General features: G+C 64.9%; 57 protein-coding genes (2 of these 57 running past the window's edge). 39 read left to right on the forward strand and 18 right to left on the reverse strand.

Translation table 11 applies throughout. The annotated features are described in order from the left end of the window. From ACQUQO_RS08410 to ACQUQO_RS08465, 12 genes are all read left to right on the forward strand, one after another. Positions 1-189, forward strand: the 3' portion of a protein-coding gene (locus ACQUQO_RS08410; protein ID WP_435077617.1) for a uracil-DNA glycosylase. It extends 396 nt beyond the left edge of the window; the window shows 189 of its 585 coding nt (coding positions 397-585); the start codon falls outside the window, past its left edge; its stop codon occupies positions 187-189. Between the two features lie 36 nt (positions 190-225). Continuing rightward, positions 226-882, forward strand: a complete 657-nt coding sequence (hisH, locus tag ACQUQO_RS08415) for an imidazole glycerol phosphate synthase subunit HisH (protein ID WP_435077534.1) — start codon at positions 226-228, stop codon at positions 880-882. A gap of 57 nt (positions 883-939) precedes the next feature. Beyond that, entirely contained in the window at positions 940-1881 is a 942-nt protein-coding gene (locus ACQUQO_RS08420) for a cation diffusion facilitator family transporter (protein WP_435077535.1), read from the forward strand. Between the two features lie 63 nt (positions 1882-1944). Further along, the gene (locus ACQUQO_RS08425; RefSeq protein WP_435077536.1) at positions 1945-4152 is read left to right on the forward strand and encodes an ATP-dependent DNA helicase; all 2208 of its coding nucleotides are present in this window, start codon (positions 1945-1947) and stop codon (positions 4150-4152) included. Between the two features lie 134 nt (positions 4153-4286). Beyond that, a complete protein-coding gene (locus ACQUQO_RS08430; RefSeq protein ID WP_435077537.1) occupies positions 4287-4700 on the forward strand; it encodes a DUF2178 domain-containing protein in 414 nt (137 codons plus the stop codon). After that, positions 4697-4918: a helix-turn-helix transcriptional regulator gene (locus ACQUQO_RS08435; protein ID WP_435077538.1), complete on the forward strand. Its 222-nt coding sequence runs from the start codon at positions 4697-4699 to the stop codon at positions 4916-4918. The genes ACQUQO_RS08430 and ACQUQO_RS08435 overlap by 4 nt, the downstream gene beginning before the upstream one ends. Before the next feature lie 107 nt (positions 4919-5025). Further along, complete coding sequence (locus ACQUQO_RS08440) at positions 5026-5502, forward strand: PPC domain-containing DNA-binding protein (protein WP_435077539.1); 477 nt, start codon at positions 5026-5028, stop codon at positions 5500-5502. Then, positions 5502-10478: a DNA polymerase II large subunit gene (polC, locus tag ACQUQO_RS08445; protein WP_435077540.1), complete on the forward strand. Its 4977-nt coding sequence runs from the start codon at positions 5502-5504 to the stop codon at positions 10476-10478. Before ACQUQO_RS08440 ends, polC begins: the two co-directional genes overlap by 1 nt. 465 nt (positions 10479-10943) lie before the next feature. Beyond that, entirely contained in the window at positions 10944-11402 is a 459-nt protein-coding gene (locus tag ACQUQO_RS08450; RefSeq protein ID WP_435077541.1) for a GAF domain-containing protein, read from the forward strand. Then, positions 11389-11589: a helix-turn-helix domain-containing protein gene (locus tag ACQUQO_RS08455; protein WP_435077542.1), complete on the forward strand. Its 201-nt coding sequence runs from the start codon at positions 11389-11391 to the stop codon at positions 11587-11589. Before ACQUQO_RS08450 ends, ACQUQO_RS08455 begins: the two co-directional genes overlap by 14 nt. A 60-nt stretch (positions 11590-11649) precedes the next feature. Continuing rightward, positions 11650-11940 carry a DUF7130 family rubredoxin-like protein gene (locus ACQUQO_RS08460; RefSeq protein WP_435077543.1) on the forward strand — a complete coding sequence of 97 codons (291 nt, stop codon included), beginning with the start codon at positions 11650-11652 and terminating at the stop codon, positions 11938-11940. Position 11941: 1 nt separating this feature from the next. Then, positions 11942-12823, forward strand: coding sequence for a ketopantoate reductase family protein (locus ACQUQO_RS08465; RefSeq protein ID WP_435077544.1), 882 nt, complete (start codon positions 11942-11944; stop codon positions 12821-12823). On the opposite strand, the gene ACQUQO_RS08470 is transcribed toward ACQUQO_RS08465, so the two are convergent. Then, positions 12811-14277 carry a sulfatase gene (locus tag ACQUQO_RS08470; protein WP_435077545.1) on the reverse strand — a complete coding sequence of 489 codons (1467 nt, stop codon included), beginning with the start codon at positions 14275-14277 and terminating at the stop codon, positions 12811-12813. The two genes, ACQUQO_RS08465 and ACQUQO_RS08470, sit on opposite strands and share 13 nt — an antisense overlap. 108 nt (positions 14278-14385) lie before the next feature. Between ACQUQO_RS08470 and ACQUQO_RS08475 the strand changes: the two genes are divergently transcribed. Then, positions 14386-16098, forward strand: coding sequence for a cation:proton antiporter (locus tag ACQUQO_RS08475; RefSeq protein ID WP_435077546.1), 1713 nt, complete (start codon positions 14386-14388; stop codon positions 16096-16098). 13 nt (positions 16099-16111) lie between these two features. Here ACQUQO_RS08475 and ACQUQO_RS08480 read toward each other — a convergent pair whose 3' ends face one another. Beyond that, positions 16112-16477 (reverse strand): NifU family protein, encoded by a 366-nt coding sequence (locus ACQUQO_RS08480; RefSeq protein ID WP_435077547.1) that lies wholly within the window; start codon positions 16475-16477, stop codon positions 16112-16114. A gap of 25 nt (positions 16478-16502) precedes the next feature. Then, positions 16503-16835, reverse strand: coding sequence for a DUF5783 family protein (locus ACQUQO_RS08485; protein ID WP_435077548.1), 333 nt, complete (start codon positions 16833-16835; stop codon positions 16503-16505). Between the two features lie 93 nt (positions 16836-16928). Between ACQUQO_RS08485 and ACQUQO_RS08490 the strand changes: the two genes are divergently transcribed. Both ACQUQO_RS08490 and ACQUQO_RS08495 read left to right on the forward strand, forming a co-directional pair. Next, positions 16929-18020 (forward strand): aminopeptidase, encoded by a 1092-nt coding sequence (locus ACQUQO_RS08490; RefSeq protein WP_435077549.1) that lies wholly within the window; start codon positions 16929-16931, stop codon positions 18018-18020. A gap of 54 nt (positions 18021-18074) precedes the next feature. Further along, positions 18075-19175, forward strand: a complete 1101-nt coding sequence (locus ACQUQO_RS08495; RefSeq protein WP_435077550.1) for an aminopeptidase — start codon at positions 18075-18077, stop codon at positions 19173-19175. Between the two features lie 5 nt (positions 19176-19180). Here the strand turns inward: ACQUQO_RS08495 and ACQUQO_RS08500 are convergent, their stop codons facing one another. From ACQUQO_RS08500 to fer, 3 genes are all read right to left on the reverse strand, one after another. Beyond that, entirely contained in the window at positions 19181-20308 is a 1128-nt protein-coding gene (locus tag ACQUQO_RS08500) for a phospholipase D-like domain-containing protein (RefSeq protein WP_435077551.1), read from the reverse strand. 3 nt (positions 20309-20311) lie between these two features. Then, positions 20312-21007, reverse strand: coding sequence for an SDR family NAD(P)-dependent oxidoreductase (locus ACQUQO_RS08505; RefSeq protein WP_435077552.1), 696 nt, complete (start codon positions 21005-21007; stop codon positions 20312-20314). Between the two features lie 329 nt (positions 21008-21336). Further along, entirely contained in the window at positions 21337-21726 is a 390-nt protein-coding gene (gene fer / locus ACQUQO_RS08510; RefSeq protein ID WP_049997910.1) for a ferredoxin Fer, read from the reverse strand. Positions 21727-21968: 242 nt separating this feature from the next. Here fer and hisA point away from each other — a divergent pair, with 242 nt between their 5' ends. Genes hisA through ACQUQO_RS08525 form a run of 3 tightly spaced genes read left to right on the forward strand, consistent with a single transcriptional unit; the run spans position 21969 to position 23836 of the window. Beyond that, the gene (hisA, locus tag ACQUQO_RS08515) at positions 21969-22697 is read left to right on the forward strand and encodes a 1-(5-phosphoribosyl)-5-[(5-phosphoribosylamino)methylideneamino]imidazole-4-carboxamide isomerase (protein ID WP_435077553.1); all 729 of its coding nucleotides are present in this window, start codon (positions 21969-21971) and stop codon (positions 22695-22697) included. A 51-nt stretch (positions 22698-22748) separates the two neighbouring features. After that, entirely contained in the window at positions 22749-23333 is a 585-nt protein-coding gene (gene hisB, locus ACQUQO_RS08520; protein WP_435077554.1) for an imidazoleglycerol-phosphate dehydratase HisB, read from the forward strand. Next, positions 23333-23836: an amino acid-binding protein gene (locus tag ACQUQO_RS08525; protein ID WP_435077555.1), complete on the forward strand. Its 504-nt coding sequence runs from the start codon at positions 23333-23335 to the stop codon at positions 23834-23836. The genes hisB and ACQUQO_RS08525 overlap by 1 nt, the downstream gene beginning before the upstream one ends. A gap of 7 nt (positions 23837-23843) precedes the next feature. On the opposite strand, the gene ACQUQO_RS08530 is transcribed toward ACQUQO_RS08525, so the two are convergent. Beyond that, on the reverse strand, positions 23844-24344 hold the full coding sequence (locus tag ACQUQO_RS08530; protein WP_435077556.1) for a hypothetical protein: 501 nt from the start codon (positions 24342-24344) through the stop codon (positions 23844-23846). Positions 24345-24463: 119 nt separating this feature from the next. Here ACQUQO_RS08530 and ACQUQO_RS08535 point away from each other — a divergent pair, with 119 nt between their 5' ends. Next, positions 24464-25075, forward strand: a complete 612-nt coding sequence (locus ACQUQO_RS08535; protein WP_435077557.1) for an IMPACT family protein — start codon at positions 24464-24466, stop codon at positions 25073-25075. Positions 25076-25089: 14 nt separating this feature from the next. Here ACQUQO_RS08535 and ACQUQO_RS08540 read toward each other — a convergent pair whose 3' ends face one another. Beyond that, entirely contained in the window at positions 25090-25806 is a 717-nt protein-coding gene (locus ACQUQO_RS08540) for a queuosine precursor transporter (RefSeq protein ID WP_435077558.1), read from the reverse strand. A gap of 78 nt (positions 25807-25884) precedes the next feature. Continuing rightward, positions 25885-28110 (reverse strand): twin-arginine translocase subunit TatC, encoded by a 2226-nt coding sequence (locus tag ACQUQO_RS08545; protein ID WP_435077559.1) that lies wholly within the window; start codon positions 28108-28110, stop codon positions 25885-25887. Between the two features lie 95 nt (positions 28111-28205). On the opposite strand from ACQUQO_RS08545, the gene tatC reads away from it, so the two are divergent. Next, on the forward strand, positions 28206-28988 hold the full coding sequence (gene tatC / locus ACQUQO_RS08550) for a twin-arginine translocase subunit TatC (RefSeq protein ID WP_435077560.1): 783 nt from the start codon (positions 28206-28208) through the stop codon (positions 28986-28988). A gap of 49 nt (positions 28989-29037) precedes the next feature. On the opposite strand, the gene ACQUQO_RS08555 is transcribed toward tatC, so the two are convergent. Then, positions 29038-30153 carry an ORC1-type DNA replication protein gene (locus ACQUQO_RS08555; protein ID WP_435077561.1) on the reverse strand — a complete coding sequence of 372 codons (1116 nt, stop codon included), beginning with the start codon at positions 30151-30153 and terminating at the stop codon, positions 29038-29040. 194 nt (positions 30154-30347) lie between these two features. On the opposite strand from ACQUQO_RS08555, the gene ACQUQO_RS08560 reads away from it, so the two are divergent. Then, positions 30348-30518 (forward strand): hypothetical protein, encoded by a 171-nt coding sequence (locus ACQUQO_RS08560; protein WP_435077562.1) that lies wholly within the window; start codon positions 30348-30350, stop codon positions 30516-30518. A gap of 5 nt (positions 30519-30523) precedes the next feature. Here ACQUQO_RS08560 and ACQUQO_RS08565 read toward each other — a convergent pair whose 3' ends face one another. Then, the gene (locus ACQUQO_RS08565) at positions 30524-31273 is read right to left on the reverse strand and encodes an iron-sulfur cluster assembly protein (RefSeq protein WP_435077563.1); all 750 of its coding nucleotides are present in this window, start codon (positions 31271-31273) and stop codon (positions 30524-30526) included. Then, positions 31273-32325: an amidohydrolase family protein gene (locus ACQUQO_RS08570; RefSeq protein ID WP_435077564.1), complete on the reverse strand. Its 1053-nt coding sequence runs from the start codon at positions 32323-32325 to the stop codon at positions 31273-31275. Before ACQUQO_RS08570 ends, ACQUQO_RS08565 begins: the two co-directional genes overlap by 1 nt. Before the next feature lie 125 nt (positions 32326-32450). Between ACQUQO_RS08570 and ACQUQO_RS08575 the strand changes: the two genes are divergently transcribed. From ACQUQO_RS08575 to ACQUQO_RS08585, 3 genes are all read left to right on the forward strand, one after another. Further along, the gene (locus ACQUQO_RS08575; protein WP_435077565.1) at positions 32451-33491 is read left to right on the forward strand and encodes an NAD(P)-dependent alcohol dehydrogenase; all 1041 of its coding nucleotides are present in this window, start codon (positions 32451-32453) and stop codon (positions 33489-33491) included. 114 nt (positions 33492-33605) lie between these two features. After that, complete coding sequence (gene ggt, locus ACQUQO_RS08580) at positions 33606-35477, forward strand: gamma-glutamyltransferase (RefSeq protein ID WP_435077566.1); 1872 nt, start codon at positions 33606-33608, stop codon at positions 35475-35477. 128 nt (positions 35478-35605) lie between these two features. Beyond that, complete coding sequence (locus ACQUQO_RS08585) at positions 35606-35950, forward strand: hypothetical protein (protein ID WP_435077567.1); 345 nt, start codon at positions 35606-35608, stop codon at positions 35948-35950. A 29-nt stretch (positions 35951-35979) separates the two neighbouring features. On the opposite strand, the gene ACQUQO_RS08590 is transcribed toward ACQUQO_RS08585, so the two are convergent. Together ACQUQO_RS08590 and ACQUQO_RS08595 are read right to left on the reverse strand one after the other, a co-directional pair. Beyond that, the gene (locus ACQUQO_RS08590; protein WP_435077568.1) at positions 35980-36225 is read right to left on the reverse strand and encodes a hypothetical protein; all 246 of its coding nucleotides are present in this window, start codon (positions 36223-36225) and stop codon (positions 35980-35982) included. An 86-nt stretch (positions 36226-36311) separates the two neighbouring features. Beyond that, positions 36312-38297 (reverse strand): MutS-related protein, encoded by a 1986-nt coding sequence (locus ACQUQO_RS08595; RefSeq protein ID WP_435077569.1) that lies wholly within the window; start codon positions 38295-38297, stop codon positions 36312-36314. A 92-nt stretch (positions 38298-38389) separates the two neighbouring features. Here ACQUQO_RS08595 and larE point away from each other — a divergent pair, with 92 nt between their 5' ends. Then, on the forward strand, positions 38390-39238 hold the full coding sequence (larE, locus tag ACQUQO_RS08600; protein WP_435077570.1) for an ATP-dependent sacrificial sulfur transferase LarE: 849 nt from the start codon (positions 38390-38392) through the stop codon (positions 39236-39238). 65 nt (positions 39239-39303) lie between these two features. Here larE and ACQUQO_RS08605 read toward each other — a convergent pair whose 3' ends face one another. After that, a complete protein-coding gene (locus ACQUQO_RS08605; protein WP_435077571.1) occupies positions 39304-40314 on the reverse strand; it encodes an ABC transporter permease in 1011 nt (336 codons plus the stop codon). Between the two features lie 242 nt (positions 40315-40556). On the opposite strand from ACQUQO_RS08605, the gene ACQUQO_RS08610 reads away from it, so the two are divergent. The 6 genes from ACQUQO_RS08610 (at position 40557) to ACQUQO_RS08635 (ending at position 45887) form a co-directional block, all read left to right on the forward strand. Further along, entirely contained in the window at positions 40557-41735 is a 1179-nt protein-coding gene (locus ACQUQO_RS08610; protein WP_435077572.1) for an ABC transporter permease, read from the forward strand. Beyond that, positions 41732-42811 carry an ABC transporter ATP-binding protein gene (locus ACQUQO_RS08615; protein ID WP_435077573.1) on the forward strand — a complete coding sequence of 360 codons (1080 nt, stop codon included), beginning with the start codon at positions 41732-41734 and terminating at the stop codon, positions 42809-42811. The genes ACQUQO_RS08610 and ACQUQO_RS08615 overlap by 4 nt, the downstream gene beginning before the upstream one ends. Then, a complete protein-coding gene (locus ACQUQO_RS08620; RefSeq protein WP_435077574.1) occupies positions 42808-44127 on the forward strand; it encodes an ABC transporter ATP-binding protein in 1320 nt (439 codons plus the stop codon). The genes ACQUQO_RS08615 and ACQUQO_RS08620 overlap by 4 nt, the downstream gene beginning before the upstream one ends. Before the next feature lie 63 nt (positions 44128-44190). Beyond that, positions 44191-44580: a hypothetical protein gene (locus ACQUQO_RS08625; RefSeq protein WP_435077575.1), complete on the forward strand. Its 390-nt coding sequence runs from the start codon at positions 44191-44193 to the stop codon at positions 44578-44580. A 60-nt stretch (positions 44581-44640) separates the two neighbouring features. Next, positions 44641-44847 (forward strand): DUF4177 domain-containing protein, encoded by a 207-nt coding sequence (locus ACQUQO_RS08630; protein WP_435077576.1) that lies wholly within the window; start codon positions 44641-44643, stop codon positions 44845-44847. Next, on the forward strand, positions 44847-45887 hold the full coding sequence (locus ACQUQO_RS08635) for a hypothetical protein (protein WP_435077577.1): 1041 nt from the start codon (positions 44847-44849) through the stop codon (positions 45885-45887). Before ACQUQO_RS08630 ends, ACQUQO_RS08635 begins: the two co-directional genes overlap by 1 nt. 10 nt (positions 45888-45897) lie before the next feature. Here the strand turns inward: ACQUQO_RS08635 and ACQUQO_RS08640 are convergent, their stop codons facing one another. Continuing rightward, the gene (locus ACQUQO_RS08640) at positions 45898-46509 is read right to left on the reverse strand and encodes a histidine phosphatase family protein (RefSeq protein WP_435077578.1); all 612 of its coding nucleotides are present in this window, start codon (positions 46507-46509) and stop codon (positions 45898-45900) included. A 179-nt stretch (positions 46510-46688) separates the two neighbouring features. Here ACQUQO_RS08640 and glmM point away from each other — a divergent pair, with 179 nt between their 5' ends. After that, a complete protein-coding gene (gene glmM, locus ACQUQO_RS08645; RefSeq protein WP_435077579.1) occupies positions 46689-48005 on the forward strand; it encodes a phosphoglucosamine mutase in 1317 nt (438 codons plus the stop codon). Between the two features lie 7 nt (positions 48006-48012). Here glmM and ACQUQO_RS08650 read toward each other — a convergent pair whose 3' ends face one another. Beyond that, complete coding sequence (locus ACQUQO_RS08650; RefSeq protein ID WP_004051749.1) at positions 48013-48171, reverse strand: DUF7563 family protein; 159 nt, start codon at positions 48169-48171, stop codon at positions 48013-48015. Between the two features lie 504 nt (positions 48172-48675). Beyond that, on the reverse strand, positions 48676-48843 hold the full coding sequence (locus ACQUQO_RS08655) for a DNA-binding protein (protein ID WP_049997932.1): 168 nt from the start codon (positions 48841-48843) through the stop codon (positions 48676-48678). Positions 48844-49021: 178 nt separating this feature from the next. Between ACQUQO_RS08655 and larB the strand changes: the two genes are divergently transcribed. The 7 genes from larB to ACQUQO_RS08690 all read left to right on the forward strand — a co-directional run. Next, positions 49022-49786 (forward strand): nickel pincer cofactor biosynthesis protein LarB, encoded by a 765-nt coding sequence (gene larB / locus ACQUQO_RS08660; RefSeq protein ID WP_435077580.1) that lies wholly within the window; start codon positions 49022-49024, stop codon positions 49784-49786. A 116-nt stretch (positions 49787-49902) separates the two neighbouring features. Continuing rightward, positions 49903-50052 carry a DUF7563 family protein gene (locus tag ACQUQO_RS08665; protein WP_435077581.1) on the forward strand — a complete coding sequence of 50 codons (150 nt, stop codon included), beginning with the start codon at positions 49903-49905 and terminating at the stop codon, positions 50050-50052. A gap of 8 nt (positions 50053-50060) precedes the next feature. Beyond that, positions 50061-50300 carry a GIY-YIG nuclease family protein gene (locus tag ACQUQO_RS08670; RefSeq protein WP_435077582.1) on the forward strand — a complete coding sequence of 80 codons (240 nt, stop codon included), beginning with the start codon at positions 50061-50063 and terminating at the stop codon, positions 50298-50300. Positions 50301-50334: 34 nt separating this feature from the next. Continuing rightward, on the forward strand, positions 50335-51720 hold the full coding sequence (locus ACQUQO_RS08675) for a phosphoglucomutase/phosphomannomutase family protein (RefSeq protein WP_435077618.1): 1386 nt from the start codon (positions 50335-50337) through the stop codon (positions 51718-51720). Between the two features lie 61 nt (positions 51721-51781). Beyond that, on the forward strand, positions 51782-52330 hold the full coding sequence (locus tag ACQUQO_RS08680) for a ribbon-helix-helix protein, CopG family (protein WP_435077583.1): 549 nt from the start codon (positions 51782-51784) through the stop codon (positions 52328-52330). 127 nt (positions 52331-52457) lie between these two features. Further along, entirely contained in the window at positions 52458-53666 is a 1209-nt protein-coding gene (locus tag ACQUQO_RS08685; RefSeq protein WP_435077584.1) for an Nramp family divalent metal transporter, read from the forward strand. After that, positions 53667-55459: the 5' portion of a hydantoinase/oxoprolinase family protein gene (locus tag ACQUQO_RS08690; protein WP_435077585.1), read on the forward strand. The gene runs 232 nt beyond the window's last position; the window shows 1793 of its 2025 coding nt (coding positions 1-1793); its start codon is at positions 53667-53669; the stop codon falls past the right edge of the window. It abuts the gene before it with no gap.

The following is a 55459-nucleotide window of genomic DNA, read 5'->3' on the forward strand; positions in this document are numbered from 1 at the left end:
GAGGAATCGGGCAGCATCGAAGAAATCCGACTCGATGGGCGACCCCAGCGGGTGCTCGTCTGTGTCCATCCGGCGGCGACGCTGTACGACGGCTCACAGAAGGAGACCTTTTCGAACACTATCGCCACGGCCGCCGAAATCGTCGGCGCGGGTGACGGCGATGGGCAGTCGCGCCTCGATGGGTTCTAACCAAACCGCTTTGCCCGTGTGGTGCGTGGCGCTCGTATGAGCACAGGACGCGTCCAGCGGGCCGCGACGGCGTCGGTGGTCGTCGTCGACTATGGATTAGGCAACCTTCGGAGCGTGACGCGCGGTCTCGAACGCGCCGGAGCCGACGTCGAAATCTCCGACGACCCCGCGGAACTCTCGACTGCGGACGGCATCGTCCTCCCCGGCGTCGGCGCGTTCCGCGAGGGCATCGAGAACGCCGGCCCGTACCGCGAGGCGCTCTTAGAGACCGCCGATGCGGGCACACCGGTCTTCGGCATCTGTCTCGGCATGCAGATGCTCCTCACCACCAGCGAGGAGGCCGACCGCGCCGGCGAGGGTGACGTCGAGGGTCTCGACCTGATTCCCGGCCGGAATCGCCGCTTCGACGGCGACCTGAAGGTCCCCCACATGGGCTGGAACGAACTCGCCGTCGAGCGCGACCATCCGCTCGTCGAGGGGGTCGATGGGGAATACGCCTACTTCGTCCATTCGTACTACGCAGCGCCCGAAGACAGGGACGCAACCGTCGCCACCACCGACTACGGGAGTGCGTTCCCGAGCATCGTCGCCGACGATTCGGGGACTGTGTTCGGCACCCAGTTCCACCCCGAGAAGAGCGGCGAAACAGGTTTGGGAATCCTGCGAAATTTCGTCGATATCTGTGCCGACTAGCCAGCCTGTCGCCCTCGCGTAGAAAGTCCTTTGCCGAGAGCGCGAGCAGGGCGGACAATGGCAGAAAGCCGGTCGGTCGTCGTCGCCGCCCTCGTGGCCAACATCGCCATCGCCGCGCTGAAGTTCGTCGGCTATCTCCTCACCGGGAGCGCGGCGATGCTATCCGAAACCTATCACTCGATTTCGGACACGGGCAATCAGATCTTCCTCCTCATCGGTATCCGGTTCGCCGAGCGCGAGCGCGACCGCCGCCATCCCTTCGGCTACGGCAAAGCCCAGTTCTTCTATAGTTTTCTGGTCTCCGTTCTCCTGTTCGGCATCGCGGGCTGGGAGAGCGCGAAACAGGGCTATGCGGCCCTCACCAGCGGCGAGGTCAGCAGGGAGGGTGCGGTGTCGCTACTCGGTTACTCGTTTCCCGGCGTCTGGGTGAACTACGGGGTGCTCGCCGGCGCAATCGTCTTCGAGGCCTACGCCCTGCGACAGGCGTATCTGGAGATGAGCCAGCAGATCGACGACCACGGCTGGAGCGGTTTTCGGGAAGCGTTCCGAAAGACCAGTGATGTCACCACGCTGACGGCGCTCACCGAGGATACCGTCGCCACGAGCGGCGCGGGCATCGCACTCCTCGGCGTCTATCTCTCGCGCGTGACCGGCAACCCGGTGTACGACGCGGCCGCCGCCCTGTTCATCGGTCTCATGCTCATGGGATTTGCCGTCGCGCTCGCATGGGAGAACAAACGGTTGCTGCTCGGCGAGAGCCTGCCGGCCGCCGAGGAGCGACGGCTCCGCGCGGTGGTTGCCGACTGGGACGGGGTGGACGAAATCGTCGACTTTCGGACCGTGTATTTCGGTCCCGAAGAGGTCATCGTGACCGCGGACGTCGGGTTCGGCCCGGACCTCGAAACCATCGGCATCGACGACCGCATCACCGACATCGAGGACGCGCTCATGTCGACCAACCCGCAGGTACGGAAGGTATACATCGAACCCGAAGCCTGACTCGTTCACTTCCGCCGCGGTACACGAACCCTTTTGGGAGAACGCACACCAATCTCAGTTACTGTGGCCGCCGACTCGTCACCGCTCAGGTTCTTCCCCTACGAGTCGCCTTACGAGAACCAGCGCGCAGCAATCGAACGCATCCACGGGGCGCTCGGGGACGAACGGGACGTGCTCTTCGAGGGAGCCTGTGGAACAGGGAAAACGCTCTCGGCACTCGTGCCCGCCCTCGAATTCGCCCGCGAGGAGGACAAGACGGTGGTCATCACGACGAACGTCCACCAGCAGATGCGCCAGTTCGTCGAGGACGCCCGCGCCATCAACGACCGCGAACCGCTCCGCGCGACGGTGTTCAAGGGCAAATCCTCGATGTGTCATATCGACGTCGACTACGAGGAGTGTCAGGTGCTGCGGGACAGCACGAAGGACCTCGTGAATGCCGAGGAGGACCTCGCCGACCTCGAAGCGCGCGAGGAGAGCCTGCTCGATGCGAGCCAAGACGGCGATAGCGACGCCACCGAGGCCCGAAGCGCCGTGATGGACGAACTGGAGAACGTCGAAAGCGAGGTCGAGGAGTTACGCGAGGAGTCGGTCTGTGAACACTACTACAACAATCTGACTGCCGACACCGACGCCTTCTACGCATGGCTCGCAGCGGACGTGCGCACGCCGGAGGAAATCTACGAGTACGCCGAACAGGAGAACCTCTGTGGCTACGAACTCCTCAAGGACGGGATGGAATCGATGGATTTGGTGGTCTGTAACTACCATCACCTGCTCGACCCCGTGATTCGAGAACAGTTCTTCCGGTGGCTCGGCCGCGACCCCGAGGACGTTATCACTGTGTTCGACGAGGCCCACAACGTCGAGAGCGCCGCGCGCGAACACGCCACCCGGACCCTGACCGAGACCACGCTCGACTCGGCGCTCGCCGAATGTGACGACAGCGACGATTCGCGGGCCGCACGGGCGAGAAACGTCATCGAGGCGTTCCGACGGGCACTCGTCACAACGTACGACGAAAAGTTGGGTTTCGGCGAGCGCGAACGCATCGGAGAGGACTGGGAGGACCTGGAGGTCGCCAACAGCGAGGGCCGCGACGACCTCACACTGGCGTTTCTCGATGGGTATACCGGACAGGGCATCGAGGCGGATGTCGAGACAGCGCTCGCGTTCGGGGCGGCCCTCGACCGCGAATACGACAGGCAGTATCGTAACGGCGAGACGCAAGTCCGCAAGGAATGCCAGACGCTTCAAACGGTGCAGTTCATCGAATCGTGGCTTGCGGATGGTGGTAAGCGCGCCGAGGGCGCGCGATCCTCGTCGGTCGAGCGAAGCGAGTCCGACGGCGCGTCCGGCGGTCGCCATCCCGTCGTGTCGGTGCGAGAGGGTCCCGATGGGGTCTACGGCCGCGCGGAGTCCTTCGCCTCGATTCCCCGCGACGTGACCGAACCGCTCTTTTCGAACCTGCATGCGAGCGTGCTGATGAGCGCGACGCTGCGACCGTTCGACGTGCTGGGGGACGTGCTCGGGTTGGACGAGCCGGAGACGATGGCCTACGGACTGACCTTTCCCGAGGAGCGCCGCCGGACCTTCGCCGTGGACACGCCGGCGCTGTTCGCCAGCGAGCGCGACAGTCCGGGCGTCCAGAAGTCCATCACCGAAACGCTGGGCGACGCGATTCGGTTCACGCCGGGCAATTCATTACTGTTCTTCCCGAGCTATGCCGAGGCCGAACGCTATCACGACCGCCTCGATACCGAGGCGACGACGTATCTCGACGAACCGGGCGAGACCGTCGAGTCCTTACGCGAGCAGTTCGCGGCGGGCGAACATGGCGCGTTGTTCACCTCGCTGTGGGGCACGCTCACCGAGGGCGTGAGTTTCGACGGCGACGACGCCCACACGGTGGTCGTGGTCGGCGTCCCCTACCCGCATCTCGACGACCGACTTCGGGCTGTGGAAGACGCCTACGACGCCGCCTATGAATCGGGCTGGCAGTACGCCGTCGAGATACCCACCATCCGGAAGACCAGACAGGCGCTCGGGCGCGTGCTGCGCTCGCCGGAGGAAGTCGGCGTGCGCGCACTGTGCGATGCGCGCTACACCGAGCGCGGCCAACGAGAAATGGGGAAATACGGCGTCCGTGAGACGTTCCCCGACGAGGAGCGCGCCGAACTGCTCGATGTCGCTCCGGACAAACTCAAATACGCGATGCTCAATTTCTACAGCGACCACGACGCCTACGATGGCGACCCGCCGACGCCCTGAGTCGGTCCGAAGAGCGTTCGTGGTCGTGCGTGCAGTTCCATCGATAGCATCCGAGCCACGAAGCCAGATTAGCGACAGGTTTATATAAATACGTAAAGTACGCTTTACGGAACGTCCGCTTTACAGCCAGAACCATGACGACGGCACGACCCATCCAGAGAGGAAAGCGGTACAGACGATTGATAAACGGTCTCTTCGCGGTCGGGATTGTGAGTCTTCTCGCCGGAATGTTGATTGAGCAAACCCTCGCCGGACTCGTCGTGTACACCGTTGCCGTGCTCGGTGCGATTGGGACGACCACCGTTCTCCAGTACCGCAGTTCGGTCTCTCTACAGGACGAGCGAGAACGGGAACTCGGACGCCGCGCGAGTTCCATCACGTTCCAACTGTTCGGCTATCTCGGTCTGTTCACGTTCATCGCGCTCTTCTTGCTCGATGCGACCGGGCGATATCCCATGAACGAGACGGCGGTGACACTCCTGTACGCATATGCCGTGATCTGTCTGACGTGGGGTGCAATCTACACCGCACTCCGATACCGCTCATGAAAAACGACCTCAGAGAACGACGCGAGACACACGCGCTGAGTCAGGCCGACCTCGCGGCTGCCGTCGACGTCACCCGCCAAACCATCAACGCAGTCGAGCGCGAGCGATACGACCCGTCAATCGAGTTGGTGTTCAAACTGGCCGCCCATTTCGACTGTCGCATCGAGGACCTGTTCGACCCCGAGCTGAACGGAACGGGGACCGACCACGGCAACTGATTCCCGCTCGGCTTCGTCGGTCCAACTGCTCGTCACGATGACGTCTCGGGCCGGTTCGTACTACGACGAACTGAACACTTTTGCCGCCGCCGCGTGAGCGGATAGGTATGGACTACCTGGAACTCGACGGGGGCCGCGAGTTCGTTGCCGGCATGGACCACGGCGCGGACTGGCGCGAAGAAATCGAGGCGCTCGCCGCCGACGTGGGGGTGGATGCGGGCTTTTTCGTCGCGCTCGGAGCCGTACAGGACGTCGAGCTGTTCTACTACGACCAAGGGAGAAAGGAGTACGATTCGATGGTGTTCGACGAACCGCTCGAAGTCGCCGCCTGTGTGGGTAACGTCTCGTGGCTCTCGGTCTCCGAGCCACGCTCGGATGGCTCGTCGGACGAGTACAGCGAGTCCGACGGTGGCGAGCGGTTCGCCCACACCCACGCGGTTTGCTCGCGTGCGGACGGCTCGACCGTGGCGGGCCACCTGAACAGTGGGACTGTGTTCGCCGGTGAGGTCTATCTCCGCGAACTCGATACCCATCTCGAACGCGAGCACGACGAAACGACCGACCTCGACCTCTGGCCGCTGTGATGGAGCCGGACGACGAACGCTATTTCGAGAGAATCGAGGGACAGCTCGACGAGGCGTTCGCGGTCGCCGAGGAGGCGCGCGAGCGAGGCGGCGACCCGACCCCCGACATCGAGATTCCGGTCGCCAAGGACATGGCCGACCGCGTGGAGAACATTCTGGGTATCGAGGGCGTCGCCGAGCGCGTGCGGGAGCTGGAGGGCGAGATGAGCCGCGAGGAGGCCGCCCTCGAACTCGCGGCGGACTTCGCGGAGGGACGCGTCGGCGACTACGAAACCCAAGCCGGCACCATCGAGGGCGCAGTCAGGACGGCGGTCGCACTGCTCACGGAGGGCGTGGTCGCCGCGCCCATCGAGGGCATCGACCGGGTCGAACTCGCGGACAATCCCGATGGAACGCAGTTCGTCCGCGTGTTCTACGCGGGACCGATTCGGTCGGCGGGCGGGACGGCCCAAGCCCTCTCGGTGCTCGTCGCCGACTACACGCGCGCGCTGCTCGGCGTCGCCGAATACCAGCCCCGCGACGAGGAGGTCGAGCGCTACGCCGAGGAAGTCGACCTCTACGATTCGGAAACCGGTCTCCAGTATTCGCCGAAGGACGCCGAGACGAAGTTCATCGCCCGGCACTCACCCGTGATGCTCGACGGCGAGGCCACGGGCCAAGAGGAGGTCTCTGGCTTTCGTGACCTCGAACGCGTGGGGACGAACAATCCCCGCGGCGGGATGTGTCTGGTGCTCGCCGAGGGCATCGCCCAGAAAGCGCCCAAAATCGAGCGCTACACCAGCGAGTTGGACGAGGTCGACTGGCCGTGGCTCGACGACCTGATTGCGGGCACCATCGACGGTGCTGCCGACGAGGGGACCGACGACGAACCCGCCGATGAGGACGAGGCGGAGGAGCCGGCCGAAGAGACCAACGCCAAGCCGGCGGGACCGCTCCGGCCCGACCCCTCGGCGAAGTTCCTCCGGGACCTCATCGCCGGTCGACCCGTCTTCGGCCATCCGAGCGAGGCCGGCGGATTCCGGCTCCGCTACGGCCGCGCCCGGAATCACGGGTTCGCGACTGCCGGTGTTCATCCGGCGACGATGCACCTCGTCGACGACTTCCTCGCGACCGGTACTCAGTTGAAGACCGAACGTCCCGGCAAGGCCGCCGGGGTCGTGCCCGTCGACTCCATCGAGGGTCCGACCGTGAGGTTGGCCAACGGCGACGTCCGGCGCATCGACGACCCCGAGGAGGCGCTCGAACTCCGCAATGGAGTCGAGGCGATCCTCGATTTGGGCGAGTATCTCGTCAACTACGGTGAGTTCGTCGAGAACAACCATCCGCTCGCGCCGGCATCCTACACCGACGAGTGGTGGATTCAGGAGTTCGAAACCACCGCTGCGGACGTGCGCGCGCTCGCGGACTCGACGCACGTCGACCTCGAACACCCAACTTCCGAGGAAGCAATCGAGTGGGCAACGGAATACGACGCGCCGCTGCATCCCGACTACACCTACTGCTGGCACGACATCACAGTCGAGCAGTTCGAGGCGCTCCGCGAGGCGGTCGCGTCCGGCGAGTCCGTGGATGGAAGGCTGGCGCTCGAACCGCGTCCAGAGGTCCGCGAGGCGCTCGAAGCGCTCCTGATACCCCACTCGCAGGCCGGCGACGCGCTGAGGGTTCCCGACCCCGAGCCGTTCGTCCGGTCGCTTGGCTTCGACGAGTCGCTCGACCGCACGGTGACGGACGTCTCCGAAGAGGCGCGCGCGTGGCCGAACGCGATGGAAGCGGTCCGAGAGGTCGCACCCTTCGCCCTCCGCGAGCGCGCGCCGACGCGCATCGGCGGGCGGATGGGGCGGCCCGAAAAGTCCGAGACGCGCGAGCTCTCGCCAGCGGTCCACACCCTCTTTCCCATCGGCGAGGCCGGCGGCAACCAGCGTGACGTGAGCGAGGCAGCCGAGTACGTCCACGACGAGGGCGGCGAGCGCGGCGTCGTCCCAGTGGAGGTCGGCCGACGGGAATGTGTCGAGTGTGGCGAGCGCAGTTATGAGACGCGCTGTCCGGACTGTGGTGGCGTCACCGAACCGCGCTACGAATGTCCGGACTGCGAAATCGCGGTCGAACCCGACGAGTCCGGTCGCGCCGAGTGTCCCCACTGTGGAAACGTGGCGCGTCCGACCGAGTGGCAGGCGGTCGATGTCCGCGAGGAGTACCGGAGCGCACTGGGCGCGGTCGGCGAGCGCGAGAGCGCCTTCGATATCATGAAGGGCGTGAAGGGGTTGACCTCGGAGCTGAAAACGCCGGAGCCGATGGAGAAAGGCGTTCTCCGGGCGAAACACGGCGTCTCGACGTTCAAGGATGGCACAGTCAGATACGACATGACCGACCTCCCTGTGACGAGCGTCAGACCCGCCGAACTCGACGTCTCGGTCGAGCGCTTTCGCGAGCTCGGCTACCACGAGGACATCGAGGGCGACCCGCTGCGCCACGACGACCAGCTGGTCGAACTCAAGGTCCAGGACGTCGTGCTCTCGAACGGCGCGGCCGAGCATATGCTCAGGACGGCCGACTTCGTCGACGACCTGCTCGAAAGTTACTATGGAACGGACTCGTTCTACGAACTCGACGACCGCGACGATTTGGTGGGTGAACTGGTCTTCGGGATGGCCCCGCACACCTCGGCGGCGGTCGTCGGCCGCGTGGTGGGGTTCACGAGCGCCGCCGTCGGCTACGCGCATCCGTACTTCCACGCCTCGAAACGGCGCAACTGCTTCCACCCGGAAACGAAAGTCTGGTTCGAGGACGGGGATGGCTGGCGATACGGCCGGGTTTCGGCGCTCGTCGAGGAGCGGTTGGACGACCCCCGCGAGGACGATTTCGGCACGCTCGTCGAAGAACTCGACGGCGAGGTCTGCGTTCCCTCCATCGACGCAGACGGAAATCGGGTACGAAAGCCGGTTGAGGCAGTCTCGAAACATCCCGCACCGGACCATTTGATCGAAATCGAGACCCGGAGCGGGCGCGAACTGACCGTGACGCCGGGGCACTCGATGGTGCGGTGGAGCGGCGGCATCGAGGATATCGACGCGCGCGACCTCGCCGTCGGCGACTCGATTCCGTCGCCGAAGCGAATCGAGTGCGACGGCGACGCGACAACCATCGACCTCCTCGAAGCGTTTCTTGCCACCGATACGATACCGAACGACGAACTGATGGTTCGAGGTATTGGCTCCGAGCGCCTCAAATCACTCCTCGACGAGTCGACACGTGGACCGGACTACCTCAAGCCCACCGCGGAAACACTCGATTGCAGCGATTCGACCGTCTACAACTGGGTCGGCCGCGACAGCGTTCCGGCAGCCGTGCTGGTCGACCTCCTCGGCGAATCGGTACTGCTCGACTGCCTGCCGACCGACGTCTCGCTCTCGGTGAAACGCGACGGCGCTTCGGTCGCGCGAACGCTCGAAATCAACGAAGAATTTGCGACACTGCTCGGCTACTACGCAGCCGAGGGGTTCACGCGCCGTGAGGCGAGAAATTTCTATCAGACGACGATCTGTACGCCCGACGACACCGCACGCCGGGACGTCATCGACGCTTTCGAGGAAGCGCTCGGAATCGTAGCCTATGAGGAAAACGAGTGGAAGGTGACGGCGTCGAGCCGTCTCGTCGCGGCGCTTTTCGCCGACGTTCTCGATGCCGGCACCCGCGCCGAGACGAAACGGGTTCCCGGCTGCATGATGAACGCACCGGCCCCACAGCTCCGGGCGTTTCTGGCCGCGTACTTCAGCGGCGACGGGAGCGTGTCGAGCAACCGTATCGAGATTCGTGCGACGACCGTCAGCGACGAGTTGAAGCGCGACCTCGTCGCCGCGCTGAAGCGCTTCGGTATCGCGGCCAAAACCTACGAGGAGTGCCGTGTCCCCTCGATGGGAGCCGTCGCGGAGTTTCACGACGGGCCGGTGCCGGAGTATCGCTCGTGGACCTGTAAGATAACCTCCGAGAACACCGTCCGATTCGCCGAGGAAATCGGATTCCATCTCGACCGAAAATCCAGAACGCTATCGACCGTGCTCGATTCGGTCGACGTTCGTCCACAGCGGCTGTTCGGCGACGGCGGCAGCGCGGACATCTGGCTCGACGAGGTCGTTCGGGCCGACATCGTCGAATCCGCCGTCGAACACACCTACTCGCTCACCGTTACGGGCACGAACAGACTGGTCGCAAACGACCTCTTTTCGGGCCAATGCGACGGGGATGAAGACTGTGTGATGCTGTTGATGGACGGGCTGTTGAACTTCTCGAAGGCCTACCTGCCGGACAAGCGCGGCGGGCGGATGGACGCCCCCCTCGTGATGTCCTCGCGCATCGACCCGGCCGAGATCGACGACGAGGCCCACAACATGGACGTCGTGGAATCCTATCCGCGCGAGTTCTACGAGGCAACCCTCGAAATGGCCGACCCCGGAAGCGTGGACATCGAACTCGCCGAGGAAAGCGTCGGTACCGAAACCGAGTATTCGGGCTTCGGCCACACCCACGACACGTCCAATCTCGCGCTCGGGCCGTCGCTGTCGGCGTACAAGACGTTGGGGTCGATGACCGAGAAGATGGACGCCCAGCTCGAACTCGCCAGAAAGCTTCGAGCCGTGGACGAGACCGACGTCGCCGAGCGCATCATCGAGTACCACTTTTTGCCTGATCTCATCGGGAACCTCAGAGCCTTCTCCCGCCAGGAGACCCGGTGTCTCGACTGCGGCACCAAATACCGTCGGATGCCGCTCACCGGGGAGTGTCGGGAGTGTGGCGGCGACGTGAACTTGACTGTGCACGAGGGGTCGGTGAAGAAGTACATCGGCACCGCGACGCGCGTCGCCGAGGAGTACGGCACCCGCGATTACACCAAACAGCGCCTCGAAGTCCTCGAACGCACCCTCGAAAGCGTCTTCGAGAATGACAAAAACAAACAATCAGGAATCGCCGACTTCATGTAATCGAGCCGGTCGCGGTCGGAGCGACCCATCCGTTTCACTGGGTTCGTGTTTCTGCCGTTCGTTCCGCATCGTCACAATACTGCGGACCTGTTGTCCCCTCGTAAATGGCGGTTCCCTTCGTAACAGCTGTTTTCCTGCAACGGGCAGTGGGTTCGGTTGCGTCGGTAGTGTTGGCCGAGGCGACCATCGAAGTCGACGAGGATGCCTGTTCTGTGGCTACCGCTGTGACTGCTGTGGAACCATCGGCCGAAGCGTTTCCCGAGTCGGTGGGAGCGTTCCGGGCGTCGTTACCACCACTTCCGAGACACTCGCTTCCGAGGAGAGCAGCACCCACACCGAGGAATCGACGGCGGTTCATAGCTGGCGACGTTCCACGGTGGACAAATGCTTTGTGGGTAGGAGTGGGGATTTCCACGACTTCCGCAGATTTAAGCGACTCACCGCGGTACTAGCTCCCCAACAACGATGAGTGAGGAACCGACACCGCCACCCGTAGAGCCGAAGCCCGGTGAGGAAACAACAGAAGCCCTCCGAGATGTCATCGCGGCGTTCGACTGCACGTCGGGGACCCTTCATCGGCGGGACGGAGACGAATTGCGGCTCGTCGCAGCCGTCGATATCCCCGAGTCCGTTCGCCCCCGAATCGAGACGATTCCCATCGGGAAGGGGATGGCGGGGTTAGCGGCCGAGCGGCGGGAGCCGGTCGACGTGTGTAACCTCCAGACGGACGATTCCGGCGTCGCAGAAGAGGGTGCGCGCGCGACGGGAATGGAAGGCTCGCTTGCTGCCCCCATCATTCGGGAGGACGGCACGCTCGACGGAACGATTGGCATCGCCAAACCGGAGCGGTACGAGTTTTCGTCCGAGGAGCGTGAGCGACTGATGGACGTCGGGGGACGGGTGCTCGCCCATGACACCGACTAACCCGCCACTCGGTGCGGAACTCCGCGACCGCCGCGAGGCTCGCGGCCTCAACAAGACGGAGCTTGCGGCCCATCTCGGAACCACGGCGGTCGCGGTTTCGGCGTGGGAACGCGGCGACCAGCAGCCGGGCGACGAGCATGCGGCCGCGCTCGTGGAGCTGTTCGGCGAGGGCGAGCGCTCCGCGTAGCCGAGCAAGCGGCGTGGGTCGGGCGGTGAATTTTATAACGATAGGAGCCGAACCATCCATATGAGCCAGGAGAACCCCATCGGGGTCGGCACGACAGTCTACACCGAAGAGGGCGAGGAGGTCGGTACGGTTCGCGGCTTCGACACGGACGGCTTCTTCGTCACGACCCGCGAGGGAGTGGAATCGCTCTCGGTCGAACACGAGCGGGCGGGCCACGCGCTCGGCGAGGCCGAGTTGATGTGGCGCTGTGGCGACTGTGGCGAGATGGGCGACCTCAAGGGCGGCATTCCCGACATCTGTCCCTCCTGCGACGCGCCGAAAGAGGAACTGTACTACTGGACCGAAGACTGACGTGGAGGTCGTGATTTTCGGCGCGGGGAGTTTGGGAAGCCTCGTCGGCGGCCTGTGCGCACGCGAACACCGCGTAACGTTAGTCGGACACGACCCACACATCGCGGCGGTCCGTGAGTCGGGCCTCGCCGTCGAAGGGGCCGTCGAGTGCACGACCCAGCCCGATGCCCGGACCACCGTACCCGACCGCGCGGACCTCGCGCTGGTCACCGTGAAGTCCTTCGATACACCCGCTGCCGGGCGCGCGCTCGCCGACTGTGGTCCGGATGTGACCTGCTCGCTCCAGAACGGTCTCGGCAACGAGGCAACACTTGACACATACCTCGATACAGTACTCGCCGGCACCTGCACCTACGGCGCGCGGCTCGCCGCCCCCGGACGGGTCGAATGTACCGGCATCGGCGAGATTTCCCTCGGTGCGACCGACGGCGGCCACTCGGCGGCCGCAGAGCGGGCAGTCGAGGCGCTCCGGACGGCGGGCATCGAGACCGAACTCTCGGAGAGGATGCCGAAACGGCTCTGGCGGAAGCTCGCCGTCAACGCCGGCATCAACCCCACGACCGCCCTCGCCGGCGTTTCCAATGGCGCACTCGCCGACGGTCCGCTTCACGAGGTCGCCAGCGAGGCCGCCCGCGAAGTCGCCCGCGTCGCTCGCGGGCGTGGTATCGACCTCACCGGGCGTGAGGTCGTCGCGGCGCTCGAATCAGTGGTCGCGGCGACCGCCGACAACACCTCCTCGATGGCTCAAGACCTTCAGGAGGGGCGGCGAACCGAAATCGACGCCATCAACGGCGCTGTCGTCGAGCGTGCCGAGAGCCAGGTGCCGGTGAATCGCACGCTCGCCGCGCTCGTCCGCGGGCGGTCGTCGAGTCAGTCGATGTAGCCCAAGTCTTCGAGGCGCTGTTTCGCGTCGTCGCCCATCTCCGAGAGCACTTCCTCGCCCTCGACGGCTCCCCAGTCGTCGCGCTCGCGTTCGAACTCCCGAAGGGCGCTTTCGAGGTCTTCGATGACCGGGTCCTCGCCGCCGCGAACGTTCTCGATTTCGTCGGGGTCGCTGTCGAGGCGATAGGCCTCGTCGGCGATACGTTCGTTGTGGATGTACTTGCCAGCGGGCCGGCGGACCGCGCGCATCCGCGAATAGAACCGCGAATCCTCGTCGAGGTCGATGCCGGCGGCGCTGGCCTTGTTCTCCAACTGGTTGAGTTCGACCACAGGTCGATGATACTCGACGAAGGCGTTCTCGCCGCCGTCGAAGGCGCGGTAGTCATCCGAGAGCAGCGAGCGCTCGGGATCGAGCGGGAGACCCTTTCCCTCCGCCCCGGCGTGGTCGAGCACCGTGTGGTAGAGGTCCTGGAGTTCGACCTGCTTTTCGTACCTACCGGCGTCCAGTTCGGGATGTTTGACCATGAGCGGGACGTTCACGATGGGGTCGTAGACGGCGAACTCGTGGCCGTACAGTCCGTGTTCGCCGTGGAGTTCGCCGTGGTCGGCACAGACGACGACCAAAGTGTCCTCCCACTCGTCGTTGACGCGCATCCACTCGAAGAGTCTGTGGAGTTGGGCGTCGACGTGGTGGATTTCGGCGTCGTAGAGGCCGCGAATCGATGTCCACTCGGCCTCACCGATGTCGCGTGCCCCGCTGTTGTATTCCTTCGAATTCTGACATACCTGTGTCGAATCGACGCCCGGCGCGAACAACTCCTTGTGTTCGTCGGGCGGATGGTAGGGGAGGTGGGCATCCATCAGGTTGATGAACGAGAAGTACGGTTCCTCCGTGCTGTCGATGAACTCGATGGTCCGGTCGATTACTGCCGGGGTCTTCGAGTCGGCCCCCTCGCCGCTGGCGAGGTACTCGTGAATCTCGTTGCCGAGGTTGACGAGCCAGTCGGCGGCCTGCCGCAGGCGCTCGTTGTCGTTCATCGTCTTCCACGCCCGCGCGAGCGGTCCCGAGAGCACGTCGCCGGGCATCACCTCGAAGAAGTTGTCCTGACTGTCGAAGCCGTCGGTGAGATGGGTATAGGGGGTTATCCAGGCGTTCGAGGAGTAGCAGGAGCTTCGATGGCCTTCGAGCGACTGGGCGAGCGTGGGATGGCCTTCGAGATACGGGTTCTCCTGTGTGGCGTCGTGTTCGCCCGGGTAGCGACCGGTGAACATCGAGGCATGTGAGGGGAGCGTCCACGGGGCCGGGGCGACCGCCTGCTCGTAGACCGCGGCCTCCTCGGCGAACGCTTCGAGTCCGGGCGTCGTCTCGCGCTCGTAGCCGTAACAGGAGAGATGGTCCTTGCGGACCGTATCCATGACCACGAACAGGACGTTCCGCGCGGGCGTGTCGCTCATACGCACCCGTGGCTACCACGGACCTAAATACACGCGGTTCGCCCGTGCCGGTAGTCGTCGCCCATCGCAGGCGAGGCGCTTAACCGACCGTATCAAATATTCCGTTTCATGCTGGCCCAGACGGTCGCGGCGCTCGAAATCGACTTGCTGGTCGTGTTCATGCTCGCCGCGGGCGTCGGCGTCTTCGTCGCCAAGGTCGGCCGCTTTCCCTACACCATCGCGCTTCTGCTCGCCGGGTTCGGCATCTCGGCCATCCAGGCGCTGTTCGGGATTCGACTGTTCGATATCCGGCTCTCACACGACCTCATCCTTCTCGTACTTTTGCCACCGCTTCTGTTCGAGGGCGCGGCGACGACCGACCTCGAATCCTTCCGCAACAATCTGGTCCCGATTCTCACGCTCGCAGTGCCCGGGCTCATCCTGTCGGTGCTCGCCCTCGGATTCGTCGGCCAGTTCGCCTTCGGTTTTCCACTGTTGGTCTCGCTGCTGTTCGCGGCGATGATCCTCCCCACGGACCCGGTGAGCGTGCTCGCGCTGTTCGACGAACTCGGCGCACCGGAGCGGCTCTCGACGCTGGTCGAGGGGGAGAGCCTCCTGAACGACGGGGTCGGCGTCGTCGTCTTCTCCGCGCTGTTGGCGCTCGTCGAGCAGGCCAGACGGACCGGCACACCCGTTTCAGAGCTGCTCACGCTCTCTCGAATCGGTTCCACGGGGTTGGACATCCTCGTGTCAAGCCTCGGCGGGCTGACTGTCGGCCTGCTCGCGGGCTACGCCGTCTATCGTGTGATGGTCAACTTGGACGAGCACATGACCGAGATCGTCCTCACGCTGATTTTGACCTACGGAAGTTTCCTACTAGCAGAGCACTATCTCCACGTCTCGGGCGTCATCGCCACCGTGGTCGCGGGGCTGTTCATCGGGAATCGCGGCGTCGAGTACGCGATGAGTCCCCAGACGAAGCTGTCGATCTTCAATACCCTCGAAACGGCGGCGTTCATCGTCAATACCTTCATCTTCGTCGCCATCGGTGCGACGACGCCCATCCGCCGACTCGGGGAGTTCGCCGTGCCCATCGCGGTCGCCATCGTCCTCGTGATTCTCGCCCGCGCGGTGGTCGTCTATCCGCTCACGGGGCTTGCGAACCGGCTCTCGAACGCCGACGTGCCCTTCGACTACCAGCACGTCATGGTCTGGGGCGGGCTGCACGGCTCGATTCCCATCGCGCTCGTGCTCGGTCTCCCGCGCGGCTTCGAACTCGGGGTCCAACTCCGAGCGATGGTCTTCGGCGTCGCCGCGTTCAGTCTCGTCGTCCAGGGACTCTCGATGTCGCGTCTGCTCAACGGATTGGGAATCGTCACGCGCTCGGACGACCAGAAGCTCTACGAACTGCTCAGCGGCCGCGAACGCGCCACCGACGCCGCCCTCGACGCCGCCGACCGTCTCCACAGCCGCGGGGACATCCCCGCCGACGTCTACGAGGACTTCACCACGGAGTACGAGGACGAACGCGACGACCTCCGCGAAGCCATCTCACAGCTCATGCGGGAGAACCCCGACCTCCGCCGCGAGGAGTTGCTCATCGGCGAGCGCCGCCTGCTCCAGCGCGAGAAGAGCGCCATTCAGGACGCGGTCCAAAACGGCGTCATCAGCGGCGACATCGGCGACCGTCTCCTGGAGGAAGTCGACCTGAAACTCGACCGCGTCGACGACGGAATGAGCACCGTCGACGAGAGCGAGGAGGCCTACGAGGAGTTCTGGCGGACGCAAGCTGCGGAGTTCGGTCTCGACATCGAACCGGAGGGCGAGGGCGCGGACGACTGACAAAGAGCGCTACTTAGAACGGGGCCTGCGGGCCTTCGTCGTCATCGGTCGTCTCGCCGGGGAAGGAGGGACTCATGCCGCCGCCACCGAAGCCGGCGTCGCCCGCCCCGCCGCCGTCCATGCCGGTGTTGGCGTGGACCTGATTGATTTCGGGAATCTCCTTGACCATCCGGCTCTTGATGGCCTGGATGGTCATCGGCGAGATGCCACAGCCCGAACAGGCCCCACCGAGGGACACAGTCACTTCGCCCGACTCGCGGTCGAGGTCCTGAATCGCGGCGCTGCCGCCGTGCATCTGAATCTGCGGGAAGTTCCGGCGCAGGAAGTTCGAGATTTCCTCGCGCAGGTCGTCGTCACCGCTTTGGGTCTCGGTACTCATGTCTCCGGGTAGGGCAGCACGCTTCTTAGACCTTTGGACTCCCCTCGTCGAGGTCGAAGACGTTTCGGAGTTCCCCCTCGAGCGTCTCGACGTATTCGGCGAGCACGCCCTCGAACTTCTCCTCGCCGACCACGGTCCCGGACAGGCGCTCGTGGGGGTTCTCGGGCAGTTCGATACGGAAGCCGTCCTCGTCGTAGAACGGCTCGCTCTCGTTGAGTACCTGCTGGTCGATGGCGTGGATGAGTTCGGAGTCGTAGCGCTCGCTCATCGACTCGAAGGCGTTGCGGTAGGCAGTCTGGAGTTCGGGGAAGTAGTTCGCGTACTTGTCCTCGAACTGCTCGGGGCTGAACTCGGTCATGAACTGGGAACGTGCGGCAGGGACTAAAGCGGGGCGGTGTGCGGGACCAATTGGGGTCGAAAGCGGTTTGCGAGGCGTCTGCGGATGGAAGTCATGGACCCACGTATCCGCGAGCACGCCGAAGTCATCGTTGACCATTCGACGAACGTCGAGTCGGACGACAGCGTCATGATTCACGCTCCGGCCGTCGCGGAAGACCTCGCCGTCGCGCTCCACGAACTGTTGGGCAAACGCGGTGCGAATCCCTCAACGGTCATGAATAGCAGTCGCGCCATGCGGGCGTTCAAGCGTGCAAGCGACCCCGCAGACTTCGAACTCCCGAGCCACCTGATGGCACTCGTCGAGGAAGCCGACGTTGTCATCGATATCAATGGGCCAACGAACACTCATGAATCCAGTGACGTTGACCCGGAAACGGACGTCGCCTACCGAAAAGCGTTCCAGCCGTTCTCTGACGAAATCATAGAAAAGCGCGCGTGTGGTACGCAGTTTCCCACACCCGGCGACGCACAGAACGCCGAGATGAGTACCGAAGCCTACGAGGATTTCGTCTACGATGCTATCCTGAAGGACTGGGACGAACAGCGCGAGCATCAGGACCAGCTGGTCGAGATTCTCGACCCCGCAAGCGAAGTTCGTCTCGTCTCTGGCAACACGACCGACATCACGATGTCCGTCGAAGGAATGGCCGCTGTGAACGATTATGGCGAACTCAACTTGCCGGGTGGCGAGGTGTTCACTGCACCCGTGCCCGACAGCGTGGAGGGCGAGGTACTGTTCGACAAACCCCGCATTCAACAGGGCCGCGAGGTCGAAGGCATCTATCTCCGCTTCGAGGACGGCGAAGTGGTCGAGCACCGCGCCGAGAAGAACGAGAACGTTCTCTCTGCTGTGCTCGACACCGACGACGGCACGAGTCGAGTCGGTGAACTGGGTATCGGGATGAACCGCGCCATCGACCGCTTCACCTACAACATGCTATTTGATGAGAAGATGGGCGATACCGTTCACATGGCGCTCGGCATGGCCTACGAAGGGACCGTCGGCGAGAACAGGGAAAGGAACGACAGCGCACTCCACATGGACATGATCGTCGATATGGCGGAGGACTCGTTCATCGAGGTCGATGATGAGGTCGTCCAGCGAAATGGTACCTTCGTGTTCGAAGACGGATTCGAGAGGTAGCAGGCAAGAATTGCGTTCCGAAACTGGTTTGGAGAGTCCATGATTCGATGAGACATGGACCCACGAGTCCGCGAGCACGCCCAGTTGATTGCCGACGCCGTCGACCTCGCGGCGGGCGACGACTTCCTCATCAAATCCGAGCCGCCGGCAGACGACCTCGTGACCGCCCTCTACGAGGTCGCCGGCGAGCGCGGTGCCCACCCCCTCGCAATCCGAACGAATCGCAGTGGCCGGGCGGTGCGTGCGTACCTCAACGCCGCCGACGAGGCAGGGGTGGAGTTCGAGACGCCCGCCCACCAGCGCGCGCTCGTCGAGGCCGCCGACTGCCACGCCATCATCCGCGCTCACGAGAACGTCACCGAACTCGGCGACGTGGACCCGGACGTGAATTCGGCCTACGAGAAGGCCCACGGCCCCATCCTCGAAGAGCGCCTCGGCGACCGCTGGACGCTCACCCAACATCCCACGCCGGCGAACGCCCAGCTCGCCGAGATGAGTACCGAAGGATACGAGAACTTCGTCTACGACGCCATCCTCAAGGACTGGGACGAACAGGCCGAATTTCAGTCACAGATGGTCGAGGTTCTCGACCCCGCCGAGAAGGTCCGCATCGTCAGCGGCGACACCACCGACGTCACGATGTCGATTGCGGGCAACAACACCATCAACGACACCGACAGCCACAACCTGCCCGGCGGCGAGGTCTTCACCGCACCCGTCCCCGACTCCGTTTCGGGCGCAGTCCACTTCGACAAACCCGTCTATCGCCGCGGGCGGGAGATCACCGACGTGCGGCTCACCTTCGAGGAGGGCGAGGTCGTCTCCCACGAGGCCGACAAGAACGAAGACCTCCTGACGACGATTCTCGACACCGACGACGGCGCGCGCCGGCTCGGCGAGTTGGGCATCGGGATGAATAGGGACATCGACCGCTTCACCTACAACATGTTGTTCGACGAGAAGATGGGCGATACGGTCCACATGGCCGTCGGCCGTGCCTACGAGGACAACGTCGGCGAGGACAACGAACAGAACCAGAGCGCCCAACACGTCGATATGATAGTCGACATGGGCGAGGACTCGAAAATCGAGGTCGATGGCGAGGTCGTCCAGCGCAACGGCACCTTCCGGTTCGAAGACGGCTTCGAAGGCTGAGGTCGCTACTTACCGAACGCCTCGGCAAGGACTCGCTCTCTATAATCGTGATTGATAGCCGCCCGGTACACAACGGGTTCGTGTTTGCTCCGCCACCGTGCTTTCTCGGCGCTGTTTTCCACTTCGCTGAGTATCGCCTTGAGCCAGCCCCGTTTGAACGATGGGTTGGTTATCCGCTCTAGCCCATCACCGAACGCGAGAAGATGTGGTGATGGTTCATCGTTCGTATCCGAGAATCGTTCGTGTTTGGTCGTCTGCGAAATGAGTTCGTCCAAATCCTCAGTATCGTCGCTGAGAATGAAACTCGTTTGAGAGCGGGTCGGTCGCATCATCGTCAGGACGTAGCGGTTATTGATTGTGATGTGGATGCCACCGCTCTTGGGAATCGAAGCGACTAATATCGGATCGTCTTCGGTAAGTCCCGTGACGGACAGTAGTTCCTCAAACAAATCGAAATGTTGGTTTATCCAACCCCTGTTCGGTGCTTTTCCGACTCGTTTTATGAGTCTTCGATGTGCGTCTTCGTTCTCCGTGTCAGCAGCCACCGTTCGTTGAGTCGTATCTTCGCTCTTCGTGAGCGAGGCGTTGACTCTCCGTGAGTCCGATGATATCGACGTTGGACCGCTACTCTTCGCGCTGCTCGATACTGGCGAAGAAGTTCTGATGCGCTCGTCGATGGCGTCGAGTTTCGCCCGCGAACTTTCGTTCCACAATCCCTCGAACCACTCGCGTAGCTCCGCGATTCGCTCGGCTTCGTCGAACCGAACGCCGAGTTCGTCCCGTCGTCCCAGCCCAGTTCGTGTGAGATTCGCGGAACCGACGAGCGCACCGGTCTCGCCAATGACCGCCTTCGCGTGGAGATTGCGAACGTCGCGTATTCGCCCGTGATTGTGCGCGACGAACTCGCTGATGGTTTCGCGCTCGCTCGCCGGACAGCTATCGAGCCACGCCTCCATGTCGGTCAACAGCCGCCACGACGCTGTATCGTTGACGAGACCTTCGAGATAGTCGAGCGTGATGTACGGTGACGCAAGCAGTACGTCCTCGCCGGCGACGATTTCTCGAATCACAGTATCGAACGGCGATACGCCACCGTCGGCGCTTTCGTCGGTGTGGTGGATGAGTTCCGACATCCATCAGAACTCCTCGGTGTACGGGCGGAGGTCGAGTTCGAGTGTCCACGCGCTCTCGTCCTGTTCGACGAGGTGCCAATAGCTCCCGGCGATGGCGTCGGGGTCGAGGTAGTCGTCGGGGTTTTGGACCTCCCGATTCGGTGGACGGATGCCGCCGTCGATGACGACGTGGGCGACGTGAATGCCCTTCGGGCCGAGGTCACGGGCCATCGACTCGGCCATTCCTCGAACCGCGAACTTCCCAGCCGAAAAGGCGAGCGCGCCCTCGTTGCCCCGCACTGAAGAAGTTGCGCCGGTGAAAATTACCGTGCCGCCGCCGTTGTCGAGCATATCCGCAACGGCTTCTTGCGAGCAGTAAAATCCGCCGTGGGTTCCGACCGCCACTGCCTGCTCGAATTCATCGCCGGAGAGGTCCATCAACTGCTTCCATGCACCGCCGCTTGCGTGATTGACGAGTACGTCGACGGGACCGAACGCCTCGCGCACCTCCTCGAAGCCGGCTGCAACCTGTTCAGCATCGGTGATGTCGGTCTCGACCGCGAGCGCCTCGCCATCCCCGTTCAGTTCGTCGGCGAGGTCGTCGATGAACTCCGACGAGCGCGCGAACAGGCCGACCGCACAGCCCTCTGCGACGAACTTCCGTGCTATCGATGCACCCAGTCCGGGACCGACGCCCGCGATGACGGCCGTTCGTGTCATATCCCACTCTCGCCACGCAGCGACAAAACCGTTCGGTGGTCACCGGTGCTGCGGCGGTTGCGGGACGGTATGGCGGTGCGGCCGCTGTGCGGCTGCGATGGTGGTCGCGGTTCCTGGTGGATGAAGGGCGAGCGACCGAACGGAGTGAGGGAGCGAGGGCTTCTGTGGTGCTGTGCGGTGGCGGATGGTGTCCGCGCGAGTGCAGCGAGCGCGGTTCGCCGCGAACGAGCGTAGCGAGTGAGCGGGAGTTTTTAGTCCAGGTTTTTGGACGGGGTTCGAGTGAGCGCCGAAGGCGCGAACGAGGACTCCGTGTAAAAAAGTGGGGTTTCCTAGATGACGCGGTTCTGGAGGTAATCGAGGTGTTTGGCGTTGTAGACGATCTTCACGGTGTCGGCGGCGGGCGACCCGATACAGGTCAGGCGCACGTTGCGGTCCTCGACTTCCTCGTCGGAGAGGATCTGCTGCATGTCCATGTCGATTTCGCCCTCCTTGACGATGGCGGCGCAGTTCGCACACGCACCGGCGCGACAGGAGAACGGCCAGTCGTAGCCCTGTGCCTCGGCGGCTTCGAGGATGTACTCCGATTCGTTGACGTCGAGCGAGCCGTAGTCCTCCTCGCCGAGACCGGCGTCTTCGGCCTTCTCGAAGAGGTCGTCGTCGTCGATCTCCCATCCCTGGTCGTCGAACACTTCGTAGTTGACGTATTCTACTGTGGGCATCACTCGCCGTTCTCGCCCCGGCTTGTTAGATGTTGCTGTTTCGGAGCCACAGAACCCGCTCGAAAGACGGTGAGAAACCCGAAAACGGGATAGGGTAGGGCCGAAGGGCGCGAGTGACCACTGCGAACCACGACGGTACGTGTTTTCCCTCGATATCTATCATCGATTCGAAAACCTTCCGAAGACCACCATCAGCACTGGTGGTCCGATGGGTTTAGGCCGTGACCCCTCGATTGCCGACCATGTTCGAGGGGTTCGAGGTGATTCCCGCCGTCGACGTCCAAGACGGCGCGGTCGTCCAGTTGGTCGGCGGCGAGCGCGGGAGTGGACGGGAGTACGGCGACCCGGTCGAAGCGGCCGAGCGCTGGGTCGACGCGGGCGCGCGAACGCTGCATCTCGTCGATTTGGATGGGGCCTTCGATGGCGAACGCGAGAACGCGGACGCAATCGAGCGCATCGTCGAGGCGGTCGATGTCCCCGTCCAGCTCGGCGGCGGGATTCGCACCGCAGCGGACGCTCGCACGTTGCTCGACGGCGGCGTCGAGCGCGTGATTTTGGGGACTGCGGCGGTCGAAAATCCCGGTCTCGTCACGGAAATCAACGACACCCACCCCGGACGGGTGCTCGTGAGCCTCGATGCCAAGGGGGACGAGGTGGTCGTTTCCGGTTGGACGGAGGGCACCGGGATTGACCCCGCCGAGGCAGCCATCGAGTACGAAGAGCGCGGTGCCGGTGGCATCCTCTTCACCGACGTCGACGTCGAAGGCCGATTGGAAGGCGTCGACGCCGAGCGCGTCCAGCGGGTCGCCGAGGCGGTCTCGATTCCGGTCGTCGCCAGCGGCGGTGTCGGAACCATTTCGGATATCCGCACGCTCCATGAAGCGGGCGCGAGCGCGGTCGTCGTCGGGAGCGCACTCTACGAGGGACGATTCACGCTGGAGGAGGCCATCGCAAGCGTCGCCGACCAGTGAGAGTGTTCCTCGGAGCACAATCGCCTTACGTCTGCCCGGGAGAGCATCGATATGCCCCGAACCGCGACCGTAACGCGTGAGACGGCCGAGACCGACATCGAGGTCGCTCTCGCCATCGACGGCGACGGCGAGAGCGACGCCGACACGGGCATCGGCTTTCTCGACCACATGCTCGATTCGTTCGCCAAACACGGCCTGTTCGACCTCGATATCGCCTGTGACGGCGACCTCCACATCGACGACCACCACACCGTCGAGGACATCGCCATCGCGCTCGGGGAAGCCTTCGACGAGGCGCTCGGCGACCGCGCGGGGATTCGGCGCTTCGCCGACAGGCGTGTGCCGCTCGACGAGACCGTCGCGAGCGCCGTGGCCGACGTCTCGGGACGGCCGCTCTTTCGCTTCGACGGCGAGTTCTCGCAGGCAGCAGTGGGCGGGTTCACGAGCGCGATGGCTCCGCATTTCTTCCGCTCGCTCGCCACGAACGCCGGGCTGACGCTGCACACCGAAATCGAGGGCGAGAACGCCCATCACGAAATCGAGGCGCTATTCAAGGCCGTCGCGCGGACGCTCGACGACGCCACTCGCCCGGACGAGCGCCGCGAGGGGACGCCGAGCACGAAAGGCCAGTTGTGATGTTCGACGAGATCATGGCGAAGTTCGCGGGCAGTCCGGGCCAGCAGGCGGTCGTCAGGCTGCTGCTCGAACGCGGCTTCTCGGTCAGTTCGGAAGGGCGGGTGGTCTCGGGCGGCATCGAAATCCCGAACACGCAGGTCGCGACCGAGGTCGGCGTCGATAGGAGAGTGGTGGACTCGACGACCGACGCACTGCTCGACGACGACGAACTCCGGCCCATCTTCCACAACATCTCCGCGGTGCCGAGCCTCAAGGACCTCGCGCCGGTACTCGACCTCTCGGTTTTGACCGTGGAAGTCGGCGACGCCGAAGGGGTGGGTATCGTCGCGAGCGTTACAACTGTGATCGCCGACCACGACATCTCGATCCGCCAGACCATCAGCGAGGACCCCGAGTTCACCGACGAGCCGCGGCTGTCGATCATCACCGACGAGCCGCTGCCGGGCGCGGTGCTGACCGAGATTCGAGAACTGGCATTCGTCCGGAAGCTCGAACTCGAATGACGGTTGCTCACCCGTCGAGCGAGAACCGTGGATGGACGAGTCGGCCGACGTACGCGACCGCGCCGAGGACGAACGCGAGCACGCACAGCCCGTAGACCTCGAACGACGAGAGCAGGCCGAAAAACGGGTTGAACGCCGACGGAAAGAACGGACGGATGTCGGTGTAGAGCATCGAATCGAGACAGATGTGGAGATACACCCCACCGAGGGCCGCAGCCACGACCGTCCGCCACGCGCGGTCCTGGTCGAGTCGAAACGGGGCGAGAACCCGGTTACAGAGCGGTTTCGCGGCGTAGACACCGACCGAGAGCACGAGCGCCAGCACAGTACCAATAGCGAACGTGTGGAGCGGGCCGTGGAGCCGTCCGTCGAAATACCCGAAGTAGATCAGCGCGGCGCGGACATCGACGACGACGTTCGCCGCCAGAAACGTCGGGAAGTCGAGCCAGCGAAACAGCACGACGCCGAACAGCAGCGCGGGACCGAGATGAAACGGGGTAAACGGCATTCGGTCGTGGCAACTCGGCCAGCGGAGATACGTGTTGTGGCGAAACGGAAGGGTTACCGACGCACCGGTCGACCGACGGTTCCGATGGGACCTTCCGTGGTCGCCACGACGAACCGGCAGTGACAGAGACGTACCGAACCGTCGCTGGCCGGGGCGAGGCGGTCTTCGCGGAGCGTGGCTCCCGGTTCATCGGCCACATCGTCCCCGTCGAGTCGGTCGCCGCCGCCGAGGAGTTCGTCGCCGGCGTCGAGGACGAGTACCCGGACGCGACGCACAACGTGCCCGCCTACCGGGTGCGTGCTGACCCGCTCCGCGAGTACGCGAACGACGACGGCGAACCCGGCGGCTCGGCCGGCAAGCCCGTGCTCACGGTCTTGGACCGCGAGGAACTGGAGAACGTCGCGGCGGTCGTCACGCGCTACTACGGCGGGACGAACCTCGGCGTCGGGGGTCTCGCCCGTGCGTACGGCCGGGCGGTGAAAGACGCGCTCGACGACGCCGGCACCGTCGAGCGACGGCCACACGAACGGCTCCGTCTCGCCGTGGATTACGACGACTCCGGCACCGTGCGGGGCATTCTCGAAAGCGCCGACGCGACCGTCGATGCGAGCTACGGGGAGCGGGCGGTTTTCGAGGTGTGCGCCCCGAGCGCCGATATCGGGAACTTGCGCGAGCGACTACTGAGTGCGACCAGCGGGCGGGTGGAGTTGGAGTCGGTCGACGGCGAGTGAGGGGCAGGGAAAAGTCAGTCGGCACCGGGGGCCGACCCGACCGCGGTCCGCGAGCGGGCGTAGCCGACGATGGCGTAGACCACGGGTGTATCGAACAGTGCAATCAGGAGTTTGAGCAGGTACTGGCCGACACCGAGGGCGACCAACACCGAGAGCGGGAGCGGGCTGCCGACCCCGAGCAGTTCTGGCGCGAGATAGAAGGCGACGCCGACGAAGATGACGGTATCGAGCGCCTGACTCGTCGCCGTCGAGCCGATGTTGCGCAGCCAGAGTGCGCGCCCGTCGGTGAGTTCTCGTAGGCGATGGAAGACGAAGACGTCCCAGTTCTGGCTCACGAGGTAGGCGAGTAGGCTTCCAAGCACCACGTTGGTGCTCGCGCCGAGCACCGCGGCGAAGGCTCCGGGGTCGACCGCGCTGCTGGCGGCAGCGGGGGCGGCTATCGTCGCCCAGACGAGTCCGAGGAGAACGAGGTTCATCGCGAAGCCGATGGTGACGAGGACGTGGGCCGCCCGCCGGCCGTACAGCTCCGCGTAGCAGTCGGAGGCGAGGAAGGTGAGCGCGTACGCGAGCGACGCACCCGGCAGTATCAGCTCCGCACCGACGACCGGCAGGGAGAACGGTATCGCAAAGCCGAGCACCTTGGTCGCGGTGAGCTGGGAGGTCACGAGCGCGGTCGTAAAGAGGGCGATGAGCGCCACCTGCACGCCGGATGCTCCGCTATCAGTGCTCATCATGGCCCCCGTGTGGCGTCTCCAACGAGTAGTGAGTCATACCGGAGGCGAACGCCACGGGTAGATAGGCCGTTCGGCTCAGTCGGCGCTCTCGCGCTGGCCGCGCGTCGTTCGCCGCCCGCCGAGGGTGTACAGCCAGAGCAGGCCGAGACCGAGACCGTAGCACAGCATGATGGGAATGCCGATGATGAACATCATGAACACGCCGCGCGGCGAGGCGTAGGCGGTGAACCCGAACACGGCCACGGTCACCTCACGCCAGCGGGTGCGCATCGCGCCGTAGGGCACCAGTCCGCCGCGATGGAACAGCACCATCGTCACCGGAATCATCGCGAGCAGGCCGATGCCGGCGGTCGTGAAGAAGACGAGCCAGCCCGCCGAGGAGATGCGGTAGGCGACCACCATGTTCGCGCCGATCACGTCGGCGGCGAGCCACGATATCACCGTTGGAGCCACCGTCGTGTAGCCGAAGGCGACGCCGCCGGCCAAGCTTACGAAGAGCGCGCCGGCCCAGACGAAGAGGACGCGCCTATCGCCGCCGGCCAGTCCGCGCTCGCGCAGCGCCGGCCACGCCCAGTAGAGAACGAAGGGAAGGACCGCAAGCGCCGCCAGCAGCGTGCTGATTTTGATCTCGAAGACCAGTGCCTCGACGGGGTGGAGTTCGACGACGCCGACCTTCGCGGGACGGACGGTGGCGGGCAGCCGGGAGAGGAAGTCGGCCCGAATCCCGCCGATACCGCCCTGTGAGAGCCAGATGAACGTGCCCGCGAGCACGGCCATAAAGAGGCCCACGAGGATGAAGGCCCGCGAGCGCAGGCTGTCGAGGACGAACGCGATGTCGTAGTAGTAGCCCCCGATGTCCTCCTCGGTGGTCTCCTCGGCGGTGAAGGCATCGACCATGCCGGCGGTCGTCCGGGTGAAGGCGTTGTCTTCGACCGGGTCCTCGGCGTTCTGGGCCTCGGTGGCCGACTCGAACTCGTCGGGGAATTCGTCCGGCTCGTCGGTCTCGTCGTCCGGGGTCTGTGCCTCGTCGAAGCGGTCGAGGATGGCCTGTGCCTTGTTCGGCTCGCCGTCGCTCATCGCCATGCTCGCCTGCGCGGTCGCCTCCTGTTCGCTCATCGCGGCGAACGCCTCGACCGGCGCGGCCCGGATACCCGCTTCATCGAGGTCGGCGACGTCGATGGTTTCGGGACTGCCGGGACGGCCGGGCTGGGCCGCCGCACGTTCGACGGCGCGGTAGACGTAGTAGACGAGCGCGAGCGCGACCAGCACGAAAAAGACGCCCGCCGCGACGACCGCGATGGCCGCGTCTCGCGGCAGGCCGAGCATCGGGCCGATGTACTTGAACACCGGCTCCGCGGGCGTGAAGAAGGGGATTCGCGGGACGACGACCTGATTGAAATACTCTCCAAAACCGGCGACAATGGCCCCGGCGACGACGCCGGCAACGAGTATCGGAATTCCGAGAATCCGTGCCCACTGGTTGCGGACGACGCGGCGAACGCTGACCGCGCCCCCACCGCGCTGGAGCGTGACGACGAAGCGCGTGAGAGCGAGGCTGAGTACGTACAGAAAGACGATGGGCACCGCCCAGAGGATCTGTGTGAAGGGGTCCGGCGGCGAGAACAGCGCGCCGAAGGTGAAGGCGGCGACGATGGCGTACTTCCATTTCTCGCGGAAGGTCTCGTAGGGGACGATGCCCGAAAGCGAGAGACCGGTCATCGCGAGCGGGAGCTGGGCGGCGACGCCGAACGAAACGGAGAGCAGGAGGATGAACTGTGCCCAGAGCACGATGGAGTAGGTGGGTTCGAACCCGACCGCCACGGAGTTCGACGCGAGGAACTCGAACATCAGCGGGAAGAAGACGAAGTAGCCATACGAGGTGCCGACGACGAACAGCGCCGCCGCGAGGACCACGACGAGGGCGACCTTCCAGCGCGCGCCGACCTGGGGCCAGTACCCACGGGCCTTGAGCGCGTCCCGGGAGTAGTAGAGTAAGACCGGGAGCGAGACGAACGCGGCGACGAACAGCGAGATCTTCACTTGGAGGAGGGGAACGTCGAAGGGCGTGGTGGCGACCACGGTGGTCTGCTCGGCGACACGGGGCGGCAATCGTGCGAAGAGGTCGGCCTTCAGTCGTTCCCAGACGTAGAGCCAGAGCGCGTAGAACGTGCCGAGGAAGGCGATGAGGAAGACGATAGCCACCTTCTGGAGATGCGTCTGGGCAGCCGACAGCAGCGCTCCCAGCGTCTCCCGTCCGCGCGCGACCGAGCGACGGACGTCGTCGTCGACGGCTCCGGACATCCTTCGGTAAGGGTTGCTGACTCGCTGTTATCAATCTTGTCGGTCGCGCCGGCGAGAAGAAGGCTTACAACGCTCACCGAAGAACCATCGGCCGGATGGCCGAATCGACGGGGACGAGTGCTGAGAGCGAACGAAGCGCCGAGAGCGCGCCGCTTGAGGACACCGAGATGCCGCTTGCCGACCACATCGAGGAGATGATAAAGCGGCTGGGGGTCGTGCTGGTCGTCATGGCGCTGGTCAGCGGCGTCGTCTTCCCCATCGCCGATGACCTCATCAACTTCATCTGGTATTCGCTGCTGCCGGGACCGACGGGACCGCAAGCAGCCAGACCGCGCGTCTACGACCCGCTCGCCCTGATTCTCGCCCGCCTCAAGGTGTCCTCGCTCGCCGGGTTCGTGATTGCACTTCCCCTGTTCGTCTATCAGACCTACCGCTTCATGCGCCCCGGTCTCTACCCCAGAGAGCGCCGGTACTACCTCGCGGCCGTGCCGACGAGCCTCATCCTCGCCATCGCCGGCGTCGCCTTCGCCTTCTATCTCATCCTTCCTGTTATCTTCACCTACTTCCTCCAGTATTCCCAGGGCGTGACGACCATCGCGTTCGGGCTGACCGAGACGTTCGGACTGATGACGCTACTGATGGGCTTTTTCGCCCTCGTCTTCCAGATTCCACTGTTCGTGATGCTCGCCATCATGATGGGCGTGACGACGCGGGCGTGGCTCGCGAGCAAGCGCCTCTACTTCTGGGGGGCCTTCCTCGGAGTTTCGTTCCTGTTCAGCCCCGACCCGACCGGGATGGCCCCCATTCTGGTGGCGGCGACGATGATTACCCTCTTCGAGGGCACATTACTATTGCTTCGCTGGACCGGCAACGAGTAGGTCGTCGCGGGTCGCTCCGATTGCGGTTTCGTCGTCCGACGAATCGCAATCAGAGTCGGTCGCGGATGGCATCGACATCGTAGGAAAGCGAGAGTTCGCGCGAGCGCCCGCGACCGTCGACGGTGGTGTAGGTGGCTTCGATCAGTCCCACGCGGTCGAGTTTGTTGACCAGTTCCGAATACCGGGTGTAGCCGAGGTCGGTCTCGTCGTGGAAGGCCTCGTAGACCGCGCCGGCGCGCTCGCCGTCGTGGTCGGCGATGGTCTCCAGGAGAGTGCGTTCGGAGTCAGACAACCCACGGACGCGCCGCGAGAGGTGGACGTGTTTGGCCGTCTCGTAGGCGGTTTCGACGTCCTCGGTCTCCACCACGTCGCTCGCGCGCCGCTCGGCGTTCAGCCCCGCGCGTCGGAGGAGGTCGATACCCACCCGCAGGTCGCCGGTCTCGGCGGTGAGGTCGGCCACGCGGTCCAGTACCGTGGGACCGACCACGCCGTCACGAAAGCCGCGCTCGACGCGCTCGTCGAGGATGTCGACGATAGCCGCCTCGTCGTAGGCCGGGAAGAACACTTCCTCAGGGCGGAACACGCTTTGAACCCTCCCATCGAGTTCGGCGATCACATCGAGGTCGAGGTCCGAGGAGACCAGCAGGACGCCGATTTTCGCACCCGCGTGGGTCTCGTGCGCCCTGAGCAGCGAGTAGAGCGTCTCCGAGGCTTCGCCCTCGTAGAAGAGGTAGTTCACGTCGTCGAGACAGACTGTGAGGACTTCATTCTCGTCGGTGAGGTGGTCGGTGATCTGTGTGAACAGGCTCTTGAACGAGACGCCGCTGGCCGGCGGTTCGTATTCGAAAATCCGTTCGAAAACTCTGGAAAAGACCGCGTATCGCGTCGAGTCCACTTGACAGTTCACTCTCACCGTGCGCACGCCGCGCCGGCCGTCGAGTTCGCCGAACAGTTTCTGAATCGCGGTCGTCTTGCCGGTTCCGGGCGGGCCGCGCACCATCGCGTTGAGCGGGCGCGACCCCCGAACGGCGGGCCGCAGCGCGTGCTGTAACCCTTGTAACTGTCGGTCGCGGTGGTGGAAGGTCTCGGGCAGGTAGTCGATTTCGAAGACGTGCTCGTCACGAAAGAGCGACTCGTCCCACGAGAGCATGCCGTCCTCGGCCATCACTTTCACCACGCTCCACGAGGGCTTCAAGGCTTCGACGGTTCCGCACAGCACAGGCAAGAACCAACGCAGCCGGTGGCTCGGGCGAATCCGGTCGCCGTCTTCGCTGCGTCCATCTACCGCGGGAGTAGTGCAAAGAGTCATACGTCCTACAAGACCGAATGGTTTTACTACTCCGGTACATGCCCGAACCCATGCCGGAGGAGGACAATCGAAAGCTCGCCAAGGACAGACCTCCACGAACGGTCAACTGTCAGTGGTGTAGTGAGGCGTTCGACTGGCGAAAGAACACGTGTCCGAACTGCGGCTGGGACAAAGGCGAGTGGGCCAGCGAGGGCCGGTACGGACTCGGGAAATCGGAGTAAAGCGGCTATTCCGCTCTTTCGGCCGTCCCGTTGCGCGCCTCGTTGAGCGCCGCACAGACGCTGCCCTGCCCGTTCGCGTTCGTCTTCGCCAGTCGCGCGCGGCGCTGGACGGTTTCGAACTCCGCGGGCGAGATCGGGTCGCCCGCGGGCGTCGCAAACAGCCGGTCGGCCGGGTCGGTCACGAGACCCACGGCTTTGGCTTTCCGGAGGTACTCGGCCATCGGTTCGATTGGTACTGTGACCACGAGGCTCCCCTCAGCGAGCGAGACGAGCGCCTGCTCCTCACCGAGGGAAACGTCCGCGCGCCGGAGCGAAACCGTCTGTTCGGGGTCGACGCCGGCCGCCGTCAGCGCCTCGACAGCCCGATACTGCCGGCCCATCCGTGCCTTCTCGTCGAGCGTTCGCCGCACCTCCTCGATGCCGTCCTCGGCGTCGGGAAAGGCCTCGGCGAACGCCAGTCCCTCGTTCACGCCGCGGTTGATTTCCCGCTCGTGCATGTGGTCTGCGAGCCGCACATCGCAGTTCTCGATGCCCGGTAGGTCCTCGACTTCCTCGCGCGCGCCGGTCGCCATCATCCACGCGAACGCGGGCGAACACCACGCCGTCGGCAACACGAGTTCGACAGTAACATCCGAGCCGTCGATTGTGAGGTCCCGAACGTAATCGAGTTCCACGATAGACTCGTCGAGTTCGGGGTCGTCCACCCGGTCGAGTCGCTCCGTAACGGTCGCGTGGTCGATATCGGCGACGGCCATCAGTCCGCAGCGGCCTCCCCGTACTGGTCGCCCATGTCGAACTCGTCGCTGATGGCGTCGTCGCGGAGTGCTTCCTTTTTCCCCTCGATGTCGATGTCGTAGAGTTCGGCGGCGTTCTCGCCCATGATCTTCTTTTTCACGTCGTGAGTGAGTGAAACGCCGAACTCGTCGCGCTGTTCGGGCGTGAGTTCGGCCTCCATCACCGCCTCCACGACCCACTCGGGTTCCCAGAGCGCGTAATCGCTGCCGAAGAGGATGTTGTCCTCGCCGACCCAAAACAGGAGTTCGCCCATGATTTCCCCGAACTTCCGGGGGCGGGCGTGTGCCATCGGCGCGACCACCGCCAATCCGCCATAGACGTTGCTCTCCTGTGCCCCGAGATGTGCGAAGTCGTCGAAGCGGGGAAAGCCGACGTGTTCGACGATGAAGTCGAGTTCCGGGAACGACGTCGCGGCGTCGTCGACGTCGGCCACGTCGAAGGCGTCGCGATTGAGTGGCCGAATCGTGGGTCCCTTATGGGCGTGGATATTCGTGATGCCCAACTCGGCACATTTTTCGAGGTATTCGAAGGCTTCCTCGCTGTCGAGCCGCCAGCCCTTCGAGTCACCGTTCCACTCGGCGGTGTAGAGTTTGACGCCCTGAATATCGTGTTCTGCCTTTTGGCGTTCGAGTTCTTCGAGGCCCGCCTCGCCCTCGCGCGGGTCGAATCGCCCGTTCAGAACGAATCGCTCGGGGTACTCCTCAGTGAGTCCGGCGTTGTCCTCGATGGTGTTGAAGCCGTTCTCGTAGAACTCGCCCAGATACGTCGGCTGGAAGATACCCATGTCGGCGTGGCCATCCCGAAAGAGGTCACGGACCATCCGGTCTGCGCTGTACTTTCGATATTCGTCGATGCTCCACTGGCGTTCCTCGGGCGTGAACGCCGCGTGGTAATCGTAGAAACACTGGATGAACTGTTCGCCGCCCTCGTGGATGATGTTCTCCTCGCTCGCATCCCAGTGATGGACGTGGGAATCGATGACGAACACGTCCTCGCCGTCGTGCCTGTACATGCCATATGTGCGGTGATGTCACATGGCAATATACCTTTGGTCGGTCCCGCATGGGCCACCCGGCGAGAGTGTGAGCGTCGGCACGAACACTTTTGCCGGCCACCGAAGTAGTGATGTGTGCTACCATGCAAGCAGCCAGACTCCACGAGTACACCGAGGAGATGAACGACGCGCTCTCGATAGACGACGTCGACGAGCCACAGCCCGAGCAAGCCGACCACGTCGTCGTCGACATCGAGGGTGCGGGCTGGTGTCAGACTGACAACCACGTCATCGAGGGGATGTGGGCCCAGTACATGCCACAGGACCTCCCGATGACGCTGGGTCACGAAAACGCCGGCACAGTAGTCGAAGTCGGCGACGGCGTGTCGGTGGTCGAGGAAGGTGAGTCGGTCATCTGCCATCCCGTGATGACCTGTGGCACCTGCCGACCCTGCCGGCTCGGCAACGACATGCACTGCGAGAACATCGCCTTTCCCGGTCTCTCGACCGATGGCGGGTTCGCCGAACGGTTGTTGACGAACGAGCGCGCCGTCATCCCGCTCCCCGACGGCGTGGACACCACCGACATCGCGCCCCACGCCGACGCGGGCATCACCGCCTATCACGCGGTGAAACTCGCCGCCCGGGAACTGGACCCGGGCGACCACGCGGTGGTCATCGGCATTGGCGGTCTCGGCCACATCGGCCTGCAATGTCTGGATGCGATGGCCGCGACGACGATCACCGCCGTCGATATGAAAGACAGCGCGCTCGCGCTGGCCGAGGAGCTGGGCGCACACCACACGATAAACCCCACCGAGGAGAACGTCGCCGAGGAGATCGACGCACTCACCGACGGGACGGGCGTTCAGCAAGTCCTCGATTTCGTCGGTGCGGACGAGACGACAGGACTGGGGCCGGACGTCCTCGCCGGCGGTGGTGACCACTACGTCGTCGGCTACGGCGGCCACGTCCACGAGCCGTCACAGGCACTCGTCAACGGTGATTTCAGCTATCGAGGTACACTGGTCGGCAACTACACCGAACTCCAGGAACTCGTCGCGCTGGTCGAGCGTGGCGATGTCGACCTCCGCACCACCCAGTACGGACTCGACGAAATCAACGACGTCGCCGCGAAACTCGAACATGGCGAGGTCGAAGGCCGGGCCGTCATCACGCCGTAGGCCGGTCCGTGTCCGTTTGCCGACCGTGCTACGCCCAAGCGGGTAGTTTTCGATACTGTTCTCCGTGTAAGATATCAAATAGCGTTAATAGGACGTGTCGTGAGTTTCGAACGCATGGTGCACGACGACAATCGACGAGTAGGGAGCAGAGAGCAGTCAGTGGGTGAGAATGAATCGACGGACAGCGAGCGGGGCGAGACCCGCCGACGGACGTTTCTGAAAGGCTCGGCCGTCGCGCTCGGCGCGAGTGCGTTTCCCGTCACCGCCAATCGGGCCAGCGCTCATGGCGACGAGTCGGACGAACGCGACCGCATCGACCGGGTCGATACGGCGACCAGCGACGAGGGGATGGTCGCCTCGTCGGACCCGCGGGCGAGCACCATCGGGGCCGACGTGCTCGAAGCGGGCGGAAACGCGGTCGACGCGGCGGTCGCGGTCCAGTTCGCGCTCAACGCCGTCCAGCCCCACACCTCGGGTATCGGCGGCGGCGGATTCATGTTGGTCTACGACGCGGGCGAGGACGAACTCTATTCGGTCGACAACCGCGAGCGCGCCCCCTTCGGCGCGACGCCGGACATGTTCCTCGAAGACGGCGAGCCGATACCGTTCGACGAGCGCATCACGCTCGGGCAGGCGGTCGGCGTCCCCGGCACGCTCAAGGCCTGCGACATCGCGCTGAAACGGTTCGGAACGCGGGACATCGACGACCTCATCGGGCCGGCCATCGACCTCGCCGGTGGCGCGCGGGTCGATTACTACCTCGGGAGTACGATAGAGGAAGAACACGAGAAGTTCAACGACGCCGCGCGCGCAGTATTCGCGCCCGGTGGGACACCGCTCGACATCGGCGACCGGGTCGAGCAGCCGGACCTCGCCGCGACCTTCGAGACCATCGCCGAGGAGGGTGTCGGCGCGCTCTACAAGGGCGATGTCGGCGAGGCGGTCGCCGATGTCGTCCAGGAGAACGGCGGCAGCATGACGCCCGCCGACTTGGGCGCGTACAACGTGACCATCGACACGCCCGAATACGTCGAGTACGGCGATGTGACCGTGCGAACCCAGCCGCTGCCGAGTTCCGGCGGGCTGACGATTGCGCACATCCTTTCACTACTAGAGCCGTTCGACCTCGGCCAATACGACCGCCAGTCGGTCGAGGTCTCCCAATTACTGGTCGAGGCGTTCAAACTGGCCTACGCCGACCGCGGCGAGTACATGGGCGACAAGCAGTTCGTCGACGCGCCGTGGCAGGGACTGCTCGACGAGGAATACCTCGACGAGCGCCGGGCGACGATAGAATCCGGAGAAGTGACGACCGAGACCCAACAGCCCGGCGACCCGTGGAGCTATCAGCCCGGCAGCCCCTACGCCATCGACCCGCTCACCGTCGACGACGTTTCGACGATTCGCGATGCGCCGCGACCGTACATCCCCAGTCCGCGCGGCAGTACGACCCACTTCACGGTCGCCGATGACGATGGTAACATGGTCTCGTGGACGAGCACCATCGAACAGTTGTTCGGCAGCGGTATCATGGTCCCGGGGCAGGGATTCATGCTCAACAACGAGCTGACCGACTTCGACGCCGAACCCGGCGGGCCGAACGAGGTCCAGCCCCTCAAACGGCCGCTCAGCTCGACGAGTCCGACCATCGTCTTCCGCGACGGCAAGCCCCTGTTCACCGTAGGGTCACCCGGCGGCACGACCATCATCACCACGGTCGCGGAGATGGTCATCAACCTCGTCGACTTCGGGATGGGTCTCGCCGAGGCGGTCGCCGAGCCGCGGCTGTACGCCAACTCCGAACCCGCCATCTACCCGGAGGCGAGCGTTCCCGAGGACGTTCAGGACGGACTGCGCGAACTGGGCTACGAGCTATCGCCGTTCACCCGTCTCGGCAACGTCATGACGATTCGGGTCGACCAGGAGACCGGCGAGTACACCGGTGCGGCGGACTTCCGCAACGGTGGCCTGACGAGAGGGCTCTGAGATACCACATCCCCTGACCGTCGTCGTTCGTGCTGACATGGTAGGCCAGCAGTCGCAAAGCGCCGTTGGCGAGCACCGAGACGACAAGCGCCGGAAAGACATATGCCGCCGTAGACAGAAATCGACACATGGAGCGCCGTAGGCTGGCCGTACTCGGCGCAAAGTACGGCGTTCTGTACGCCGGTGGTACCGTCCTCGTCGTGTTCGCCGGGAGTCGTATCGTCGGATACGCGTTCGGTCTCGCCGCGCTGGTCATGCTGCTCGGCGCGCTCGTCCTCGGACCGTTGCTGTTCGGCGCGTCGGATGCCGGTCTCGACACCGTCGAGGAGGGTGGTGTGGCCGGCTTCCAAAACGTCACCGACCCGTCACAGTACCAACCCGATTCGCTCTCACTGCCCGGCCGGCTCGAACTCGGTTGCTATCTGCTCGGCATCGCGGGATACAGCGCGGTCGGGCTGGCGATGGTGATGTAGCCTGTCGGAACGATTCATCGACGGACCCACTACTTCAGGAGGAGCCGACGAAGCGCCCAATCGTCAGGCAGAACGTCCAACAGGAGTAGCGCACCGTATACGAGACAGCCGACTCCGACCGCCCAGCTGACGATATAGGGTACTGGGTCGCCTCTCACGGGGGTGTCCGGCATCTGTTCGAAGGACAAAATCGGCGCTCCGTTCTGGAAGTTCCCGATTACCACGAGGAGACCAGCGATAACCAGAAAGGCTCCGAGTTTCCGTCTGCTGTCCATGACGCTACTTTTTTGCCCATCATTTTATACGTTACTCTACTGTCGTTTGGTTATAATTCGGCTTCCGAACCACAATCGAGCCTCGGTCATGTCTCGAACTTTTCGAGCAGTCGGTCGTAGAACGCCCCGTTTTCGTCACTCCCGTCCTCGGCCGCGAGCTTCTCGACGATGAGTTCGGGTGTCGAGCGCGCGAGAACGCCCTTTTTCGGCGAGCGCTCGACGACCAGCTCGCCGTCTTCGAGTCCGACCGCCTCGATGCCGTCGACCGAAACCTCGAAGTCGGCGGCTTCGCGGATTTCGCCGGCGAGATGCGAGACGAATACTCCAGTAGTTTCACCGGCGAGTTCTTCGAGAATGCCGGCGATGATGGTCGCCGACGCGCCGGGTTCGGTGATACTTTCGAGTTCGTCGACGAGCACGAGCCGGCGCTTCTCGCCGGTGACGAGACCGGCGAACTCCCTGAGCGTGGCCTCGAACGCGCCCGCATCGAGCGTCCCCTGACTCTTGGCCTGGTAGTGCAGCGCCTCGTAGCGCTCGATTTCTACCTGTGCGGCGGGAACAGGTAAACCCATGTGGGCGAGCACCGTCACGAGCGCGAGCAAATCGAGCGTCGAAGTCTTCCCGCCGGAGTTGACCCCCGAGAGCAGCGTCGGTCCCGCGACCGCGTAGTCGACCGGTTCGACAGCGTCGAAGCCACAGTCGAGCAGCGGCGAGCGTCCGCCCTCGATGACGATGCCAGTGCCACCGAACGCGGGCAGCACACAGTCGAAATCACGGGCGAAGCGCGAAACGGCGAGTGCGACGTCGCGGTCGAGCGCCGCTCGGACGAGGTCGTCACAGTCCTCGCGCATGGCGGCGAGGTCGGCCGCGAGGTCACGCTTCAGCCGACTGGCCCGGCGGTCGCGCGCCACGGTCAATTCCTCGCGCAGGCGATTGATGATGCCCTCGTCGTGCTCGACCGGAAACGTCGGCTCCTCGGGGAAGGCGCGGGTAGCGAGGTCGGCCTCGCCATCGGTGAGTGCGAGCGCATCGACGAAGTGTTCGCGCGCGGCGTCGATGGCGGCGGCGTGTTCGTCTTCGAGTTCGCGCGAGAGCAGCGAATCGACGCCCGCCCCCTGCTCGACGAGCGAGAGCAGGTCCGCACCCTCGATGGTGACGTCCCGTTCCTCGATGGCCTCCCGCAGGCGGTCGTTGGCGACGCTCTCCGCTGTGGAGACCGCCGCATCGAGGTCCGCAGCCGCCCGCTGTAGCCTGTGGAGTTCTTCGTCGCCGACCACCCCGCCATCGTCGTCGAGGTTCGAGAGGTGGGTCTCAAGCGCCGCGAGGTCGATGGGGGAGTCGAGGTCCGACGTGCGGTGGACGGCGGCCGCGGCGCGGATGCGCTCGCGGTTGTGCGCGAAAAGGGCGAGCGTGCGCTCGGGGACCACTTCCTCGGGTCTGTCGAGCGCATCCGGCATGACGCGCACGTCACCGTCGATGTCGACGCCAGCAAACGTTTCGTCGAGCGCGATGACGGTCGCGTAGCCACGTGCGAGGTCCGCCAATCCATGTGTGTCCTCGACGATTTCGACCGATAGTTCCGGAAAGGCCTGCTTGGCTTCGGCGTGGCGCTCGGCGTCGGTGGTCGCGAGACAGCGCTCGCGAATCCGTTCGGTGGGTGGGGGTTCGAGCGGTCCGACGCCGGCGAGTGCCTCCAGTACATCGGGGTCCGGTTCGCGCTCCATCGCCACCTCGACCCACTCGCGGACCTCTTCGATGCGCGAGGCACTTCCGGTCGGAAAGAGCGTTTCTAACCTGTGGGCGGCGTCGTCGGTGACCGCGCGCTCTTGGAGCAGGTCGAGCGCCGCACGGTATATCTCCCGCGAGCGCTCGGTGGCGAGAAACTCCCCCGAATCGTCGTGGTCGTCGCGGATGGCCGCGCGGGCGATGGCCGCCGCTCGCCCCGGTGAGATGTCCGGTGCGCGCGCGAGCGTCGCCACGTCGCCCTCCCGCAGCGCGCGCTCGGCGTCGTCAAGCGATTGGAGGCGCGCGGCGGTCTTTTCCCCGACCCCGGAGATGGATTCGAGGTCCATCGAGTCGATACTCCCGCGCCGGGGAGAAAAACCATCCGGGCAGCGACGCCCACAGCACCGTGCTTTTGACGCACGAACTCCCACGAAAGCCAATGAGCGTCCAAGAGAAACTGACCGCCGCGCGCGAAGACCTCGCGGCGCGCGACGGCGTGCTCGTCGCCTTTTCGGGTGGTGTGGATTCGAGCGTCGTCGCAGCACTCGCTCACGACGCGCTCGGCGACGATGCGGTGGCCTGCACCGCAAAGAGCGAGACGCTGCCGGCGGCGGAACTCGACGACACGAAACGGGTCGCCAGGGAAATCGGGATTCGCCACGAGATCGTCGAGTTCTCCGAGCTCGCTAGTCAGGAATTCGTGCAAAACGACGGTGACCGGTGCTACCACTGCCGGACGATGCGGCTGTCGGCGATGTTCGACGCCGCCCGCGAGTTGGGCATCGAAACCGTCTGTGACGGAACCAATGCATCGGACCCCGGCGAGGGCCACCGGCCCGGTCTCCGGGCGGTCGAGGAACTGAACGCCTACTCGCCGCTGCTCGAACACGAGGTCACGAAAGAAGAGGTGCGCGAGATCGCCCGCGACTATGGATTGTCGGTCTCGGAAAAGCCCTCGATGGCGTGTCTCTCCTCGCGGATTCCCACAGGACTCGAAGTCACCGAGGAGCGCCTCACACGCGTCGAGAAGGCCGAAACCCTGCTGCGGACGTGGGGATTCGAGCAGTTTCGGGTCCGTGACCACGACGGACTGGCCCGCATCGAGGTCGCGCCCGACGAACTGGAGCGCGCGCTCGACGCCGACTTCGCCCGCGCAGCACGCGAACACCTCTCGGATATCGGGTTCGAGCACGTGACGCTCGATTTAGCGGGGTATCGCACCGGTAGCGTCAGTCCCGATGATTCGGACCTCGACCTCGATACGGAGTACCCGACCACCGAGGACTGAACCCGATAGCGTCCGAGAGTCGTGGCCGATTGGTGAAACCGAATCCTGTGCCTGCGACGATGTGGCTATTCGATTCGTGGATCGAGCACGACGGCGGCAACGTCTGCGAGGAAGTTGCCGAGCACGCCGACGAGCACGACGACCATCGTGGTACCGAGTATCACCGGCATGTCTCGCGATTGGATGGCGACGAGGCTCAGACCCCCGAGACCCTGAATCCCAAAGACGTACTCGATGACGAAGACGTTCAGCACGACGATGCCGAGCACGTCCGCGAAAAACAGCGATAGCAGTGGGACGGCCGCGTTCCGCAGCAGATGCCGGGCGACCCGTCGGGTTCCCGCTCCCTTCGCTCGAACGAGTTTGATGAATTCCGCGTCGATGTATTCGAGCGACTGAGCACGCGCATACCGGAGTTGGCCGGCGAGCAGGCTCGTTCCCAGAACCGCGGCCGGAAACACCACCGTATGGAGAGGCCCGTTCGTTCGTCCCGGCGCGCCCGACAGCAATCCGCCCACACCGATTCCGGAGAGCACCACCACCTCCGCGAGCCAGAAGTTCGGCAAACTGAACCCGAGATGGGCGACAGCCGTGCCGAACCGGTCGATGAGCGCGTGCTGGTGTGTCGCCGTGTAGACGCCAAGAGCGACACCACCGACCACCGAGAACACGATTGCCGGAAGGAGGTACGACAGGGTGCGCGACACCGCACTCGCCACCAGCGAGGTGACCGGGGTTCCCTCGGGATAGGACTGCCCGTACATCGTCCCCGTCGCCGTCGTCCCGAACGCCGTCCCGAGGTCGAGGGTCGCAACGTCGCCCAACCAGCGGACGTACCGCTCACCGATTGGTTCGTCGAGGTTGCGCTGCTGTCTGTATTCCATCAATCGCTCCCACGCATCGGTTTGTTTCACAGGGGTGCCTTCCTCCGCGGATTCCAGAGCGGCAGCCCGGGCGAGCTGTCCGGTGAAGGGGTCGGCGGTGGCCGCGACGAACGCAAAGACCAGCGAGACGACGAGGAACGCGGCGAACACGGCAAACGCGGCTCGACGAACGATCTGCCAGCGACGGCTCACGCTACCGCACCACCCATCGTCGGATGAGAGTCAGTTCGCTGCCGGCGTTGCGAGCCGGGCGGATGCCGCCGTCGGCTCGATTGCAGACCGCGCGTGGAGGGTGCTGGACGGGACATCCTTCGATGCTGCTGCCGACCATGCCCCGGCGGCCCATAAGTTTTCAGGCGCTATCGTTCTATCGGATACCGACGACGGCCTGAAAGCTTATGGCACGGCGGGGGCGAATGCAGTGAATAAGCAGCATGGCGGTCGATTCCGATACGGGCATCGACGCCCAGTTCGATGCCATCGATTGGGAGGAGTTGGGCGAGGAGCGGCCGGTGGTCGGACGACGAACCGGCGGCTTTCTCCTCGCGCTCGGGTTGCTCGCGGCGCTGTTCCTCTACGACCGATTCACCGGCTACGACCTGTCGGTCGGCGCGTGGTACGCCCCCTCACGGCTCGACTGGCTGTTCGTTCTCTCGCTCGTCGTCTTCGCCTTCGCCGTCGTCGTTCCGGTCGTCCGCAACCGCGAGCGGACGATGCAGTATTGGCGACGGTTCCGCCGGAACAGGCTCGCCGCCGTGTGTGCGGCCTATCTGGCCGTCTTCTTCGTTCTCGGGACGGCCAGCCTGCTCGTGCTCGACCGTCCGCCGACGAACATCCAGTACGCCAAACAGCCGGCGCTGTTTGCCACCGTCGAGGCGGGGACGGTCGCCATCAACTGCGTCGGCGAGGTGACCGGTCCCGCCATCCAGCAGTCCTGTCACGGGAGTCTCCGGTTCCCGTTTGGAACCAATGCGGTCGGGCAGGGCGTCCTGCGGCTGGTCGTCGCCGGGATGGGCGTGAGCCTGCTCGTCGCGCTCGTCACGTCGATGCTCATGGTACCGATTGCGACGGCCGTCGGCACCGTCGCCGGCTACGTCGGCGGCTGGGTCGACGACGTGTTGATGCGCTACGTCGACATCCAGCAGACGGTGCCGGCGTTTCTCGTCTACATCGTCCTCGGGTTCGTCTTCGGCCAGAGCCTGTTCCTCATCGTTCTCGTGTTCGGCCTGCTGAGTTGGGGTGGCGTCGCGCGCTTGGTCCGCAGCGAGGTCGCCCAACGCCGCGGGGAACTCTACATCACCGCCGCCGAGAGCGCGGGCGCAAGCCGGTTACAGGTCATCCGTAGACATATCCTCCCGAACGTCTCCAGTACTGTTCTCACGGCCACGACACGCCAGATTCCGCTGCTGATTCTCACGGAGGCGGCCATCTCGTTCATCGTCCTGCTGGGCGACGAGAACGTCCCGTCGTGGGGACAGATGCTCACCGACCTGAACACGGAGCTGTGGTGGGTATGGGTGTTCCCGCTGGTGTTTCTGGTCATTACGGTGTTCTCGTTCAGCGTCGTCGGCGATGCACTCCGGGACACGCTCGACCCGCGGGGAGAGGCATGAGCGAACCGCTGCTCTCGGTGAACGACCTCCGAACCCACTTCGAGACGAGTGAGGGCACGGTGCTGGCGGTCGATGGGGTGAGTTTCGCGGTCGAGCGGGGCGAGACCGTCTGTCTGGTCGGCGAGAGCGGGTCCGGTAAAACTGTGGTCTGCGAGTCGATCACCAAACTGCTGCCGATGCCGCCCGGCAAGGTCGTCGGCGGGCGCATCGACTTCGACGGGCGCGACCTCACCGAGTGCTCGCCCGGACAGCTCTCGGACGTGCGCGGCAAACGAATTGCACACGTCTTCCAGAACCCACAGGGCGCACTCGACCCCGTGTATTCAATCGGTGCCCAACTCGTCGAGGCCATCCGACTCCACCGTGACGTGTCGAAGCGTGCTGCACGCGAACGCGGTATCGAACTGCTCGACAGAGTGGGCATCCCCGAGGCAGCGACGCGCTTCGACGAGTACCCCCACGAGTTCTCCGGCGGAATGAAACAGCGCGTCGTCATCGCGATGGCGCTCGCCGCCGAACCCGACCTCCTCATCGCCGACGAACCCACGACGGCGCTCGACGTCACCACGCAGGCAGGGATTCTCGACCTCCTGAACGACATCAAGACCGAGCGCGACATGGCGATGCTGTTCGTCACCCACGACCTCGGCGTCGTCGCCGAGATGGCCGACCGCGTGGTCGTCATGTACGCGGGGAAGGTGATGGAGCGGGGCGACGTCCACGACGTGTTCGAGACGCCGGCCCATCCCTACACCCAAGCCCTGTTGCGCTGTCTGCCGGGACGCGGCGAACGCCGGGAGACCATCGGCGGGGAGTTCCCGAACCCAACCGACCCGCCAACCGGCTGTCGGTTCCACCCGCGCTGCCCTCACGCCGTCGAGGACTGTATCGGCGGCAAGCACCCACCACTCGAATCTGCCAACGACAACGCAGAACAGTTGGCCGCCTGCGTGTTCTACGACGACGACCACGACACGGCAGTCGTGCAGGGAGACGCAGCCGACCGCGCGGCGCAAGCGACCGGACAGTCGAAACAACGGACCGACGGCGGGCACGCGACTGAGGGAGAACAGTGACCGACGACACCGTCCTTTCGGTTCGGGACCTCACGAAACACTATCCGGTCACCGAGGGGCTGTTGGACCGCGAAGTCGGCCGGATACGCGCGGTCGATGGAATCAGTTTCGAGGTACGCCGCGGCGAGACGCTCGGTCTCATCGGTGAATCCGGCTGTGGCAAATCCACCGCCGCGCGGAGCCTGCTGCGACTCGAAACGCCCACCGGCGGCGAGGTCCGGTTCGACGGCGAGACGGTCGGCGACCACACGGACGACGAACGCAAGCGCTTCCGCCGGCAGGCGGGGATGATATTTCAGGACCCGACGTCGAGTTTCGACCCGCGGCTGTCGATTGGCGAATCGGTGGCCGAACCGCTGGCGCTCCACGGGATGGGCGACCGGGAGCGCCGACGGAACGTCGTCGAGACGATACTCGCGGAGGTCGATCTCTCAGCCGACGACTACGACCGCTATCCGCACGAACTCTCCGGCGGGCAGAAACAGCGGGTCGCGCTCGCACGGGCGCTGGTGACGAACCCGGAGCTGTTGGTGGCCGACGAACCGGTGTCGGCGCTCGACGTCTCCGTCGAAGCCGAGATTCTCGCGCTCGTCGAGCGTCTCCAGACGACGTTCGGGCTTTCGATTCTACTGATCAGCCACGACATGAGCGTAGTGCGTGACGTCTGCGACCGGGTTGCGGTGATGTATCTCGGTGAAATCGTCGAGCTAGGACCGACCGAAGCGGTGTTTTCCGAACCCCAACACCCGTACACCCGCGCGCTGCTCGCATCGATGCCGACACCCGACCCCGGCCAGCGCGGCGGGCGTGCCGACCTCTCTGGCGAGGTTCCTGACCCGAGCGACCCACCGCCGGGCTGTCGGTTCCATACCCGCTGTCCCGCAGTCATCCAGCCGCCGGGGTACGACCTCGATCAGGCCGTGTGGCGCGGGATAATGGACCTCCGGGTCGCAGTTCGGGACCGGACGCTCGACATCGAGAGGCTCCGCGAGCGGCGTGTCGTCGCGGAGGAAGCCGAGAGTGCGGAAAATCTCTCGAAGGGGGAACTTCGGTCGGCGCTCCGCGACGCATACGACGTTCCGGAGGAACTGAGTGACTCGAACGCCGAGCAAGCCCTGTCGACAGCGCTTGCAGAAATCGTCGATGGCGAGCTGTCCAGTGCTGATGAGCGTCTTCGCGGGGCGTTTCCGACAGTATGTATCCAAGAACACCCCTGCCTTCGGGAGACAGAAACCGGTCATCCTGCGGCGTGTCATCTCCATGACGTGGCCGACGAAGCGTCCGCAGCCGAGCCATCACTCTCACCGGAAGGGTGATCGGATAGTTACGACGGCTATGGCGACCAGAATCGTTTTCATCGCTACCGGTGAACGACAGGTATGGCCGGACCCTCGCGTCGCGTTCTCGCCGTCCTCGTGGTCGTTGTTCTCGTTTCTAGCGGCTGTCTCACCCTCAGTCCGTCGATTTCGGCCGATACGGGCGAGTCAGCGGTCTTCGAGAGCCTCTCGGTCGAGGAGCCGTGGGCGAGCGGCCACGTCCGCGTGAACGCCACGCTGGCCTCGACGCCGGCGGCGGGCAACGTCACGACCATCACGATCATCGGCGAGGACGGACAGGAGTACGACACGGTGAGCGTCGCCTCGGGCCAGACCGTCGTGCCGCTCTGGGTTCCCGCTGGCCGGAACGCGACGCTCGTCGCTTCCAACAGCGTGAACTCGACGACGCTCGGCACGCTCAACGTCTCGACGGGTGGGAACCGGCTTCCCTAAAATGGCGGCGAGCGCGGAACAGACGGAGGGACTTTTAGCATCGACGGGTGTGGACGACGTATGCACGACTCGGATTCCCACCTCTGGGAGTACGAAATCCTCAGACCGCCACGCGACGAGACGAAAAAGGAGGCGGCAAACCCGAAAACCGAAATCAACGAGCTGGCGGCCGATGGCTGGCGGCTCGTCGAGACCATCGACTATTCCAGCGGCGGCACCAAGTACATCGTGTTCGAACGGCCTCGTTCGGACGACGGGGACATCTGATGGTCGACGTCGACGAGTCGAACGTCGACAAGGACATCGACGTGAGCACGGCGAACACGATGCGCGAGCGCTCCGACGAGAGCCGCCTCAAGCTCTGGATGCTGCTGAAGGCGAACCGGCTCGTCGTCACGGGCGTGCTCGCGCTCGTCTTCTTCGTCGTCTTCGTTATCGGGGTGTCGGTGCTGCCGCCGCCGCTGGTGCCCCAACTCAACAGCAGTGACACGATAGACACCATATTCACGGGGATGATCGGGGCCATCATCACCGGCGTGACCATCGTCGTCACCATCTCCCAGCTCGTGCTCTCTCAAGAGAACGGCCCGCTCGGCGACCAGCGCCGGCGCATGGAGGACTCGATGGATTTCAGGGACTACACTGAAGAACTCGTCGGCGCGCCGAGTCCCGCCGACCCCTCGGCCTTCCTCCGGAACATCATCGACGTCTGTCAGGACCGTGCCGAGGCGGTCCGCGATGGTTTCGACGACATCGAGGGCGACCAGCTCCGGTGGGAGGTCGACCAGTTCACCCAGAGCGTCATCGGCAACTCGGAAGAGGTGCGCGAACAGCTCGACGGGGCGACGTTCGGCGATTTCGACGTGACGTTTGCGGCGCTGAATTTCAACTACGGCTGGAAGATATTTCAGGTCGAGCGGCTGCTCAACGACCACGAGGAAGACCTCGGCAAGCCCGAAAACGACCTGCTGAACGAACTGAAGACCGCGCTGTCGATGTTCGGGCCGGCGCGCGAGCACGTCAAGACGCTGTATTTCGAGTGGGCGCTCACATCGTTATCGCAGTTGATAATCTACGTCTCGATTCCGGCGCTCGCCGTCGCGGGCATCATGACGGTCATCGGCGAGGCGGGGACGTTCCCCGGAAGCACGCTCGGCATCGAGAACATCGCCCTGCTGCTCGGCGCGTCGCTGACGGTGACGGTGCTGCCCTTTTTCCTGCTGGTCTCGTACATCTCGCGGGTCGTGACCCTCGCCAAGCGGACGCTCGCCATCGAGCCGCTGATACTCCGGGACTCACAGCGGTAGCGGTCGTATTTTACGTCGACTCCCGATAGCCCGTATCGTTTTTCCGAACGGCCTCGAACGCCCCCGCCGTGTGCTGGAGTTCGTTCACCGCACAGTTGTCCTGTGAGTCCTCGTCGATGACCGTCGCGTAGTCGATGCCGGTGGCGTGGCTGAGTACTGCGTACAGCGGCCCGCCGTGGGTGACGACCAGCACCGTCTCGTCGCTGTCGATGTCTTCGAGACCGGTGAGCACGCGCTCGCGCAGGTCGAGCAGGCTCTCACCGCGTTCGGGTGTCACGCCGAGTGCCGTCTCGCCCGACTGTCCCACCGAAAATTCGGGGTATTCCTCGAACATCGTCTCGTAGGTCAGTCCCTGATAGACGCCGAAATCGCGCTCGCGCCAGCGGTCATCGACGGTCGGTGTGGGTTCGACGCCCGCCCGGTGGATGCGGTCGGCCGTCTCGCGGGTCCGCCGGAGGTCAGAGGCAATAGTCCTATCGAACTCGTAGGTCGCGGCGAGGTGCTCGCCGACGCGGGTGGCCTGTTCGCGCCCGCGTTCGGACAGCGGCGTGGGTGCCCAGCCCTGGATGCGCCGCTCGGCGTTCCAGTCGGTCTGGCCGTGACGAACGAGTACGACGGTCATGGGGGTGTGTGGGCGTCCATCCGAATGAGCGTTCCGCGTCGCGTGTACTGTCGGACAGAGGTACGTGACAACCGGATTCCGAGAGCCACTGTAACGGGGGATTTTCGCGTCATGGGTCCCGGTCAGTTCCGTCCGACGGTATGAGTCAGCGTTTTGTACGGCTCGGTCGTCGGGCAGCCATGTTCGGCACCAGCGGCATCCGGGGACCGGTCGGCGAGGAGGTCACCGCGGCGCTCGCCCTCGACGTGGGGCGGGCGCTCGGCATCGACTGCGGGCGTGTCGCCGTCGGGCGCGACCCGCGCGCGAGCGGCCAATTCCTCATGGACGCGCTGACGGCCGGCCTGCGCGAGTCGGGTACCGACGTGCTGGATGCGGGGCTGGCGGCGACGCCGACCGTGGCCAGAGCGGTCGGCTGGCAGGATGCCGACGCCGGTGTGGCGGTGACGGCGAGTCACAACCCGGCACCGGACAACGGTCTCAAGCTCTGGCAGCCGAGCGGACAGGCCTTCGACGAGAGCCAACGCGAGGCAATCGCCCGGCGCGTGCGCGAGAGCGAGTCGGGCCTCGTCCCGTGGGACGAACTCGGCGAGCGAGTCGAAGTCGACGCGGGCGAGCGCCACCTCGATGCCCTCCGGGACGTGGATATCGACGGCTCGCCGTCGGTGGTCGTCGACCTCGGCAACGGTGCCGGCGGTCTCACGGTCGACGCCCTCCAAGCACTCGGCTGCGAGGTCGAGACGCTCAACGCCCAGCCCGACGGTGCCTTTCCGGGCCGACCGTCCGAACCCACAGCCGAGAACTGCGAGTCGCTGCGTGCGCTGGTCGCGGCGAGCGACGCCGAGGTGGGGCTGGCCCACGACGGCGACGCCGACCGCCTGCGCGCCGTGACCGATGAGGGGGATTTCATCCCGGGCGACGTGCTTTTGGCGCTGTTCGCCCGCGAGGCAGTCGCCGACAGCGACGTCGAGAGTCCACGCGTCGCCGCACCGGTCGACACGAGCCTCGCGGTCGACGACGCGCTCGCCCCGCAGGCGTCGGTCACACACACGAGAGTGGGCGACGTCTTCGTCGCCGAACGCGCCACCGAATCGGACGTGGTCTTCGGGGGCGAACCGAGCGGGGCGTGGATATGGCCCGCCCAAACGCTGTGCCCGGATGGCCCGCTCGCGGCCGTTCAGTTGGTAGCCCTCGCCGCTGACCGTCCGCTTTCCGAGCGCGTCGTCGAGGTCGATACCTACCCGATTCGCCGCGAGAGCGTCGAGGTAACGGACAAGAGCGGCGTGATGGCGCGCGTCGAGGAGCGCGTGCTCGCCGAGTACGACGACGTTCGAACGCTCGACGGCGTTCGCGTCGATTTCGACGACGGCTGGGTACTGGTGCGGGCGAGCGGGACCCAGCCCCTCGTGCGCATCACCGCCGAGGCGCGCGACGGCGAGCGCTGTGGGGAACTGTTCGCGGAAGCGAGCGCCATCGTCGAAACAGCGCGGGAAGAGTGAGCCGAATTCAGCTGCGACGCGTCGAGCGCGCCTGCCTGACGTCCGCGCCGTCGCGGATCTTGTCCTCACACTGGGGACAGACGCGTGGTTCGTCGATGCCGCTCGGGGTGAACACTCGCGCGTAGGCCGCCGTCACGAACGCACCACAGTTCTGGCATTCCGGCATGCAATGTGGTTTCGTGCCATCCAATATATAGGCGACGATACGCTCGCGCCCGGTCTGCCGGCTCTCGCACGACCGGACACTCGATGCGATTGCGTGCCGGTTGCGGTGGCGCGCGATGAATCCGGCCGAAGACCGGAGAGAGCGCGAGCTCTGCAACGGTCGGCGAATCGGAGATTCGCCTCAACGTCGGAAGGCCACAGTCCTTCCGAGATGACGAAAATCTTCGATTTTCGAAGCATGAGTGCAGGCTCGTCAGAACTGTGTTCTGACGGTGGATGAGTGAGAGAGCGAAGTCGTTCGAAAGGCACGCAGCGCCTTTCGTGATGACGAGACGCCTCCGACGTCTCGAACCACGAACGAACGACTCGGCTGAGGAGGTGTGTAGGTGGTGCGGTCGTGGGAAAGTGGCAGTCGAACACGGACGGCGGGCGAGCATGCCCGACGGTGAAAACTGAAGGGTGCTGTCGCTGGCCGTCCACAGTGTGAAAAATCGAGGGTTCGACCTTACAGGTCGCGCGGCTGAACGGTCTTGCGGTCGTTCTCGTCGGCGCGACGGGCGGCGTTTTCGAGCAGCGTCGAAACCTCCTCGTCGAGGGCATCGTAGAAGTCCGACGAGACGTTCATGTCACTCAGCTCGTCCTTGACGGCGGCTTTGACGATCAGGTCTGCCATACAGGACCGTTTTCAAAAGGATGCTTTATAAATATTCCCATAATCACTCGATATCGGCGCTCTCGAAGCGGTTCGCGTGGGCGAGCCGACAGGCTCGGCGTACACAGGCCGGTAAATATAATATTTGCAACCATTGTCGAAGCAACGGGGAGTAGTGCGTCCGGTCCCAAGCGGTTCCATGCACGAAACGCTGGCAGCGCTCGCGGCGGGCGACATCTCGGTGGCGACCGCCGAGGCGCGACTTGCGGGCTACGCCACCGGCGAGAGCGGGCGCTTCGACGCCGCCCGCGAGGGACGGAGCGGGGTGCCGGAGGCGGTGCTCGCCGACGGGAAAGGAGAGGAAGAAGTGGTCGAGCTGCTCGGACTCGCCCTCGAAACCACGGGCCGGGGACTGGCGACACGAATCGACGACGAGGCGGCCACGGTGGTGCAGGCACGACTCGGCGAGGAGTGGCCCGAGGCAGACATTAGCCACGAGGAGCGAGCGGGCGTCCTCCGGGCGTACACGGCGGACTACGAGCCTCCCAGCCTTGACGCCGTCGTCGGAGTCGTCACCGCGGGCACGGTCGATGCCGGCCCGGCGGGCGAGGCGGCGGCTATCGTCCGTGAGATGGGAGCCACCGTCGAGCGCTACGACGACGTCGGCGTCGCCGGCATCCATCGGTTACTCGACGAACTCGACGGGGTTCGGGAGGCGGACGTGCTCGTGGTCGCCGCCGGGCGCGAGGGGGCACTTCCTACTGTTCTCGCCGGTCTCGTCGACGTGCCGGTGATCGCCCTGCCCACCGCCTCGGGCTACGGCTATGGCGGAGAGGGCGAGGCCGCTCTGGCAGGGGCGCTCCAGTCGTGTACCGCGCTCACGACGGTGAACGTCGATGCGGGCTTCGTCGCGGGCGCACAGGCGGGGTTGATAGCGCGGGCGGTCGACGGGGCACGACAGTGAGCGAAACCGGTCGCGGGGAGTGCGGTCGTGCGCCGGCGATACCGCCACGGAAAGGGTATTTACCGCGTGAGGACCTAGTATTTCCACCGGCAAGAGGATTGCCAACACACCGCACAATGTCAGAATGTGACTACTGTGGCGAGCACGTCTCGGAACGCTTCGAGCGGGTGTTCGCCGACGAGCACGGGCGCTTGTTCGCCTGTCCCGGCTGTGCGGCCAACGCCGGCATCGCCGAGGCGGCCAAAGAGCGCGCGAAAAAGGCCTGAACGCCCCCATGAGCCACCACGTCTACATCATCGAGTGTAGCGACGGCACCCTCTACACCGGCTACACGACCGACGTCGAGCGCCGAGTCGGCGAGCACAACGCCGGCGAGGGAGCGAAATACACCCGTGGACGGACGCCCGTCGAATGTCGCCATACCGAGAAATTCGACGCGAAGGGGGCAGCACTCGCCCGCGAGCACGAAATCAAGCAGCTATCGCGCGAACGGAAGGAACGGCTGTGTGAGTGACGGGGTTTTTGGTCGCGGCGGCGACATCCGGAACATGGACGCCATCTCCTTCGGCACCGACGGCTGGCGGGCGACGCTTGAGACCTTCACCGCACCGCGCGTACGGATGGTCGGCCAAGCGGTCGCCACCCATCTCCGTGAAGCGGGCCACAGCGCGCCGGTGGCCGTCTGCTACGACGCCCGCGAGACTTCCAGGGGATTCGCCGAGGAACTCGCCCGCGTGCTCGCGGCCAACGGCTTCGATGTCCTTCTCCCCGAGCGCGACCGCCCGACGCCGCTGCTGGCGTGGGCCATCGACGAGCGCGGGCTGGCGGGCGGGCTGATGGTCACCGCCTCGCACAACCCCGCCGACTACAATGGCGTGAAGTTCATCCCCGACGACGGCGCGCCCGCCCTGCCCGAGATAACTGAAAGTATCGAGGCGAGCCTCGCCGAGCCGGAGCCGCTTCCCGAGGAGGAGTGGGGAACGGTTCGAGAGGTCGATTTCGTCGACTCGCACGCCGAGCACGCCCGCGACCTCACCGCCGAGTACGGAAGCGATACGCTCGACGGACTCGACATCGCCTACGACGCCATGCACGGCAGCGGTCGCGGCGTCACCGACGACCTCCTTTCCCGGGCGGGCGCGTCGGTCGAACGATTGCGCTGTGAGCGCCGGCCGGATTTCGGCGGCACACCGCCCGAGCCGAGCGCCGAACACCTTTCCGACCTCGAAGCGCGCGTCCGGGACGGCGAGGCGAGTTTGGGCATCGCCAACGACGGCGACGCCGACCGGCTCGCGGTCGTCACCCCGGAACGGGGCTACCTCGACGAGAACCTGTTTTTCGCCGCGCTGTACGACTACCTCCTCGAATCGGGTTCGGGTCCCGCGGTCCGAACCGTCTCGACGACGTTTCTCGTGGACAGGGTCGCCGAGGCCCACGACGAGGAAGTGGTCGAGACGGCGGTCGGGTTCAAGTGGGTCGCCCGGGCGATGGCCGAGCACGATGCGCTCGTGGGCGGCGAGGAGTCGGGCGGTTTTTCGATTCGAGGTCACGTCCGTGAGAAGGACGGCGTATTGGTGGCGCTGCTCGCGGCGGCCGCCGAGTACGAACAGTCCCTCGACGATCGGGTGGACCGACTGCTCGACGAACACGGCGCGATTCACCAGTCGAAAGTCAGCGTCGAGTGTCCCGAGAGCGAGAAAACGCGCGTGCTCGACGAGTTGGAGGGTGAACTACCCGAGCGGGTCGCGGGCGAGTCGGTAGCGGAGGTAGTCACCGAGGACGGGTTCAAAATCCTGCTCGACAGCGGTGGCTGGCTGCTCGTCCGGCCCAGCGGTACCGAACCCGTCCTGCGAGTCTATGCCGAGGCCGAAAGCCAACGGCGCGTCGAGGAGCTGCTCGCGGCCGGTCGGGAGTTGGTCGAGCCGCTCGTCTGAACGCGGCGAGCGTTCGGACCACCCACGAAAGAGTGTAGTCCGTACGGCTGCTCGAGCACCCATGACTGGCGACCGCGTGACGGTCTCGTTGGACGAGGACGCGAGTGCCGCCCTCGAAACCCTCACCGACCGCACCGAGGACGGCCAGAGCGAACTCGTTCGACGGGCGCTCACGTTCTATGCCGCGAACTTCGAGGCCGCAACGGCCGACGCGAGTGCGAACCTCGACGCCTACCACCGGATGCTCGCCGGGGGCGAGCACATCCTCCTCGACGTGGATTTCCTGCACTGCTTTCTCGACCACGTCGAGGACGACAGGGACGAGCGCGACACCGATTTTCTGGCGTGTATCGACCGGGTCGCAGCGTATCACGCCAGCGAATACGACAAGCGCTTTTCGAACCTCGGCGAGCTGCTCGATTGGCTGTCGTTCTGTGGCTTTCTCACGGTTCGCGAGACCACCGAAGACACCTATCACGTCGTCTTTCCGAGCGAGTCGATGAAGTGGTTCATGCTGCGGTTCATCGACGGGTCGACCACGACTCTCGGGTTCGATATCGATATCGACGAGGGCGTCGCGAAGGTACTGTTCACCGAACGCCGGGAGTGAGCATCGAAACCGATGCCTGCCAATCGAACATCGCAGCAGTTCATACGGCTGCATACCGTATGCACACCGTTCACAGCAACCCTTTTGTCTCGTTGTGTGTGGTAAACTATCGTGAGGTAGATTGTCAATGGGACTCATACAGCGATTGCGGACAATCGGTCCGGGAGCGATGGTCGCGGCGGCCTTTATCGGTCCCGGCACCGTAACGACTGCGAGCGTGACGGGCGCACGCTTCGGCTATGCGCTGGTCTGGACGCTCGCCTTCTCGATACTGGCAACCATCGTCCTCCAGGAGATGAGCGCACGCCTCGGTCTCGTCTCCCGCGAGGGGCTCGGCGAGGCGTTGCGCGAGCAGTTCGATAGCCCGCTCGCCAAGTGGGGGTCGATCATCCTTGTGGTTGCCGCCATCGGGGCCGGCACGGCCGCCTACGAGGCCGGAAACATCCTGGGTGGCGCAGCCGGCCTAGAGACCATCACCGGCGTGAGTTCGACGATTTGGGGCGTCCTCATGGGAGTCGTGGCCGGGGCGCTCCTCTATACGGGCAAATACGAGCTTATCGAGCGTGCGCTCGTCGGGTTGGTCGGTATCATGGCGATCTCCTTTCTCGTATCGGCAGCGCTCATCGGCCCGGATTTCGGTGCGCTCGCGGCCGGGTTCGTCCCGACGATTCCCGACGGGTCGGTCTTTCTCATCACGGGACTCATCGGCACGACGGTCGTCGGCTACAACCTGTTTCTGCACGCGAGCAACGTCCAAGAGCGCTGGAGCGGGCCGGCAGAGCTATCCGACTGCCGGACCGACACCGTGCTGTCGATACTCACCGGCGGCCTCATCACCATCGCCGTGCTCGTGACGGCGGCCGCGGCGTTCCCGACCGGCACCGAGATATCGAACGTCGGGCGGATGGCCGAGCAGCTCCGACCGATTGCCGGCCCGTACGCGACGCTGTTTTTCAGTATCGGACTGTTCGCGGCTGGCTTTACGAGCGCCACGACCGCCCCGCTTGCGGGAGCCTACGCCACGGCGGGCGCGCTCGGCTGGGACACCGACCTCTCCGCGACCCGGTTTCGGGCAGTGTGGGCCGTCATTCTCCTCGTCGGCGTCTCGTCGGTCTGGCTCGGCGGCAGCCCCGTCGAAATCATCGTGTTCGCCCAGGTCGTCAACGGGATTCTCCTGCCGATTATCGCGGTCTTCCTCATCATCGCCATGAACACGGACACGCTCCTCGGCGAGTACACCAACGGGACGGTGTCGAACGTCCTCGGTGGTATCGTCACGATAGTCGTCGTGTGGCTCGGCATCCGGACGCTGCTTACGGTGACGGGGGTGGTCTGAATGGGTGCTGATATCCCTCCCGACAGCGACGCGCGCCTCGGCGTCGATGTCGGCGGCACGTTCACGGACGTGGTGTTGTTGACTGGCGACGAACTCACCACCGCGAAGGTGCCGAGTACCGCAGACCAGAGCGTCGGCGTCATCGAGGGCATCGAGAAAGCCTGCGCCGAGGCCGATATTGGTCCCGAGGACATCGACTCGTTTACTCATGGAATGACCGTCTCGGTCAACGCACTCTTAGAAGCGTCGGGTGCAAAGACGGCGCTCGTCACGACCGATGGCTTCGGCGACGTGCTCGAAATCGGCCGCCAGGACCGCCCCGCGCTGTACGACCTCGACGCCGAAAAGCCGACGCCGCTGGTCCCTCGCGGGCGACGACACGAACTCACAGAGCGCGCGACCGTCGACGGCATCGAGACGCCAATCGACGACGAGGACGTGCGAGCGCTCGCCTGCAACCTCGACGACGATATCGAGTCCGTCGCGGTCTGTCTGCTCCATGCCTACGCCCACCCCGACAACGAACGCCGCGTCGCCGAGGTCCTCCGCGAGGAGTGCAACGCCCACGTTTCGGTCTCCCACGAGGTGCTCGCCGAGTTCCGCGAGTACGAACGCACCGCGACGACGGTCGCCGATGCGTACGTCACGCCGGCCATCGACAGCTACATGGGCCGACTCGAAACACGTGCCGAGGAGTTGGGAATCCCCACACCGCGCGTGATGCAATCCAATGGCGGTATCGCCGACCCGGAGACCGTGCGCGAAAACGCGGTTACAACTGTCCTGTCGGGACCCGCCGCGGGCGTCGTCGGGGCCGACACGACCGCTGCTACCCACGCGGACGACCTGGAGGGACTCATCACCTTCGACATGGGCGGGACCTCCTCGGACGTGAGCCTCGTCCGCGACGGCGAGGTCGAACGCACGACCGACGCCACGGTCGGCGGTCGTCCGGTCGGCGTGCCGATGGTCGACATCACGACCGTGGGTGCCGGCGGCGGCTCGATTGCGTGGGTCGATTCGGGTGGCGCGCTGCGCGTCGGTCCCGAAAGCGCCGGCGCTGACCCCGGTCCCGCCTGTTACGGGCGCGGCGGAACGACGCCGACGGTCACGGACGCGAACGTCGTGCTCGGGTATATCGGCGGGAGTTCCGCACTGGGTGGCGAACTCGAACTCGACGAAACGGCCGCTTACGACGCGCTCGCCGACCTCGCGACCGAAGCGGGTCTCGGCGGTCCGATGGAGGCCGCACGCGGCGTCTATCGCGTTGCGAACGCGACGATGACCCGCGCGATTCGCTCGATTACCGTCGAGCGCGGTCACGACCCGCGGCGGTTCGGTCTCGTCGCCTTCGGCGGTGCCGGACCGATGCACGCGACCGCGCTCGCCGACGCCCTCGACATCGGGCGGGTCGTCGTGCCGCGTGCCTGCGGCGTGCTATCGGCGTACGGGCTGCTGGCAGCCGATGAGAAACACGACGCCGTCCAGACCTATCGAACGTCGCTCGCCGACCTCGACGTCGATGCGGTCGAGGACGCGTATGACGAGCTCGCAGAACGTGTTCGAGCGGACGCATCGGACCCGGACGCCGCTCGTATCGAGCGGGCAGCTGACTGTCGGTACGCGGGCCAGAGCTTCGAACTCACGGTACCCGCAGGTGAGCCCATCGACCCGGCGGCGCTCGAAGAGCGCTTCCAGGCGGCCCACGAGAGCGCCTACGGCTATCGGATGGACGACGCGGTCGAACTCGTGACGCTGCGGACGACCGCGGCCATCGAGCGCGAGCGCTCGAC

It is taken from the genome of Halococcus sp. AFM35, assembly GCF_051195015.1.
GTDB lineage: Archaea > Halobacteriota > Halobacteria > Halobacteriales > Halococcaceae > Halococcus.

Coding starts and splice junctions, on each gene's coding strand:
- hisH (WP_435077534.1), top strand. CDS start 226: ATGAGCACAGGACGCGTCCAGCGGGCCGCGACGGCGTCGGTGGTCGTC.
- ACQUQO_RS08420 (WP_435077535.1), top strand. CDS start 940: ATGGCAGAAAGCCGGTCGGTCGTCGTCGCCGCCCTCGTGGCCAACATC.
- ACQUQO_RS08430 (WP_435077537.1), top strand. CDS start 4,287: ATGACGACGGCACGACCCATCCAGAGAGGAAAGCGGTACAGACGATTG.
- ACQUQO_RS08435 (WP_435077538.1), top strand. CDS start 4,697: ATGAAAAACGACCTCAGAGAACGACGCGAGACACACGCGCTGAGTCAG.
- ACQUQO_RS08440 (WP_435077539.1), top strand. CDS start 5,026: ATGGACTACCTGGAACTCGACGGGGGCCGCGAGTTCGTTGCCGGCATG.
- polC (WP_435077540.1), top strand. CDS start 5,502: ATGGAGCCGGACGACGAACGCTATTTCGAGAGAATCGAGGGACAGCTC.
- ACQUQO_RS08450 (WP_435077541.1), top strand. CDS start 10,944: ATGAGTGAGGAACCGACACCGCCACCCGTAGAGCCGAAGCCCGGTGAG.
- ACQUQO_RS08455 (WP_435077542.1), top strand. CDS start 11,389: ATGACACCGACTAACCCGCCACTCGGTGCGGAACTCCGCGACCGCCGC.
- ACQUQO_RS08460 (WP_435077543.1), top strand. CDS start 11,650: ATGAGCCAGGAGAACCCCATCGGGGTCGGCACGACAGTCTACACCGAA.
- ACQUQO_RS08470 (WP_435077545.1), bottom strand. CDS start 14,277: ATGAGCGACACGCCCGCGCGGAACGTCCTGTTCGTGGTCATGGATACG.
- ACQUQO_RS08475 (WP_435077546.1), top strand. CDS start 14,386: ATGCTGGCCCAGACGGTCGCGGCGCTCGAAATCGACTTGCTGGTCGTG.
- ACQUQO_RS08480 (WP_435077547.1), bottom strand. CDS start 16,477: ATGAGTACCGAGACCCAAAGCGGTGACGACGACCTGCGCGAGGAAATC.
- ACQUQO_RS08485 (WP_435077548.1), bottom strand. CDS start 16,835: ATGACCGAGTTCAGCCCCGAGCAGTTCGAGGACAAGTACGCGAACTAC.
- ACQUQO_RS08490 (WP_435077549.1), top strand. CDS start 16,929: ATGGACCCACGTATCCGCGAGCACGCCGAAGTCATCGTTGACCATTCG.
- ACQUQO_RS08495 (WP_435077550.1), top strand. CDS start 18,075: ATGGACCCACGAGTCCGCGAGCACGCCCAGTTGATTGCCGACGCCGTC.
- ACQUQO_RS08500 (WP_435077551.1), bottom strand. CDS start 20,308: ATGTCGGAACTCATCCACCACACCGACGAAAGCGCCGACGGTGGCGTA.
- ACQUQO_RS08505 (WP_435077552.1), bottom strand. CDS start 21,007: ATGACACGAACGGCCGTCATCGCGGGCGTCGGTCCCGGACTGGGTGCA.
- fer (WP_049997910.1), bottom strand. CDS start 21,726: ATGCCCACAGTAGAATACGTCAACTACGAAGTGTTCGACGACCAGGGA.
- hisA (WP_435077553.1), top strand. CDS start 21,969: ATGTTCGAGGGGTTCGAGGTGATTCCCGCCGTCGACGTCCAAGACGGC.
- hisB (WP_435077554.1), top strand. CDS start 22,749: ATGCCCCGAACCGCGACCGTAACGCGTGAGACGGCCGAGACCGACATC.
- ACQUQO_RS08525 (WP_435077555.1), top strand. CDS start 23,333: ATGTTCGACGAGATCATGGCGAAGTTCGCGGGCAGTCCGGGCCAGCAG.
- ACQUQO_RS08530 (WP_435077556.1), bottom strand. CDS start 24,344: ATGCCGTTTACCCCGTTTCATCTCGGTCCCGCGCTGCTGTTCGGCGTC.
- ACQUQO_RS08540 (WP_435077558.1), bottom strand. CDS start 25,806: ATGAGCACTGATAGCGGAGCATCCGGCGTGCAGGTGGCGCTCATCGCC.
- ACQUQO_RS08545 (WP_435077559.1), bottom strand. CDS start 28,110: ATGTCCGGAGCCGTCGACGACGACGTCCGTCGCTCGGTCGCGCGCGGA.
- tatC (WP_435077560.1), top strand. CDS start 28,206: ATGGCCGAATCGACGGGGACGAGTGCTGAGAGCGAACGAAGCGCCGAG.
- ACQUQO_RS08555 (WP_435077561.1), bottom strand. CDS start 30,153: ATGGCCGAGGACGGCATGCTCTCGTGGGACGAGTCGCTCTTTCGTGAC.
- ACQUQO_RS08560 (WP_435077562.1), top strand. CDS start 30,348: ATGCCGGAGGAGGACAATCGAAAGCTCGCCAAGGACAGACCTCCACGA.
- ACQUQO_RS08565 (WP_435077563.1), bottom strand. CDS start 31,273: ATGGCCGTCGCCGATATCGACCACGCGACCGTTACGGAGCGACTCGAC.
- ACQUQO_RS08570 (WP_435077564.1), bottom strand. CDS start 32,325: ATGTACAGGCACGACGGCGAGGACGTGTTCGTCATCGATTCCCACGTC.
- ACQUQO_RS08575 (WP_435077565.1), top strand. CDS start 32,451: ATGCAAGCAGCCAGACTCCACGAGTACACCGAGGAGATGAACGACGCG.
- ggt (WP_435077566.1), top strand. CDS start 33,606: ATGGTGCACGACGACAATCGACGAGTAGGGAGCAGAGAGCAGTCAGTG.
- ACQUQO_RS08585 (WP_435077567.1), top strand. CDS start 35,606: ATGGAGCGCCGTAGGCTGGCCGTACTCGGCGCAAAGTACGGCGTTCTG.
- ACQUQO_RS08590 (WP_435077568.1), bottom strand. CDS start 36,225: ATGGACAGCAGACGGAAACTCGGAGCCTTTCTGGTTATCGCTGGTCTC.
- ACQUQO_RS08595 (WP_435077569.1), bottom strand. CDS start 38,297: ATGGACCTCGAATCCATCTCCGGGGTCGGGGAAAAGACCGCCGCGCGC.
- larE (WP_435077570.1), top strand. CDS start 38,390: ATGAGCGTCCAAGAGAAACTGACCGCCGCGCGCGAAGACCTCGCGGCG.
- ACQUQO_RS08610 (WP_435077572.1), top strand. CDS start 40,557: ATGGCGGTCGATTCCGATACGGGCATCGACGCCCAGTTCGATGCCATC.
- ACQUQO_RS08615 (WP_435077573.1), top strand. CDS start 41,732: ATGAGCGAACCGCTGCTCTCGGTGAACGACCTCCGAACCCACTTCGAG.
- ACQUQO_RS08625 (WP_435077575.1), top strand. CDS start 44,191: ATGGCCGGACCCTCGCGTCGCGTTCTCGCCGTCCTCGTGGTCGTTGTT.
- ACQUQO_RS08630 (WP_435077576.1), top strand. CDS start 44,641: ATGCACGACTCGGATTCCCACCTCTGGGAGTACGAAATCCTCAGACCG.
- ACQUQO_RS08635 (WP_435077577.1), top strand. CDS start 44,847: ATGGTCGACGTCGACGAGTCGAACGTCGACAAGGACATCGACGTGAGC.
- ACQUQO_RS08640 (WP_435077578.1), bottom strand. CDS start 46,509: ATGACCGTCGTACTCGTTCGTCACGGCCAGACCGACTGGAACGCCGAG.
- glmM (WP_435077579.1), top strand. CDS start 46,689: ATGTTCGGCACCAGCGGCATCCGGGGACCGGTCGGCGAGGAGGTCACC.
- ACQUQO_RS08650 (WP_004051749.1), bottom strand. CDS start 48,171: ATGCCGGAATGCCAGAACTGTGGTGCGTTCGTGACGGCGGCCTACGCG.
- ACQUQO_RS08655 (WP_049997932.1), bottom strand. CDS start 48,843: ATGGCAGACCTGATCGTCAAAGCCGCCGTCAAGGACGAGCTGAGTGAC.
- larB (WP_435077580.1), top strand. CDS start 49,022: ATGCACGAAACGCTGGCAGCGCTCGCGGCGGGCGACATCTCGGTGGCG.
- ACQUQO_RS08665 (WP_435077581.1), top strand. CDS start 49,903: ATGTCAGAATGTGACTACTGTGGCGAGCACGTCTCGGAACGCTTCGAG.
- ACQUQO_RS08670 (WP_435077582.1), top strand. CDS start 50,061: ATGAGCCACCACGTCTACATCATCGAGTGTAGCGACGGCACCCTCTAC.
- ACQUQO_RS08675 (WP_435077618.1), top strand. CDS start 50,335: ATGGACGCCATCTCCTTCGGCACCGACGGCTGGCGGGCGACGCTTGAG.
- ACQUQO_RS08680 (WP_435077583.1), top strand. CDS start 51,782: ATGACTGGCGACCGCGTGACGGTCTCGTTGGACGAGGACGCGAGTGCC.
- ACQUQO_RS08685 (WP_435077584.1), top strand. CDS start 52,458: ATGGGACTCATACAGCGATTGCGGACAATCGGTCCGGGAGCGATGGTC.